The 57,671-nt window shown below is 64.2% G+C and carries 51 protein-coding genes, 1 tRNA gene and 4 pseudogenes; 36 read left to right on the top strand and 20 right to left on the bottom strand.

Translation table 11 applies throughout. The features are described 5' to 3' along the window. Positions 1-121 precede the first annotated feature (121 nt). The 3 genes from X738_RS63915 (at position 122) to X738_RS63910 (ending at position 1,947) form a co-directional block, all read left to right on the top strand. Positions 122-514, top strand: coding sequence for a hypothetical protein (locus tag X738_RS63915; protein WP_023800517.1), 393 nt, complete (start codon positions 122-124; stop codon positions 512-514). 201 nt (positions 515-715) lie between these two features. Then, a complete protein-coding gene (locus X738_RS86150) occupies positions 716-871 on the top strand; it encodes a hypothetical protein (RefSeq protein WP_023800516.1) in 156 nt (51 codons plus the stop codon). Positions 872-1,002: 131 nt separating this feature from the next. Continuing rightward, entirely contained in the window at positions 1,003-1,947 is a 945-nt protein-coding gene (locus X738_RS63910; RefSeq protein ID WP_023800515.1) for an LLM class flavin-dependent oxidoreductase, read from the top strand. Between the two features lie 7 nt (positions 1,948-1,954). On the opposite strand, the gene fhuB is transcribed toward X738_RS63910, so the two are convergent. From fhuB to X738_RS63895, 3 genes are read right to left on the bottom strand one after another with little or no spacing between them, the layout of a single operon-like run. Next, positions 1,955-3,997 (bottom strand): Fe(3+)-hydroxamate ABC transporter permease FhuB, encoded by a 2,043-nt coding sequence (fhuB, locus tag X738_RS63905; RefSeq protein ID WP_084833778.1) that lies wholly within the window; start codon positions 3,995-3,997, stop codon positions 1,955-1,957. Beyond that, positions 3,994-4,875: an ABC transporter substrate-binding protein gene (locus X738_RS63900; protein ID WP_023800513.1), complete on the bottom strand. Its 882-nt coding sequence runs from the start codon at positions 4,873-4,875 to the stop codon at positions 3,994-3,996. Before X738_RS63900 ends, fhuB begins: the two co-directional genes overlap by 4 nt. Positions 4,876-4,882: 7 nt before the next feature. After that, a complete protein-coding gene (locus X738_RS63895; RefSeq protein ID WP_023800512.1) occupies positions 4,883-7,057 on the bottom strand; it encodes a TonB-dependent siderophore receptor in 2,175 nt (724 codons plus the stop codon). A gap of 229 nt (positions 7,058-7,286) precedes the next feature. On the opposite strand from X738_RS63895, the gene X738_RS63890 reads away from it, so the two are divergent. The 21 genes and pseudogenes from X738_RS63890 to X738_RS63795 all read left to right on the top strand — a co-directional run bounded on the left by X738_RS63890 (position 7,287) and on the right by X738_RS63795 (position 26,736). Beyond that, complete coding sequence (locus tag X738_RS63890) at positions 7,287-8,024, top strand: ATP-binding cassette domain-containing protein (protein WP_023800511.1); 738 nt, start codon at positions 7,287-7,289, stop codon at positions 8,022-8,024. A gap of 28 nt (positions 8,025-8,052) precedes the next feature. Continuing rightward, positions 8,053-9,012 carry a tonB-system energizer ExbB gene (gene exbB / locus X738_RS63885; RefSeq protein WP_023800510.1) on the top strand — a complete coding sequence of 320 codons (960 nt, stop codon included), beginning with the start codon at positions 8,053-8,055 and terminating at the stop codon, positions 9,010-9,012. 15 nt (positions 9,013-9,027) lie between these two features. Continuing rightward, on the top strand, positions 9,028-9,486 hold the full coding sequence (gene exbD / locus X738_RS63880; RefSeq protein ID WP_023800509.1) for a TonB system transport protein ExbD: 459 nt from the start codon (positions 9,028-9,030) through the stop codon (positions 9,484-9,486). Next, positions 9,486-10,469 (top strand): TonB family protein, encoded by a 984-nt coding sequence (locus tag X738_RS63875; RefSeq protein WP_023800508.1) that lies wholly within the window; start codon positions 9,486-9,488, stop codon positions 10,467-10,469. The genes exbD and X738_RS63875 overlap by 1 nt, the downstream gene beginning before the upstream one ends. Before the next feature lie 278 nt (positions 10,470-10,747). Continuing rightward, a complete protein-coding gene (locus X738_RS63870; protein WP_023800507.1) occupies positions 10,748-11,080 on the top strand; it encodes an ArsR/SmtB family transcription factor in 333 nt (110 codons plus the stop codon). Between the two features lie 16 nt (positions 11,081-11,096). Next, complete coding sequence (locus X738_RS63865) at positions 11,097-11,603, top strand: arsenate reductase ArsC (protein ID WP_023800506.1); 507 nt, start codon at positions 11,097-11,099, stop codon at positions 11,601-11,603. 4 nt (positions 11,604-11,607) lie between these two features. Next, positions 11,608-12,297, top strand: a complete 690-nt coding sequence (locus X738_RS63860) for an aquaporin (protein WP_023800505.1) — start codon at positions 11,608-11,610, stop codon at positions 12,295-12,297. Then, positions 12,294-12,716, top strand: coding sequence for an arsenate reductase (glutaredoxin) (arsC, locus tag X738_RS63855; RefSeq protein WP_023800504.1), 423 nt, complete (start codon positions 12,294-12,296; stop codon positions 12,714-12,716). The genes X738_RS63860 and arsC overlap by 4 nt, the downstream gene beginning before the upstream one ends. Further along, complete coding sequence (gene arsH / locus X738_RS63850) at positions 12,709-13,437, top strand: arsenical resistance protein ArsH (protein ID WP_023800503.1); 729 nt, start codon at positions 12,709-12,711, stop codon at positions 13,435-13,437. The genes arsC and arsH overlap by 8 nt, the downstream gene beginning before the upstream one ends. A gap of 131 nt (positions 13,438-13,568) precedes the next feature. Further along, entirely contained in the window at positions 13,569-13,889 is a 321-nt protein-coding gene (locus X738_RS63845) for an ArsR/SmtB family transcription factor (protein WP_023800502.1), read from the top strand. A gap of 51 nt (positions 13,890-13,940) precedes the next feature. Then, the gene (locus X738_RS63840; protein WP_023800501.1) at positions 13,941-15,374 is read left to right on the top strand and encodes an NAD(P)-binding protein; all 1,434 of its coding nucleotides are present in this window, start codon (positions 13,941-13,943) and stop codon (positions 15,372-15,374) included. Then, a complete protein-coding gene (gene arsK / locus X738_RS63835; RefSeq protein ID WP_023800500.1) occupies positions 15,371-16,600 on the top strand; it encodes an arsenite efflux MFS transporter ArsK in 1,230 nt (409 codons plus the stop codon). The genes X738_RS63840 and arsK overlap by 4 nt, the downstream gene beginning before the upstream one ends. A 105-nt stretch (positions 16,601-16,705) precedes the next feature. Beyond that, positions 16,706-18,204 (top strand): annotated as a pseudogene (locus X738_RS63830) (helicase HerA domain-containing protein). Between the two features lie 25 nt (positions 18,205-18,229). Then, positions 18,230-18,823, top strand: coding sequence for a hypothetical protein (locus X738_RS87210; RefSeq protein WP_245277723.1), 594 nt, complete (start codon positions 18,230-18,232; stop codon positions 18,821-18,823). After that, entirely contained in the window at positions 18,811-19,818 is a 1,008-nt protein-coding gene (gene ampH / locus X738_RS63825) for a D-alanyl-D-alanine-carboxypeptidase/endopeptidase AmpH (RefSeq protein ID WP_245277722.1), read from the top strand. Before X738_RS87210 ends, ampH begins: the two co-directional genes overlap by 13 nt. Before the next feature lie 323 nt (positions 19,819-20,141). Beyond that, positions 20,142-20,690: a sugar dehydrogenase complex small subunit gene (locus tag X738_RS63820; RefSeq protein ID WP_023800499.1), complete on the top strand. Its 549-nt coding sequence runs from the start codon at positions 20,142-20,144 to the stop codon at positions 20,688-20,690. Beyond that, positions 20,687-22,300 carry a GMC family oxidoreductase gene (locus X738_RS63815; protein WP_023800498.1) on the top strand — a complete coding sequence of 538 codons (1,614 nt, stop codon included), beginning with the start codon at positions 20,687-20,689 and terminating at the stop codon, positions 22,298-22,300. Before X738_RS63820 ends, X738_RS63815 begins: the two co-directional genes overlap by 4 nt. Positions 22,301-22,347: 47 nt before the next feature. Further along, entirely contained in the window at positions 22,348-23,130 is a 783-nt protein-coding gene (gene coxB / locus X738_RS63810) for a cytochrome c oxidase subunit II (RefSeq protein WP_051407869.1), read from the top strand. Further along, positions 23,127-24,701, top strand: coding sequence for a cytochrome c oxidase subunit I (locus tag X738_RS63805; protein ID WP_023800496.1), 1,575 nt, complete (start codon positions 23,127-23,129; stop codon positions 24,699-24,701). The genes coxB and X738_RS63805 overlap by 4 nt, the downstream gene beginning before the upstream one ends. Beyond that, a complete protein-coding gene (locus X738_RS63800; protein WP_051407868.1) occupies positions 24,698-25,504 on the top strand; it encodes a cytochrome c oxidase subunit 3 in 807 nt (268 codons plus the stop codon). Before X738_RS63805 ends, X738_RS63800 begins: the two co-directional genes overlap by 4 nt. Before the next feature lie 797 nt (positions 25,505-26,301). Continuing rightward, positions 26,302-26,736 (top strand): FKBP-type peptidyl-prolyl cis-trans isomerase, encoded by a 435-nt coding sequence (locus X738_RS63795; protein WP_023800494.1) that lies wholly within the window; start codon positions 26,302-26,304, stop codon positions 26,734-26,736. Between the two features lie 248 nt (positions 26,737-26,984). Here the strand turns inward: X738_RS63795 and X738_RS63790 are convergent, their stop codons facing one another. The 6 genes from X738_RS63790 to X738_RS63765 all read right to left on the bottom strand — a co-directional run bounded on the left by X738_RS63790 (position 26,985) and on the right by X738_RS63765 (position 33,602). Further along, positions 26,985-27,965: an ABC transporter permease gene (locus tag X738_RS63790; protein ID WP_023800493.1), complete on the bottom strand. Its 981-nt coding sequence runs from the start codon at positions 27,963-27,965 to the stop codon at positions 26,985-26,987. A gap of 256 nt (positions 27,966-28,221) precedes the next feature. Beyond that, complete coding sequence (locus X738_RS63785; protein WP_023800492.1) at positions 28,222-29,190, bottom strand: ABC transporter permease; 969 nt, start codon at positions 29,188-29,190, stop codon at positions 28,222-28,224. Next, the gene (locus X738_RS63780; protein ID WP_023800491.1) at positions 29,187-30,725 is read right to left on the bottom strand and encodes a sugar ABC transporter ATP-binding protein; all 1,539 of its coding nucleotides are present in this window, start codon (positions 30,723-30,725) and stop codon (positions 29,187-29,189) included. The genes X738_RS63785 and X738_RS63780 overlap by 4 nt, the downstream gene beginning before the upstream one ends. A gap of 208 nt (positions 30,726-30,933) precedes the next feature. Then, entirely contained in the window at positions 30,934-31,722 is a 789-nt protein-coding gene (locus X738_RS63775) for a substrate-binding domain-containing protein (protein ID WP_245277725.1), read from the bottom strand. Between the two features lie 368 nt (positions 31,723-32,090). Beyond that, a complete protein-coding gene (locus X738_RS63770) occupies positions 32,091-33,005 on the bottom strand; it encodes a sugar phosphate isomerase/epimerase family protein (protein ID WP_023800490.1) in 915 nt (304 codons plus the stop codon). A 521-nt stretch (positions 33,006-33,526) separates the two neighbouring features. After that, positions 33,527-33,602, bottom strand: a tRNA-Ala gene (locus tag X738_RS63765). 161 nt (positions 33,603-33,763) lie between these two features. Between X738_RS63765 and X738_RS63760 the strand changes: the two genes are divergently transcribed. Both X738_RS63760 and X738_RS63755 read left to right on the top strand, forming a co-directional pair. Beyond that, on the top strand, positions 33,764-34,054 hold the full coding sequence (locus X738_RS63760) for a YggT family protein (RefSeq protein ID WP_023800489.1): 291 nt from the start codon (positions 33,764-33,766) through the stop codon (positions 34,052-34,054). Positions 34,055-34,064: 10 nt separating this feature from the next. Next, positions 34,065-34,394, top strand: coding sequence for a DUF167 domain-containing protein (locus X738_RS63755; protein WP_023800488.1), 330 nt, complete (start codon positions 34,065-34,067; stop codon positions 34,392-34,394). 79 nt (positions 34,395-34,473) lie between these two features. Here X738_RS63755 and X738_RS63750 read toward each other — a convergent pair. The 6 genes and pseudogenes from X738_RS63750 to X738_RS63725 form a co-directional block, all read right to left on the bottom strand. Continuing rightward, positions 34,474-36,604, bottom strand: a pseudogene (locus X738_RS63750) (M3 family metallopeptidase). 95 nt (positions 36,605-36,699) lie between these two features. Continuing rightward, on the bottom strand, positions 36,700-37,110 hold the full coding sequence (locus X738_RS63745; protein WP_023800487.1) for a hypothetical protein: 411 nt from the start codon (positions 37,108-37,110) through the stop codon (positions 36,700-36,702). A gap of 9 nt (positions 37,111-37,119) precedes the next feature. Beyond that, on the bottom strand, positions 37,120-37,764 hold the full coding sequence (locus tag X738_RS63740; RefSeq protein ID WP_023800486.1) for a carbonic anhydrase: 645 nt from the start codon (positions 37,762-37,764) through the stop codon (positions 37,120-37,122). 154 nt (positions 37,765-37,918) lie between these two features. Beyond that, positions 37,919-38,674, bottom strand: coding sequence for a DUF429 domain-containing protein (locus tag X738_RS63735; RefSeq protein ID WP_023800484.1), 756 nt, complete (start codon positions 38,672-38,674; stop codon positions 37,919-37,921). Further along, a complete protein-coding gene (gene pdxY, locus X738_RS63730; protein ID WP_023800483.1) occupies positions 38,671-39,555 on the bottom strand; it encodes a pyridoxal kinase PdxY in 885 nt (294 codons plus the stop codon). Before pdxY ends, X738_RS63735 begins: the two co-directional genes overlap by 4 nt. Before the next feature lie 7 nt (positions 39,556-39,562). Continuing rightward, positions 39,563-39,805, bottom strand: coding sequence for a hypothetical protein (locus tag X738_RS63725; protein WP_023800482.1), 243 nt, complete (start codon positions 39,803-39,805; stop codon positions 39,563-39,565). A 161-nt stretch (positions 39,806-39,966) separates the two neighbouring features. Between X738_RS63725 and X738_RS63720 the strand changes: the two genes are divergently transcribed. The 5 genes and pseudogenes from X738_RS63720 to ppa all read left to right on the top strand — a co-directional run bounded on the left by X738_RS63720 (position 39,967) and on the right by ppa (position 43,499). After that, a complete protein-coding gene (locus X738_RS63720; protein WP_023800481.1) occupies positions 39,967-40,599 on the top strand; it encodes a LemA family protein in 633 nt (210 codons plus the stop codon). 67 nt (positions 40,600-40,666) lie between these two features. Beyond that, a pseudogene (locus tag X738_RS63715) lies at positions 40,667-41,583 on the top strand (TPM domain-containing protein). An 8-nt stretch (positions 41,584-41,591) separates the two neighbouring features. Then, entirely contained in the window at positions 41,592-42,230 is a 639-nt protein-coding gene (locus X738_RS63710; protein ID WP_023800480.1) for a TPM domain-containing protein, read from the top strand. A 116-nt stretch (positions 42,231-42,346) separates the two neighbouring features. After that, positions 42,347-42,853, top strand: a complete 507-nt coding sequence (locus X738_RS63705; protein WP_023800479.1) for a GNAT family N-acetyltransferase — start codon at positions 42,347-42,349, stop codon at positions 42,851-42,853. Positions 42,854-42,965: 112 nt separating this feature from the next. Continuing rightward, positions 42,966-43,499, top strand: a complete 534-nt coding sequence (ppa, locus tag X738_RS63700) for an inorganic diphosphatase (RefSeq protein ID WP_023800478.1) — start codon at positions 42,966-42,968, stop codon at positions 43,497-43,499. A 244-nt stretch (positions 43,500-43,743) separates the two neighbouring features. Here ppa and X738_RS63695 read toward each other — a convergent pair whose 3' ends face one another. Both X738_RS63695 and X738_RS63690 read right to left on the bottom strand, forming a co-directional pair. Continuing rightward, the gene (locus X738_RS63695; RefSeq protein WP_023800477.1) at positions 43,744-44,337 is read right to left on the bottom strand and encodes a hypothetical protein; all 594 of its coding nucleotides are present in this window, start codon (positions 44,335-44,337) and stop codon (positions 43,744-43,746) included. A gap of 45 nt (positions 44,338-44,382) precedes the next feature. Then, positions 44,383-44,982, bottom strand: coding sequence for a TetR/AcrR family transcriptional regulator (locus X738_RS63690; RefSeq protein WP_023800476.1), 600 nt, complete (start codon positions 44,980-44,982; stop codon positions 44,383-44,385). An 82-nt stretch (positions 44,983-45,064) separates the two neighbouring features. Between X738_RS63690 and X738_RS63685 the strand changes: the two genes are divergently transcribed. Together X738_RS63685 and X738_RS63680 are read left to right on the top strand one after the other, a co-directional pair. Further along, positions 45,065-46,348, top strand: a complete 1,284-nt coding sequence (locus X738_RS63685; protein WP_031255484.1) for an MFS transporter — start codon at positions 45,065-45,067, stop codon at positions 46,346-46,348. A 413-nt stretch (positions 46,349-46,761) separates the two neighbouring features. Then, positions 46,762-48,330, top strand: a complete 1,569-nt coding sequence (locus tag X738_RS63680; protein WP_023800474.1) for an alkaline phosphatase D family protein — start codon at positions 46,762-46,764, stop codon at positions 48,328-48,330. Between the two features lie 267 nt (positions 48,331-48,597). Here the strand turns inward: X738_RS63680 and X738_RS63675 are convergent, their stop codons facing one another. Continuing rightward, positions 48,598-48,873 carry a hypothetical protein gene (locus X738_RS63675; protein ID WP_023800473.1) on the bottom strand — a complete coding sequence of 92 codons (276 nt, stop codon included), beginning with the start codon at positions 48,871-48,873 and terminating at the stop codon, positions 48,598-48,600. Positions 48,874-49,073: 200 nt separating this feature from the next. On the opposite strand from X738_RS63675, the gene typA reads away from it, so the two are divergent. Both typA and X738_RS63665 read left to right on the top strand, forming a co-directional pair. Continuing rightward, on the top strand, positions 49,074-50,903 hold the full coding sequence (gene typA / locus X738_RS63670) for a translational GTPase TypA (RefSeq protein WP_023800472.1): 1,830 nt from the start codon (positions 49,074-49,076) through the stop codon (positions 50,901-50,903). 300 nt (positions 50,904-51,203) lie between these two features. Then, complete coding sequence (locus X738_RS63665) at positions 51,204-51,818, top strand: LysE family translocator (protein WP_023800471.1); 615 nt, start codon at positions 51,204-51,206, stop codon at positions 51,816-51,818. A 9-nt stretch (positions 51,819-51,827) separates the two neighbouring features. Here X738_RS63665 and X738_RS63660 read toward each other — a convergent pair whose 3' ends face one another. Together X738_RS63660 and X738_RS63655 are read right to left on the bottom strand one after the other, a co-directional pair. Beyond that, the gene (locus tag X738_RS63660) at positions 51,828-52,151 is read right to left on the bottom strand and encodes a YciI family protein (RefSeq protein ID WP_023800470.1); all 324 of its coding nucleotides are present in this window, start codon (positions 52,149-52,151) and stop codon (positions 51,828-51,830) included. Between the two features lie 159 nt (positions 52,152-52,310). Next, positions 52,311-52,478: pseudogene (locus X738_RS63655) on the bottom strand (peroxidase-related enzyme); the annotation flags it as partial. A gap of 135 nt (positions 52,479-52,613) precedes the next feature. On the opposite strand from X738_RS63655, the gene X738_RS63650 reads away from it, so the two are divergent. Then, on the top strand, positions 52,614-57,422 hold the full coding sequence (locus tag X738_RS63650) for an NAD-glutamate dehydrogenase (RefSeq protein WP_023800468.1): 4,809 nt from the start codon (positions 52,614-52,616) through the stop codon (positions 57,420-57,422). Positions 57,423-57,671 lie beyond the last annotated feature (249 nt).

Genomic DNA, 57,671 nt, shown 5'->3' with positions numbered 1-57,671 from the left:
CCTGCACGCCCATGCTGAATTCCCAGAGGTATACCCGTCCTGGCGGCACATTCGCCTTAAAGTGATTTGATACGGTCGCAGCGCTCGCACATTGTCGGCGAGCTTGCTGCCGAGGGCGCCGATGGATGAGATCAGGCGGGTTGCTGTGGGGTGCATCGGGCGCGCCGTCATGTTCGGCTCGCTTGCCATTGGCTGTGTCATGGTCGGATTCTCCTTCAACCCGGTGTCTGCATTTCGCTCCGGCGCGTTCCTCACGCTGACCATGGTTCTGGCGCTGATGTGGAAAGCCACGACCGCAGCCTTCAAAAATCCCAAGCACACCGAAGTCTGGCTCTACCTCGATGAGAAATCGCGCCCAGCCGATGCCTCGGCACGACGGGTGTTCGGCACCATCATGGGCGACGTTTATAGACTCTACGCCCGGATCGCGCTCGGCGTCGCGGTCGGGTTCTTCCTTGTGTCGCTCGTGCTGATGCTGTTCGGCCTGGAAGCTTACAGGCCGCCCGCCAACTAGGCGGCCGCTCCGCCCATCCCTGCCCGCCCGCACGACCGGGCGTTTTGCCATCGAGCCGATCGGCCTCGGAAAGTGCCGCGCTAAGCAGCAAACAAACCAAATTGTGCTCAGGTTGGAGAAAAACATTCTAAGGATCGCTGGAAAATAGCACTCGACAAAGTCTACTGATTTAATAGATTAACTGCCGAGACGGAGGTCGATATGTCCTATTTCCAGAACACCCACACTGCCCGCAAAGGCCAAAGTCTCGGTTCCGAGCAGACTTGGCGGCCGGCCTATGCGGGCGCCTTTGCCTATCTCGTCTTTGCCCTTGCGTTCGTGTTCACCGGGGCGGTCGTTCTGGGTTTTGTTCCCTGACTTTGGAGCCCGCGAGTCATCGGGCCTGACTAAAGGGATAGCTGTCTGCCGTTTCGCGATATCGGAGTTGAATGAACCGAGTCCCGGTGCGCTTTCGCGCGCTTGACCCCAACGTGATGGAGGAGATGGCAATGCCGTTCGAGTTCACGCATGTTCCCGGTAAAACTCACCCGGCCGACCCAACCGCGCCGTTTTTCTACGATTTCGCGGAAACCGCGACAAAGCTGTCGCTGATCGAGGACATCGGTTTCCAGAAAATCGTCGTCGACGATCCGGCCGGGCTGCTGACCAATATGGATATTGCCGCCCGGGCGCTGGACCGCACTTCTTCGCTCGAGATCGTTCTCACGCATTGGGCTGGTGTGATCGACCCGACGGTGGCGGCACGGCAATTGGCGGCCCTCGACGCGAAAAGCGGCGGTCGGCTGTCGCTCAGGATGCTCAGCGAGCCGCTGAACGACGACGATGCCGAAACACGCCCGGTCGGTCATACGGTTGTCTGGCAGCGCATCGATGAATATCTGGTGCTGCTGAAACGGTTGTGGTCGAACGACAGGCCGTTCGACCATGAAGGCGCCTTCTACAGCGTCAGCGGCGGCTATGTGCCGCGCAAGGGGCCGCGTAGCGCCGGGGTGAGCATCCGCATGGGCGGACGGTCCGGAACGGCGCTCAGGGTCGCCGGGCGGCATGCCGATGTCTTCGAGCTGACGCCGGGTTCGCTCGACGAGATCCGGCAACTGATGGAGCGGGTTCGCAATGCCGCCGCCGAACACGGTCGGGCCGGCAAGCTGCGTTTCGCGCTCCCCGTCCGGATCCGTTCGGAGGGCAACGCTTCCTGCCAGAAGGCGGTCGAATTTGTCGGGCCGCCGACACAAGTCGCGCTTTCCCTGCTTCCTTATGCTGCCCTGGGAATCGAGGAGTTCATGATCGTCGGTGTCGACAGGCCGGGCGGCATCGCGGCGGCGGGCCGCGAGGTGATCGCGCTGCTGCGCAATTCGCTGACGCGCCGCGAGGCCGATGTCCCTCAGCCCGGCGCGTTTGCGCCTCGCGTGATCCGCGAAGCACGCGCCGGCTGAGCGCGTGCTATGCGCTTTGTGGTCGCCAACCCGAAGCGCGTGGCCATTGCCGGCCTTTCCACATCAGCACCATGAAGTAAGGCCCGCCAACCAGGGCAGCAAGCAAACCCGCCGGAATCTGCCACGGGAAAATCAGCATCCGGCCGGCCCAGTCGGCCGAGACAAGCATCATCCCGCCAAGCATCGCGGAAGCGAAAAGCTGCGGCAACGCGCGTTGAAGACCGAGCATGCGGGCCAGGTGCGGCGCCATCAATCCGACGAAGCTCAGCGGCCCGATGACCAGCGTGGCTATTGTCGTCGGCACCGAGATAAGCACCAGGAGGACGACCCGCACGCGAAACAGGCCAAGCCCGAGCCCGCGCGAGGCGGCTTCTCCAAGCGGCAGGATTTCCAGCCAGCGGCTGGTGAGGGGCACGATGGCGAGCAGAGCAGTCGCCGTCACGGCAGCGATTGAGGCATCGGCGGCGGTGGCTCGGTAGGTGGAGCCGGACAGCCAGCCGATCAGCGTATCGAGCCGAGGATCGCCGCTGGCGAGCATCACCGCCGAGAATGCCGACGCCATCGTCGCCACGGCGACCCCGGAAAGCAGCAACCGATCAGGCGCGAGGGGCTGCCGGCGGGCGGTCGGCGAAACCATCGCCAGGCTGACCAGCGCCCCGACGAGACCGGCCGCGATCATCGCCGGACGGTTGACATCAGAAGTCGCGACGAAGAGCAGCAGTATGCCTAGCGAGGCGCCGCCTGAGATACCCAGCACCTCGGGCGCCGCCATCGGATTGCCGGTCATCCGCTGCATCAGCGTGCCGACCACGCCAAGCATCATGCCAGCGCAAACCGCGACGACGATGCGAGGCGCTCTGAGCGGCAGCAGGTCGGCAAGTTCGGCGGCCGAGGCCACGTGCCAGCCGGTCGCGCCTCGCCCGATGACAAGCGCGGCGCAGAGAAGAAGCGCCATCGCGACGAGCCCGAGCAGCAGACAGGGCCACCCGCTGCGCCTGCGCACGGAAGCCAGCATGGTGCCGTCCCGATCCGGGCTGGTGCGCAATTTCGGCAGGAGAAGAAACAGCAGCGGCGCACCGAGGAAAGCAGTCGCCACGCCTGCCGGGATTTCGGAGGTAAACGGCAGGACCTGCACCAGCCGGTCGGTCAGCCACAACAGCATGGCGCCCGCAAGCGGCGCCCAGATCATGCGCTGGCGCAGGGTCCGTGCGCCGGCGAGCCTGACCAGCGCCGGCGCCGCAAGCGCCACGAAGCTGATGACGCCGACGGCTGCGACCACCATGCTGCTCAGAGCGACGGCGACGGTCATCCCGGCCAGCCGTGTCATCGCGGGATTCGTTCCGAGGCTTTCGGCTCCCTCGTCGCTCAGGTCGAGAAGCCGCAGCGGCCGGAGCAGAAGGAAGGCGGCAATGCCGGCCATCGCCAGCCATGGCGCGAACCCGAGCACTACGGCATCGCCGTTCTGGATCAGCGAACCGCTCTGCCAGATGAAGAGTTCCTCGGAATATTCGCGGTTGGCCGCCATCAGCAGGGCGCTCGCCGAACTGCATGTGAGGCTGACCACCAGGCCGGAAATGATGATCGCGACCGGCGAGAAACTCCGGCCCCGGGCCAGAGCCAAAACCGCCAGCGTCGACAGGGCGCCGCCGGCGAGCGCCATCCATTCGCGACCTTGCTCCAGCAGCCACGGCGCGTAGAGCGTGGCGATCGTCAGGGCGACGGTGGCGCCTGCATTGGTGCCGATGGTCGTCGGCTCGGCGAGCGGATTGCGCAGCAGCTGCTGGAGCAGCGCGCCGGTCAGGCCGAGCGCCGCGCCGGCCAGCAGGCTGATCGCCAGGCGCGGCAGGAAGGAATGCCGGTAAAGCAGCTGCCGCGGATCGGAAAAGTCGGTCGCCACGAGCGACTGCCACCACATGTCGGCGGGCAACAGGCGCAAAAGCCCGGCAGCGGTGAGATAGGCGGCGAGCACCGCCGGCAGGCCGACGAGGGCGACGAGCATCCCTGCCTTGAAACGAGCACGATGGCTGGCCGTGGACTGCATGATGGTCATGCCCGGGCCAAAACCGTCGCAAAACGGGCAGCGGCGGCCAGCCCGCCGAACGGCCATACCGGCGGGATTGTCCTGACGTTGCCGGCCTTGACACAGGGAAGGTTCGCCCAGAGGCTGCTCTGGTCGATCCTGATCTTCACATGCGGCGGGATCGGATCGAGGGAAATCACGCGGGCCTCGCCGATCGCAACCAGCTCTTCGATGCCCAGCATGGAAAAGCCCCAGCTATCGGTCAGCGCCGTCCAGGCGTTGGTGAGGCTCAACCTGTCGAGCACGTCCTGGAACAGACTGCCCTTGCCGTAGACACGGACGTGACGGTCGTCGAACATGCTGATCACCGCGAGCGGCTGTTTTGCCCGTTGTGAAAAACGTGCCCTGATCTGGGCGATGGCCGCCGCCGTCGCCTGGATGAGGCGCTGAGCTTCAGCCTCGCGGCCGAGTTTTGAGCCAAGTTTCAGCGTCTCATTCTCGGCCTGGCGATAAGGCGCTTCGGTGCCATCGTAGAAGGGCACCGTATGCAGCGGCGCGATCCGCCTGAACGGAGATTCGTCCAGCCCATAGCCATAGGCACCGGTGATAAGGTCGGGCTTGAGTTCGAGGAGCAGTTCGAGATTGGGCTCGCCGCGCGAGCCGAGATCGAGGCAGCCGGCAGGAAGAGCCGGTCCCGCGACCCAGTCGCGGTAACCTTTTGAGTCGGCGACCGCCACCGGGCCGATCCCGAGCGAGATGACCATCTCGGCCGAGGTCCATTCGAGGCAGGCGATGCGCGGCGGCGGAGCGGCATGCGCCGGGCCGCCGCGCAGGCCTAGGCTCGTCGCGGCCAGGCCGGCCAGGCACCGGCGCCGCGTCAGTGGCGCCAATTGGGTCCGGGCCTGCACGCGCGGGTCACCATGTGTACTTCACCGAGCCGTTGATCCGGCGACCCTCGCCATAAAAGCAGCCGAAGCTTTCCGCGTAGCAGGAGGCGACATAGCGCTTGTCGAACAGATTGCTGACATTGAGGTTCAGCTCGGCGTTCCTCCATTCGTAGTGGAGTGCGGCATCGACAAGCGTGACTGCCGGCACTTTGAAAGTGTTGGCGTCGTCGCCGAAGGTCGAGCCGACATAGCGGATGCCGGCGCCGAGCCCGAAGCCTTCCAATTTGCCGCTGCCGACGGTGTAATTCGCCCACAGCGAGGCCGCATGCTCCGGCACGCCGAATGGGGTGTTGCCCTCATCGCTGATTGTCTCGCCACTATCGTCATCGACGGTGATCGAGGTGGCCTTGGTGATCTCGGTGTCGAGATATGTATAGGCCGCCCGGAAATCGAAGCCTGAATCGAGGCTCGCAACAGCTTCCAGCTCGATGCCGCGCGACCTGATCTCGCCGGTCTGGAAGATGTCGTTGGGCGCGCCAACACCGCCATAGCGTACGACATTCTGCCGGGCCAGGTCGAACGCCGAAACGGTGACGAAGGCGTTCCAGCCGACCGGCTGGTATTTCAGCCCGACCTCGTACTGCTTGCCGGTTTCGGGCACGAGCGGATTGCCGTTGCTGTCGGGGCCGGACACCGGCTGGAACGATTCGGAATAGCTGACATAAGGGGCAAGGCCATTGTCGGCGAGATAAAGCAGACCGGCGCGGCTGGTGAAGGCGTCGTCCTTCTGGCGGGGACCGAAAGCGCCGGCCAGATTGTCGTGGACTTTCGCGTCGGCCCAGTCCTGGCGGCCGCCCAGCGTCAGTCGCCAGTTGCCCAGCTTGATCTGGTCCTGTGCGTAGAGGCCGACCTGCGATTGGGTGGTGTCGGTGTCGGTATAGGGCGTCATTTCGCCGACCGGGTAGCCATAGGCCGGGTCGAATATGTTGAAATCATCGTCGGTCATATCGTTGCTGGCGGCATAGTCGCGGTAGGTGTAGCGCTTGTAGTCGAGGCCGAGAAGCAGCGTGTGGGCGAGCGGCCCGGTGTCGAAATCGGCCTGCGCCTGGTTGTCGATGGTCACGCCGCTGAGCCTGCTGCCGCCGGCATCGGCATAGCGGGAATAATCGCCCTCATCATTCAGAAGCCCGCCGCCGAAGACGCCTTCCTCATAGTGCTTCAGATAGACGTAGCGGGCATGCTGGCGAACCTGCCACGTCTCGTTGAGGCGGTGATCCAACTCGTAACCGATCGACGCCTGGTCGTTGTCGTAGGTGTCGAAGCCCGGTTCGCCGACGAACATGCTGTTCGGCAGGTATTTTCCGTCCCTGCCCGGCCTGATCGTGCCGTATGCCGGCAGATACTGCATCGCCCAGCCGGACCGGTCGCGCTGATAGTTGGCGAGGATGGTCAGGCTGGTATCGGCATCGGGCTGCCAGGTCAGCGCCGGCGCGATGAAGATGCGGTCGTCCTCGACGAAGTCTGTCTGCGTATCGCCGGTGTGGGCGGCGCCGGTGAGGCGGAACAGCAGCGACTTGTCGGCGTTGACAGCCCCGCTGAAGTCGAACTTTCCTTCATAGCGGTCGAAGCTTCCGGCGCCGAGCTCAACCTCGCGGAGGTTCTCCTCGGTCGGACGCTTGCTGACATAGTTGATGATGCCGCCAGGACTTGCCTGGCCGTAAAGAACCGATGCCGGCCCGCGCAGGATTTCGTAGCGTTCGGCACCGTAGGAATCGAGCGCCGTGAACAGCGTGAAATTGCTTTCCTTGAGCTGCAGCCCGTCCTTGTAGAAGACGCCGCTGGAGTTCGAAATGCCGCGTATCTGCAAGCCGTGGCCACGATTGTCGGTGCCGTAGAGATTGCCGGTTGCGCCTGGCGTATACCGCAGCGCGCTGTTCAGGCTGTCCACCGCCTGCGCTTCCATCTGGTCTTTGGTGATGACCGATATCGACTGCGGCGTCTCGATCAGCGGTGTTTCGGTCTTGGTAGCGGTGGAGCCCTGGGTGGCGACATAGCCGTCGACCGTCCCAAAGGCGCTTTCGACGCGTTCCTGAATATTGATCGGGTCGAGAGTGGTGGTCGCCTCCTGCGCGACGGCGTGACCGCCGCCAAGCAGCACCGGCAGCGACATCGCCGCGACCAGCAGGTTTCGGCGCGCAGTCACTTCGCTTTGAGTTCTTCCGCGACCTGAACCAACGACCATCTCGGCGCGCTCCACATTTCGTGTTTCGACGCAAATCCGGCGCGTCACGACATTTTGTTGACTCAAAAGTCATCTTCATTGTTGACTATTAAACTCATGTTTCATAGTCAACCGGACATCGGCGCCCGCAAACCGGATTGCCGAAAACCGGATTTCGAAATGCGCGCAAAGCTGGAGTGAGGCCCAGACCGTGGCAGGAATTCATGCCCAGACTGCCTTCCATGTCGAAGCGGTGCGGTTCGCCGTCGGCGAGCGGACGCTGCTCGGTCCGGTTACACTCGAGTTGCAACGCTCGCGCGTCTATGGGCTGATCGGGCACAACGGCTCGGGCAAGTCGACGCTGATCAAGCTCCTGGCGCGCCAGCAGCCGGCAAGCTCGGGCGGCATAACCTTCGCGCAGCGGCCGCTGGTGCAGTGGGGCGCGCGCGAACTGGCGCGCGCGCTCGCCTATCTGCCGCAGACGACGCCGGCGGCGACCGGCCTGACGGTGCGCGAACTGGCGACGCTCGGCCGCTATCCCTGGCATGGCGCGCTCGGTCGTTTCGGGCATGAGGACAGGCGCCATGTCGAGGAGGCGCTTGTCCTGACCGATATGGCTGACTTCACCGACCGGCTGGTCGACGAATTATCCGGCGGCGAGCGCCAGCGCGCATGGCTGGCCATGCTGGNCGCCCATCAGGTCGAGGTGCTGGGGCTGGTCAGGGACCTCAGCTGCAAGCGCGACCTGTGCGTCGTCGTCGTGCTGCACGATCCCAACATGGCGGCGCGCTACTGCGACGAATTGATCGCGCTGAAGGACGGCAGGCTGCTGACGCGCGGCACGCCGGACCAGATCATGCAGGGCGACGTGCTCAAAGGAATTTTCGGTGTCGAGATGGGCGTGTTTGCGCACCCCGTCACCGGCCAGCCCATCGGCTATGTGCAATGAGGCCACCGTGAGAATAAGGAAGAAGCCCTTGTCCAGACATGGTTTGTTCGCGGCGTTGCTCGCATCCGCCATCCTGTCGGCCGGCGGCGCAGCCGCCCAGGAGCAACCGGAGGCAGCCGCCCAGGAGCAACCGGGCGCGGCCCCGGCGATCGAGGCGCCGGCTCCAGTGCCTGGGCAGGCTGCGCCAGACGCCGCCGCGCCACCGGCGACGCAGCCCGGCGTGACAACACCTATCGAGACAACGCCTACCGAGACTGGCCCTTCGACGGCAACGTCCCTGACCCTGCCGCGTGACCTGTCGCCATCGGGCATGTTCATGGCGGCCGACATCGTCGTGAAAGCGGNGATGATCGGGTTGGCTTTTGCGTCCTTCGTCACCTGGACGATATGGCTGGCCAAATCGCTGGAGATCCTAGGCGGCAAGCTGCGCGCCCGCCGCGCGGCACAAGCGATCGGCAATGCCGCGACGTTGAACCAGGCCGGGCGCGCGCTTGGCCATAATAACGGTCCTGGCGCCCTGCTGGTGCGGGCAGCCGAGGAAGAGACCGCGCTTTCGGCCGGCTCGCTCGACCATGTGTCCGGCGACGGGCTGAAGGAACGGGTCACCTCGCGCCTGTCGCGCATCGAGGCGGCGGCGGCGCGGCGCATGTCGCGCGGCACCGGCGTGCTGGCGACAATCGGCTCGACCGCGCCCTTCGTCGGCCTGTTCGGCACCGTCTGGGGCATCATGAACGCCTTCATCGGCATCTCGCAGGCGCAGACCACCAACCTCGCCGTCGTTGCCCCGGGCATTGCGGAAGCCTTGCTGGCCACGGCGATGGGCCTTGTCGCGGCGATCCCGGCGGTGGTCATCTACAACGTCTTCGCGCGATCGATAGCCGGCTACAGGCAGATCCTTGCCGATGCGTCGGCAGGGGTCGAGCGGCTGGTCAGCCGGGATCTGGATTTCCGCACGGTCGCGCCGGCAAAGCAGATGGCCGCGGAATGAACACGGAGCGACGCCATGGCGGCTAGAATTCGAGAGAACATCGACGGCGATCTCGAGGAAAATCACGAGATCAACGTCACGCCGTTCATCGACGTGATCCTGGTTCTGCTGATCATCTTCATGGTCGCGGCGCCGCTGGCGACCGTGGATGTCAATGTCGACCTGCCGGGCTCGACCGCAACGCCTGCGCCTCGACCGGAGACGCCGCTGTTCCTGACGCTGAAGAACGATCTCAGCCTGGCGATCGGCAACGACAGCGTGCCGCGCGCAGCCTTCGCCGCCGCGCTGGTCGGCAGGACAAAAGGCGACAGGCAGACGCGCATCTTCCTGCGCGCCGACAAGGCGGTCGGCTACGGCGAGCTGATGGAGGTGATGAACCTTTTGCGCGGCGCCGGCTATCTGAAGATCGCGCTGGTTGGCCTCGAGACAGCGCCCGGCGATGCCGCGGCGCCGCAAGTCGGAACCGGCCAATAATGTCGCCGGCGGCCGCCCTGCCGATGGCCGATCAGCGGCGTTTCGGCGCGCGCGAGATCGCCTGGTGGGCGGGCGCGGCTGCGCTGGTCCTGATGGCGCATGCCGCGGTCGGCTATGCGATGCAGAGCTGGCGCCCGGCCGAGCCCGATGGCGGGCCGCCGCAGGCGCAGGTGATCGAGCTGTCGCCAATGGCGCTCACGCCGGCCGAGCCGGCGCCGATATCGGATGAGATAGCGCCCGATCAGCCGGGCCCGGCCGAGGAGCCCGAGATAACCGAAACGGAGCCTCCGCCCGAACCACCCGTCGAGCAGGCCGAGCCGGTCACCGAGCCATCGGAGGCCGCTCCGGCCGACACGGTCGAGCCGACCCCGCCGACAGTGGCCGAACGGGTCGACCAGCCGCCGCTCGAGGAGGTCGTGCCCGAAATTGCCGAAGCCGTCACGCCGGAAGTGGTCGTTCCGCTGCCGCAGCCGAAACCGGTCGACAAACCCGTCGAGGCCAAGCCAAAGAAACAGGCAAAGACTGAGGTAAAGGAGCCGGCTGAGGTCAAGGCGAAGAAGCCTGTCAAAGAAGCCAAAAAGCGTCCGAAAAAGGAAAAGGCCGCACCGCCGCGGACGACGGCCAGTGTCGCTGCGACATCCGCAGCCAGGGCGGCCGCCCCGAAATCGACCAAAGCAGCGGCTGCGAGATCCGGCGTGAGTCCGGACAGGTGGAATTCGCGGTTGCGTGCATGGATAAGACGGCACACAAACTATCCAAGGGCGGCGAAGGCCCGGCGCGCTGAAGGCAGTCCGAGCGTGACCTTCACGATCGACGGATCCGGCCGGGTCCTGTCCGCCCGGCTGGCTCGTTCCTCTGGCGATCCAGACCTCGATAGCGCGGCGCTCAGCGCATTACAGGGCGCGTCGGTGCCGGAGCCGCCGCCGGAACTCGGCTCCCGCATAACCCGCACCGCGCCATTCTCGTTCGCCCTGCGCAACTAAGTTCCTCGGCACAGTGATTTTGACAGGTCTGGGCCGGCAGCGAACGTCGACAATTCGGTCCAGTGGCAAACCGCCAACCTCTAGGATTAGCCGAATCATCCTCCACTTCGTCATCCCAGGGCGGAGCAAGGAGCGAAGCGACGCGGCGCAGACCCTGGGATCCATTCCGTGATATCAGCCGAAGAATGCAGCGGCTCAGAAGTGGCCGGCCTCTTGCCTATGTCATCTGTCTGTCACATACCGGCCATATACATCGATAGTTCCGGATTTTAGGATATATGGATAAGAACGCCGCTCTTCTCGCATTGGCAGCGCTTGGTCAGGACACCAGGCTCGAAGTGTTTCGCCTGCTGGTGCGGGCGGGCGCGGACGGTGTGCCAGCCGGCGAGATCGCCGCGCGCCTCGGTGCGGTGCAGAACACCATGTCGGCGCATCTGAAGGTTCTCGACCATGCCGGCCTGGTCCGCGCCGAGCGCGACGGCCGGACGATCCGCTACGTTGCCGACATGACCGGCTTTCGCGATCTGCTTGCCTATCTCATGGAGGATTGCTGTAACGGCGCGCCGGAGCTCTGCCAGCCGGTCATTCAGGCCGTGACTTGCAACTGCTAGAAGGGAGGACCACCCCATGAATGACCCATACAACGTGCTTTTCCTGTGCACCGGCAATTCGGCACGGTCGATCCTCGCCGAAGCGATCCTCAACCGTGTCGGCGCCGGCAGGTTCAGGGCCTATTCGGCCGGATCGCACCCGAAGGGAGAGGTCCATCCCTACGCGCTCCAGCTGTTGAAAACCCTCAACCACGACACGTCCTTCGCCCGCTCGAAAGACTGGCAGGAATTCGCGGCTCCTGGCGCCCCCGAGATGAATTTCGTTTTCACCGTCTGCGACAACGCGGCCAATGAAGCCTGCCCGGTCTGGCCGGGACAGCCGATGACCGCGCATTGGGGCGTGCCCGACCCGGCCGCCGTGAACGGCACCGACGCCGAAAAGCATCTGGCCTTTGCCGAAGCCTATCGCATGCTCAACAACCGGATCTCGATCTTCGTCAGCCTGCCGATGAACACCATCGACAAGCTCGCCCTGCAGAAACGGCTCGATGAAATCGGCCGCGATCTGCCGAAGGCCGGCTGATATCATGGCGGCAGACCTGTCCCGCCGCATCGTCGCGGAAGCGCTCGGCACGGCGATGCTCGTCGCGACGGTCGTCGGGTCCGGCATCATGGCGGATCGTCTGACGGATGATGTGGGTCTCTCCTTGCTCGGCAACACGCTTCCGACTGGAGCGATCCTGGTGGTGCTGATCACTATACTGGGACCGATTTCCGGGGCGCATTTCAATCCGGCGGTGACGCTGGTTTTTGCGCTGCGGCGCGAAATCGAAGCCAACGCTGCACTGGCCTATGTCGTCGCCCAGATTGTCGGCGGCGTCGCCGGAACGCTGCTGGCGCACGCCATGTTCGAACTGCCGATTCTGCAGATCTCGCAAACTGTGCGGACCGGAAACGGACAATGGATTGCGGAGTTGGTGGCTGCTTTCGGCCTGGTCTTCACTATTCTGGCCGGCCTTCGCTTCCGTTCGGATGCCATCCCCTGGCTGGTCGGGCTCTACATCACCGCGGCCTATTGGTTCACGGCCTCGACCTCGTTCGCCAATCCGGCAGTCGCCATTGCGCGGGCGGTGTCAAACACCTTCGCGGGCATCCGTCCAGTTGACCTGCCGGCGTTCATCGTCGCCGAGCTGCTGGGTGCGCTGCTTGCCATGGCCTTGGCAGGATGGCTGCTCGCTGAGCCCAAGCCAATCAGACAGATGAGAGCCGCGAAATGACCATCACCATCTATCACAACCCCGACTGCGGCACCTCGCGCAACACGCTCGCCATCATCCGGCAGTCCGGCGAAGAGCCTGAGGTGATCGAATATCTGAAAGACCCGCCGTCGCGCGAACGGCTGGTCGAGCTGATCAAGGCGATGGGAATGACGCCGCGCCAATTGCTGCGCGAGAAGGGTACGCCTTACGCCGAACTCAATCTCGGTGACCCCAAATGGACCGACGACGAGATCGTCGATTTCATGCTGGCGCATCCGATCCTGATCAACCGGCCGATCGTGGTGACGCCGCTCGGCACCATGCTTGCACGGCCGTCCGAAGCGGTTCTCGACATCCTGCCTAATCCGGATATCGGGCCGTTCACCAAGGAAGACGGCGAGGTCGTCATCGACGCGCAGGGCAAGCGCGTTGCCTGACCTGGTGCCCGAAGACTCGCTTCCGAACGTCGACGAAGACCAGTTCCGGCCGATCGACCTGCAGGCGCTGCTCGATGTGCCGCGGTCGATCCAAAAACCTCGCGTGCTGATGCTCTACGGCTCGCTGCGCGAGCGGTCCTACTCCCGGCTCGCGACGGAGGAGGCGGCTCGCATTTTGCGCCGCCTCGGCGCCGAGGTGCGCATCTACAATCCGTCCGGCCTGCCGCTGCCGGATTCGACCTCGGCCGAGCACGCCAAAGTCCAGGAACTGCGAGACCTGTCGATCTGGTCGGAAGCGCAGGTCTGGTGCTCGCCCGAGCGGCATGGCTCGATGACCGGAGTGATGAAGGCGCAGATCGACTGGCTGCCGCTCTCGGCCGGCGGCGTCAGGACGACGCAGGGCCGCACGCTGGCGGTGATGCAGGTGTCGGGCGGCTCGCAGAGTTTCAACGCCGTCAACCAGCTTCGTCTCCTCGGCCGCTGGATGCGGATGGTCACCATCCCCAACCAGTCGTCGGTAGCCAAGGCTTTCAACGAGTTCGACGCGGCTGGCCGCATGAAGCCGTCACCATACTATAACAGGATCGTCGACGTGATGGAGGAGCTGGTGAAGTTCACGCTGCTCCTGCGTGATCGGTCCGCCTATCTCACGGATCGTTATTCCGAGCGCGTCGAAAGCGCCGAAGAGGTTGCCAAGCGGGTCAATCAGCGGTCGATTTGAGGGGGGTGCGTCTGCTTGTTTTATGCATGTCGTTATCGCAAAACCGCTGCACACTTTTGCGCGACATGCATTAATTCGAAAATTTTCGGAATAATATTGACGCGGCGCTGTCTCGGCGCTACGTTATTTCCATGAAACTCGAACAAGCAGCAAAACAGCTCGAAGCGCTCGGCAATCCGACGCGGCTCAATCTTTATCGCACGCTGGTGCGGGCAGGCGAAACAGGACGACCGGTCGGTTATCTGCAGGAAGCCCTCGGCATCGCTGCGTCGACCCTGTCGCATCATCTCCACCGGCTTATCCTGACCGGCCTGGTCACCCAGGAACGTCAGGCAACGACGCTGATCTGCCGTGCCAATTACCCTGTGATGAACGATCTCCTTGGCTTTCTTGCCGATGAATGTTGTGCCGATGCCGCATGCGGCCCTGCTGTCGGCGAGGCTGCTGCGTAACTCTTTTTTTGACTGGTATTTCTATAATCCTAGAAACATAGAAGGGGTGTCATGGTTTCTGAAAACGATCTCCCGATCGCTATCATCGGCGGCGGACCTGTTGGCCTGGCGGCGGCCGCCCAACTGGTCAGCCGTGGCCTTCCGGTTAGGGTTTACGAGGCTGGTTCTTCTGTCGGCTCGAACCTTCGGGATTGGGGTCATGTCCGGGTTTTCACGCCATGGCGCTATTGTGTCGATGCGGTCGCCCGAAAACTTCTCGAGAGCCACGGCTGGCAAATGCCCGAGCCGGAGGCGTTCCCCACAGCGGATGAAATCGTCGACCAATATCTCGCGCCGCTGGCAAAGCTTGCCGAACTTGCGCCGTCGATGGAGACCAGTGCCCGCGTTGTCGCCATTTCCCGCTGGGGAGCCGACAAGGTTCTGAGCAAGGCGCGGGAGACGCGGCCGTTCATGCTGCTGGTCGAAACGGCGAACGGCACGCGCCGGGACAGCGCTCGTGCCGTCATCGATGCGTCCGGCACCTGGCAGACGCCGAACCCGCTCGGTGCCGGCGGCTTGCCGGCCGAAGGCGAGACGGAACTTGGCGATCGCATCGCCTACGGCATACCAAATGTTCTCGGCCGCGACCGCCACCTCTATGCGGGCCGCACGACACTGGTGGCCGGCGCCGGCCATTCCGCCGCCAACGCCTTGCTGGAATTGGCGGAGCTCGCGCAAACCGAGCCCGGCACCTCGGCACTATGGGTGACGCGCAGCACCGACCTTGTCCGCATCTACGGCGGCGGCGATGCCGACGCCCTGCCGGCGCGCGGCGAACTTGGCTCGGATGTCCGGCAGCTTGCCGAGAGCGGACGCGTGCGGCTGGTCACGGGCTTTGCCATTGTTGCCATTCGCGAGATCGACGGCCGGCTGATGGTCGAAGGCCAGACAGAAGACGGATTGCGCACGCTCGGACCCGTCGACCGGATCATCGCCGCGACGGGGCAGCGCCCCGATCTCGCCTTGACCCGGGAGCTGCGGCTGGACCTCGATCCATGGCTCGAAGGCGTCAAGGCGCTCGGGCCGCTCATCGATCCCAACGAGCACTCCTGCGGCGATGTCCCGCCGCATGGTCATCGCGAACTCAGCCACCCCGAGCCCGATTTCTACACGGTCGGCGTCAAAAGCTATGGCCGGGCGCCGACGTTCCTGCTGCTGACCGGCTATGAGCAGGTCCGCTCGGTCGCCGCGGCGCTTGCCGGCGACATGACTGCCGCCGATGCCGTGCAGCTGGTGTTGCCCAAAACCGGCGTCTGCACGGTGCCGGTGTCACTTTCAGGCGCGTTGTCCCAGGGCTGCTGCGGCGGACCGGCGCCGGCTGCTGTCGATGCCTGCTGTGCCGAAGACGCCAAGGCAAAGGCGAGCGGCAAGTCTGGGTGCGGCTGTGGCAGCACGCAAGCGATCGCAGCAGTGCGCAGCGACGATCTCGAGATCGCCGCTCCATGAGCGACCGGAAAATCCCGGCTGCCGCACTCTGGGCGTTGGGGCTGACGCAGATCATCGGCTACGGCACGCTCTATTACAGTTTTGGCATCCTGGTGCCGTCGATCGCGCTCGAGTTTGCCTGGCCGGAACAATGGGTTTTCGGCGCCCTGTCGGCGTCGCTGCTGGCGGGTGGCCTGTTTGCGCCGACAGCCGGGCGCTGGGCCGATCGTTTCGGCGCCGGCCGGGTGATGGCCTTTGGCTCGCTTGCGGCCGCAGCAGCGCTTGTCGCTTGCGCGATAGCACCCGGCCGGGTGAGCTTCGTGCTGGCGCTGATGGCGATGGAGCTGGCGTCCGCCTTCGTGCTCTATAGCGCCGCTTTTGTCGCGATCGTCCAGATCGGCGGCGCCAGGGCGCAGCGCAGCATCACCCATCTGACGCTGATCGCCGGCTTCGCCACCCTGTTCTGGCCGCTGACGGCAGCACTGCACGAATACCTGAGCTGGCGCGAGGTCTATCTGGCCTTTGCGTTCATCAATGTCGCCATCTGCCTGCCCATCCATGCCTGGCTGGCGCGGCTGTCGCGTCGGGCGGACAAAAACGCTTCGGCGACACCTGCTGCCGCCGGCCCGGCGGGTGGACCGGTTGCCTTCACCGCGCGCGACCGCAGCAGAGTGTTTCTGCTCATGCTTGGCGGCTTCGCGATCGAGGGTTTCGTGCTGTCGTCGATCCTCGTTCACATGGTGCCGCTGACGGCGGCGCTCGGGCTTGGCTCCGCCGGGCTTGTCGTCACCACGCTTTTCGGCCCGTCCCAGGTGGCAAGCCGGCTGATCAACATGCTGTTCGGCGGCCGGCTTGCGCAGACCTGGCTCGCGGTGATCGGCGCGACATTGTTGCCGCTCGGCCTTGTCGTCCTGCTGGCGACGACACCGTCGGTGGCCGGCGCCATCGCCTTCGTCATCCTGTTTGGATTGGGCTCGGGCCTCGCCAGCATCGTCGGCGGCACGCTGCCGCTGGAACTGTTCGGACGGGAGCGCTACGGCGCCCGGCTCGGCTGGGTGACGGCCGCGCGTCAGTTCTCTTCAGTCCTTGCGCCATTTGCCCTTGCGATGGCGATGGCAGGCTTGGGCGTCCAGCCATCGCTCTGGTTCACCGCTGCAGCAGGCATGCTCGGCATACTGGCTTTTTTCGCCATCATCCTGATCAGACGGCAGCCCCTCGCGCCTGTGATGCTTACGTCAACGAACTGACGCCGCGCGCCGCGTCGAGCTGTGCGCAACACCGAGCCGCCGGCCATCGGCGCTCGACGGGCTGTGATGCGGTTGATAAGCCCTCTCCTCAAGGAGAGTCGAGACATGACCGTTGCGATCGAGATGGGCCACACGACCGCAGGCGCTCCGGCGGCACTGGATCTTGAGGAGCTGCTGGCGACGCGCCTGCTGGTGCAGGGCAATTCGGGCTCCGGCAAATCCCATCTGCTGCGCCGGCTGCTGGAGCAGAGTGCGCCCTGGGTGCAGCAGACCATCATCGACCCCGAAGGCGACTTCGTCTCGCTGGGCGACCGTTTCGGCCATTTGGTGATCGACGCCGAGGAGCATACCGAGCGCGGCCTGCAGAGCGCCGGCGAGCGGGCTCGCATCCACCGCGTCTCGACGGTTCTCAATCTCGAGGGGCTCGACGCTGAGAACCAGATGCGGCGCGCCGCCGCCTTCCTCGGCGGGTTTTCGAGGTCGCCCGCGACCACTGGTATCCGATGCTGGTGGTGGTGGACGAGGCGCAGCTGTTCGCGCCGGCAGTGGCCGGCGAGGTTTCCGACGAGGCGCGCAAACTCTCGCTCGGCGCTATGACCAATTTGATGTGCCGTGGCCGCAAACGCGGGCTTGCCGGTATCATCGCAACCCAGCGGCTGGCCAAGCTCGCCAAGAACGTCGCCGCCGAGGCTTCCAATTTCCTCATGGGGCGGACCTTTCTCGACATCGACATGGCGCGCGCCGCCGACCTTTTGGGCATGGAGCGGCGACAGGCGGAGGCTTTTCGCGACCTGGAGCGCGGCCAGTTCATGGCGCTCGGCCCGGCGCTGTCGCGCCGTCCGCTCGGCTTGCGCATCGGCCCGACCGATACAAGTCCGCGCAACGGCACCCCGCGGCTGATGCCGCTGCCGGAAGCGGCATTGGAGGACGCCCGCGCCATCATCCTGGCAGCACCGCCGCCGGAAACTGTCCGGCCGCAGCGCCGGTCGTCGCCGGACCTTCTCGATCAGCTGATGGCGGCGAAGTCGGCGGCGCTGGAAATCCGCCCCGAACCGTCGGAGCCGCCGATCAGCGCCGAGGATCTGGCGGAGCGGCGTGAGCGCGTCGACCGTGTCCTGCACGCCGTTCTGGCGCAGCCCGACGCGGGCTTCCGGGTCATCGGCGTGCTTTATCAGGAGTTCGTGGTCCGCTGCCGGATAGAAGGCCTCGCCTCGGTGGTGCCGGACCTGCCCGCCTTTCGCCGCATGCTGACGCGCGCCCGCGCCGGCCTCGGCTCCGACATGGCAGGGGATGACGCCTGGCAAGACGTCTCGGCGCGCGCCTCGCTGCTGCCCGAGGATATGCAGGGCGTGTTCATGATGATCGCCCGCGCGGCGAAGGAGGGCTGGCCCTGCCCGAGCGACGCGGCGATCGCCCGCGCCTACGGCTCGCACTCGCTGCGCCGCGCCCGGCGCCTGCTGACTTATATCGAGGAGCAAGGCCTGATCGTCTGCCAGCTCGACGGGGTTGGAAGGCGGACAGTAACGCTGGTCGAACTGGCCTGGGCGACGGCGCCGGGGGATCCCGGTGCTGCGGAGGTGGAGCAGGGGCGTTTGGCTGTGTGAGGCGGCGGCCGAGCGCGCAAGGGAAATGCCACGCATCAAGGCGATGTATGGCCAAGCGGCAGGTACAGCGGCGAGTCTTTTTTGCGCAGCTAGGGCCTTGGCCCGCCACAGCTCTTCTGCCCGGTCTTCATCATACGCCGACGATTGGCGCGACGCAGATCCGCCTATTGTAAATTGTTCGACGCTACAGCACTCCCTCCTGCCGACGGCGCTTCACATATCTTCTAAATTACCCGCGAGTCGGTTTGCTAATGAAGAGATCAGCCCCGATCAACTGACGAAGGACAAGAAATACGGCAGGACTGTAGCGCAAATAGCCGCCGAAACTACGCTACCGCCGCCGATTACCCCTTCGGTTCATTCTGTTGACATCTCCTGCTTCTGGAGAGATGGTAAGATACTACGCGGCGGCCCTTTTTCCGAAGATTTTATTCTGCAGCTTCCTCAAAGGATTTCGGCAATGCGTTTGTCTCGATCGCGCCGACTTATGGCCATCGCTTTGACGGCAATCGCAGCCGTCACCCTTCCCTCTTATGGACATACCGAGGACAAGCTGCTGACGGAAGCGGTGCAGTTCAACGGTACGATCCTGTATCTCTCCACCAAGTGCCTGGCCTGATCTTCGGCGCCGTGCGCAACGGCGAGACGGCCCTGGCCGGTTTCGGCAAGATTGCCGACGGGAGTGAAAAAGTGCCCGACGGCGACACAATGTTCCGCATCGCATCCGTGAGCAAGGTGTTCTGCGGCAGTGTGCTTTCCTCGCTGGCGATCGACGGCAAGGTACAGCTCACCGACCGGCTGCAGGATCGCCTTGGCTGGGACGTCACGCTCCCTGAGAAGGATGGCCGCGCCCTTCGCCTGATCGATCTCGTCGCGCAAGCTTCCGGCCTTCCGCGGGAGGTGCCAGTGGCCGAGGCGCCCCCCTCCGACCCCTTCTCTACGAACACCAAAGAGGCGCAGATTGCCGCCCTCAAGGACAATCCGCTGCTGTTCGCGCCGGGCACCGCCGTTCTCTATTCGAACTTCGGATACGACCTCCTTGGAGCGGCGCTCGCGAATGTCTCTGGAAAGCCGTATGCCGAGCTCCTTCGGGAGCGTGTCCTCGATCCTCTCGGCATGAAAGACACGGTTTTCAACGCAAGACCGGAGGACGAGCCGCGCCTGATGCAGGGCCATAACTTCGACGGCAGCGCCATGCCCATCGTGCCGACGAGCACAGCCATGGAGTGCGCCGGTGGATTGTACTCGACCGCGGACGACCTGCTGCGCTGGATGAACTGGCATGTCGAGAACAAGCCTTCTGCGGCCGATGCCGAGCTGCGGCTTTTGAACCACGCGGCTTTTTTGTACCGGGACGGGCTCGCGTCGGTGGTGGGGCTGGATGACGGCGGCCCGATGGACGCCATGGGTCTCGGATGGGTCATCATGCTCCCCACCGAGCATAGCCCGCTCATCCTCCAGAAGAGCGGCGGCCTGCAAGGGATGTTTCTCTATGTTGCGATTGCACCGACACGCGGCGTCGGCGCTTTCTTCGTCATGAACGAATTCCATGCCGCCGGCTTGGCGGGGGTCAAGACGACGAACGATCTCGTCGCAGAGATCGCACCACGCTGATTTTCGCGCTGATCAGGGGGAACGTGCGCGATGATTAACGCTGGGGAGGGGCCTGACGGACCGCATGTTTGGTGGCAAGGCAAGCTCGACATCGGCTATTTCCGGCCGACGGCTTAGCTATCCCCTCCTGAGGACGACCACCGCATGATAGGTCGCCGCGTGCAAAGTCAGGCCCAAGCGGCGCTTTTGATCTCAAATGTGGAGCTCTCTGGCTCGACTGTTCTGAGCTTGAAAGGGTCGATTGACCAAGCTCAGATTGAGCCGTAGCTTCAGATAAGCGTGCGGCCTCGTTGTTTCAGCAGAGGCTCGCCTCGAGGGTACCGATGGCTGGCAGTGACGATGCGCGTCTGCCCAAGCAGGTAGGTGAGCCGGCGCCGCATCATTCTGCGCCGGCAACAGTGCGGCGACGCGAGCTTCTCATTGCCGTCTCGACGCTCGCCGCATTCTTCGGATTGCCCGCCGCGGCCCGTAGCCAGGTCGCCTTGAGCAGCGCGATCGACCTCGGCGCGTTTCGCGAATTGACAGGCATACTGACGGGCATGTCGCCGAGCGACGCCACGCTTCCGGAATTGTTCCTGCAGGCATTCTCCGCTGACGCCGCCGATCTCGGAAAACTGCATGCGATCGTGACAGAACAGCCCGAGACAGAATGGGACAGCGCGGTTGCGTCGGCGGGGCTGAAACCGCTGTCGGAATCGCTCATCCAAGCCTGGTATACGGGTAGCATCATGCACGGCTCGGAAGAACGCGTCCTTACCTATCTCGATGCGTTCGTCTGGCATGCCTGCGGTTACACCAAGCCGCCGACGCGATGCGACACGAATTTTGGCGCGTGGGCGAACGCACCGCCGCCCGGACGGTTTTCCGAATGACCGCGCCGGCGTCCGCCGATGTCGTGTTTGTCGGTTCAGGCGTAGCCGCGGCGCTTGCCGGCGCGGCTATCGCGAAAGCAGGCTTCAGCGTGCTGTTCCTCGAGGCGGGACCGCGCGTCGATCGCGGCACCGCTGTGACACGATTCCAGTACTCGTCCGCGAAGGGCCAGAATTCGCCTTACCCCGACCAGCCCTATGCGCCGCAGCCGGAAGAATCCGACTTCTCCGCCTACTATGTCGAGGCTGGGCCGGACACCTTTAGGGGACAGCAGGCGAGGATCGTCGGCGGCACCACGTGGCACTGGGGCGGGCTCGCCGCGCGGTTCCGGCCAAACGATTTCAAGATGCACTCGAAGTTCGGCGTCGGCGTCGATTGGCCTATCGCCTATGGCGACATGGAGCCGTGGTATCAGGCCGCCGAGGAAGAGATCGGCGTCGCGGGCGACGACACCGCCGATTTCGGCGCGCCGCGCTCAAAGTCGTTTCCGATGCCACCGATCCCCATGACCTATGCCGACAAGCAGGTCGGCATCGCTGCCAAGGCGCTCGGCTACTCGGTGTTGCCATTTCCACAGGCGCGCAATTCGGTGTGGCGGGATGGCCGCCCGCAATGCTGCGGCAATGCGAGCTGCGTGCCGATCTGCCCCATCCAGGCGAAGTACGACGCGACGCATCATCTCGCCATCGCGGAGCGCGCCAGCGCGCATGTCGAGCCGCAGGCCGTGGTGCACGAGCTAGTCGTCGGTCCGGACAAACGCATTGCCGAAGTGCGTTACCGTCGCCCGGATCGCAGCGAGGGCAGCGCGACCGGAAAAATTGTGGTCATCGCGGCGCATACTATTGAGACGCCAAAGCTGCTACTGCTTTCGACGGGAGACAATGCGCCGACGGGCGTGGCGAACAGTTCCGACCAGGTCGGCCGCAATCTGCTGTCGCAGATCGATGTCGGCATTCAGGGACTGACCAGGGATCCCGTGTTCACCTATCGCGGACCGGTCTCGACCGGTGGCATTGCCGAGCTTCGGGACGGCGATTTCCGCAACGAGCGTGCGGCCATCGGCATCTCGCCTTCCAATGAGGGCTGGGCGCGGGCGGTCGGTCCGTTCCAGGCTGCGACGACCTTCATCAAACAGGGCCTGCGCGGCGATGCGCTGAAGGCGGCAGTCCGTTCGCACGTCGCGCGGGAGCTGATCATTGGCAGCTCTGCCGAAATGCTTCCCAATCCGGACAATCGCGTGACGCTGAGCGATCAGATGGACGGGATCGGCATTCCGCGGCCGAACATCGCCTTCAAGTCTGACGATTACACGGCGCGCGGGCTGGCGGTCGCGCGCGATGTGCAGAACAAGCTCATGGCTGCACTCGGTGCCACGCAGATCAAGCAGCTCGGCCCGATCGCTGACAGCGCGATCATGGGCGGCACGACACGCATGGGAGATGACCCGCTCACCTCGGTCGTCGACAGGGACCTGAAGAGCCACGACCATCCAAACCTCTACATCGTTGGCTCGTCCGTCTTCCCGTCCATCACGGCGAATGCGCCCACGCTCACCATTGCGGCGCTCAGTGCGCGCCTCGGCGCGCATCTCATCTCCCTGCTGAAGGCGTAAATGTCATGCGCGGGCGGGGCACTGTTTTCCTCTTTTTTGTCTCCGCAATGATACTCGACGCACGGCACGGCTTGGCGCAGGCGCCGGCGAACTGGCAGACAAGTTTCGGCGTCTCAGCCTCGGAGACGAAGGAGCGGATCGTTGCGCTGCACGACCACATATTGCTGATCGGCGTCTGCATCGTCGCGCTCGTCGCCATGCTGATCGGTTTCGCGCTCTTGCGCTTCCGGGCGAGCCGGCACCCCACGGCGTCAAAAGTCACGCGCATGCCCTGGCTGGAATTCGGCTGGACGATCGCGCCGGTGCTGGTGCTGGGCGCGATCGCCGCCCCGTCGCTCCAGCTGCTCGCCTATGAGAGCGATATTCCCGACGCACAGTTGACGATAAAGGCCAGCGGCCATCAGTGGTTCTGGCGTTATTCCTATCCCGACAATGGCGGCTTCGCATACGATTCCATCATGTTGCCGCCGGCCTCCGTTCCGGCCGGTGAACCGCGTCTGCTAGCGGTCGACAATCGCATGGTTGTCCCGGTCGGCGCTGTCGTGCGCATTCAGGTGACATCGTCGGACGTCGTGCACTCCTTCTTCATGCCGGCACTGGGCCTACAGATTTACGCCATGCCCGGGCGCCTCAACGAAACCTGGACACGCGTCGAGAAGCCGGGCGTCTATTACGGGCAGTGCAACCAGATCTGCGGTCTGAATCACTCCTTCATGCCGATCGCGATCGAGGCCATGGCGCAGCCTGATTTCGACGCCTGGGTGCGGGACGCTGCAACGCGATATCCGGTGGTCAGCGCCGCGACTATATCAGCGCAGGTGGCGAAATGAGCGCCACCGAACATAGGCGCGCGTGCCGGTCGATTGCGGCTTGGCTGTTCACCACCGACCATAAGGCGATCGGCACGCTTTATCTCGGATTCGCGATCATGGCGGGGACGCTGGGCGGCGCGATCTCGGGCTACATGCGGCTCGAACTGGCGCAGCCGGGCATGGACTATGTCGTCAACGGCCAGTCCTGGAACGCGCTGATCACCGCGCATGGCCTGATCATGATCTTCTACATGGTGATGCCGGCGTTGATCGGCGGCTTCGGCAACTGGTTCGTCCCGCTGATGATCGGTGCGCGCGACATGGCCTTTCCGGGACTGAACAGTCTCGGCTTCTGGTTGCTGCCGCTGTCCTTGATCATGCTGATCGGGTCGCTGCTGGTCGGCGACGGAACGGGTACCGGCTGGAGCCTCTATCCGCCGCTGTCGGGCATAGACGGCCAGCCCGGACCATCGGTCGACATGACGATCCTCGCGCTGCACTTGGCCGGCATTTCTTCCGTGATCAGCGCGATCAATTTCGTCACTACCATCCTCAACATGCGCGAGGATCGCTTGCCGCTGTTCGGCATGCCGCTGTTCGTTTGGTCGATCCTGATTTCGTCGCTCATGCTGCTTCTCGCCATGCCGGTGCTGGCTGCCGCGCTGGCGATGCTGCTTGCCGACCGCAATTTCGGCGGCGCCTTTTTCGATCCAGCCGGCGGCGGAGACCCGATGCTGTTCATGAACCTCTTCTGGTTCTTCGGCCATCCGGAGGTCTACATCATGATCCTGCCGGCCTTCGGCATCATCAGTCAGATCGTCTCGCGGTTCTCAGGTCGCCCGATTTTCGGTTATCCCGGTATGGTGCTGGCGATGGCATCAATTGCGGCGCTGGGTTTCATCGTCTGGGCGCACCATATGTTCACCGTCGGTGGCGGCTTCGCGCCGCGTGCCTTCTTCACGCTGGCCTCGATGGTGATCGCGGTGCCGACCGGCATCAAGGTGTTCGCCTGGATTGCCACTATGTGGGGCGGGTCGATCCGCCTCACCGTGCCGATGCTGTGGGCGCTGGGCTTCATCATCATGTTCACGGTCGGCGGCACGACGGGGATCGTGCTTGCCAATGCCGGCGCGGATCAAGTGCTGCACAACACCTACTACGTCGTCGCGCATTTCCACTATGTGCTGAGCCTCGGCGCGACCTATGCGATCTTCGCCGGCTTCTATTACTGGTTTCCGCGCATGACCGGACGCATGTTCCCGGAGTGGGTTGGACGGCTGCATTTCTGGTGCTTCTTCATCGGCACCAACGTTCTGTTTTTCCCGATGCATTTCCTCGGACTGGCAGGAATGCCACGGCGCATCGCGGATTATCCGGACGGTTTCTTGGGCTGGAATATGATTGCGTCGCTCGGCGCTGTGCTCGCGCTCGCCTCCACGCTGCTGTTCCTGGTGATGCTTGCGGTCTCGCTGCGGCGTGGCGCGCTGGCCCCGCGCGATGTGTGGGGTCCGGCTCTCACGCATGAATGGGATGACGATCCCGAGATGGCGCGTGCGCGTGGCACGGCGGGCGCGGAGGCAGGCGCGTGAGCAAGACTGTCACCGAGGTCGGCGGCACGGATGGCCGATGGCCTGTCGCGATTGCTGTCTCGCTGTTCCTGCTAGCGTGCGCCGGTCTCGCGCTCTTCCACCCGTCGCTGTTCGGCACGCTGGCAGGCAGCATCGCGGTACTCGGTCCGCTCGTGATCGCGGTGGGGCTTCTGCCATTGTTCATCGCTCTGACAGCGTGGTCGCGGGCGACGAGTGGTGAGCGTGCGAATGGTCCGCAAAACACCTTTGGCCCGAGGATCGCGATCATCGCCTTAATCGCGTCCGAGGTAGCGTTCTTCGCCGCCTTGTTCGCCGCCTACCTACGATACGCGATCTATCCGGAGGTCGCGGGGTTCAGCTCATGGCCACCTACGCCGATGCGCCCCGACGACCCTTGGGGCGGCCCGCTTCTCAACACAGTGATCCTCGTCGCGTCGGGGGTCTGCGTCGCAGCGGCGCACGACTGGCTTCTGAAAGAGCGATGGCAGCTTTCGGCTATCGGGCTTACCGTGGCGATCGCGCTCGGCGGCGTGTTCGTCGGCCTCCAGCTTCGGGAATTCAGCCTCGCCTCGGTGGGATTCCGCGACGGTGTCTATCCCTCGATCTTCTTCCTTACGACTGGCTTCCACGGCCTGCACGTCGTTGTCGGCATCTTGTTGCTGTCGATCGCCGCATATCGGGTGATCCGCGCGCGCTCAGCCGGCGGCGCCGGCTTCATCTCGACGGCGGCATCCTGGTACTGGCATTTTGTCGATGCGGTGTGGCTTCTGCTGTTCGCCGTCTTCTACGCCTGGGCCAGCTAGGAGCGTGCCGACGCGACGTCGACTAGCATCGGCATTGCTGAAACATATCTGGGAGCCGGCTGAGGGCGGGCCTTCGCGGTTCAAAGTTGCATAGAAGCAAACTCAAAAGCACCCAGAAGAGCTGCCTCTGGCGGAAGTGATCTTACTCCATAGTCGATCAGTTTCCTGCAGGATCAAGTAGTGTAGTGGCTCCCCTCCTCGATCATCAATCGACCAAGCATATCTCAAGCTGTAGTTGCAAAAGAATTGCGGCCGTGGTTTTGCCTAAAGGCAAGTTGCGTTTCAGGATGAGGGCCGCAATGGCAGAGCGTCATTCAATTGATCACGAACTTGCCGTAAAGGCGGTGGCGTCTTCCGTGCACGATGCCATAGCGACTCGCCATGGCTTGCGCGGCTGGAACGAGCCAGGTGACCGGCGACGGCGCCGGGGGATCCTAATGCGGGGGAGGCGGAGCAGGGGAGCTTGGCTGTTGAAGGTTGATGCGCTTGGGCGAAAGCTGACGTCGCTCAACATCAGCAAACGCCAAAAACCGCGGGGTGGGTGGCCGATCAGAGTCTTCGCAATCTCTGTCGCCACGACATGCTCGAAAATGCGCGCCCCAGATCCTTGGCGAACAGATCCGAGTCGGCCTCCGCGACTTGTCTTTACGCAGGTGGCTGAATTGGCATTCTGGGTTTACATCGGCAGCCAAGCCCCTAGTTTTAGAGTTTCGCGCCGCGCACCTTAGTGCGTGGATGATCGAAAACGGGACCGTGAACTCTGGCCGGTCCCTCAAAAATCCCAAAGGATGACTGCCATGACACAGGCCAAGAATGGCGACACCGTGCGCGTCAATTATACTGGACGTCTAGCCGACGGCACTCAATTCGATTCTTCCGGCAGCGAACCGCTGCAATTCAAGCTCGGTGAAGGGCAAGTGATCCCCGGCCTTGAGACCCATGTCGAGGGCATGGAGGTCGGCGCGAAAAGCACCGTCACCGTTCCCGCCGATGCCGCCTATGGCCCCCACCGTCCCGAAGCGGTCATGACCGTCGACCGCGCGAGGGTGCCGGACAACATCAACATCGATATCGGTACTCGACTGCAGGCCAGAACCCCCGAAGGGCTCCCCATGCAGGTGACGGTCGTCGGCGTCGACGACGCCAGCGTCAAGCTCGACGGCAATCATCCGTTGGCCGGAAAGGATCTGGTGTTCGACGTTGAACTGGTCGAGATCGTTCAGGCGGCGTAGGGTATCCATGCGGCCAGGGCCGTGGTGGCTATGATTTTGGGTGACGGACTTCCGCCGGAGGTTTCGGCGGTTTGTGCCGCCTGCCGCCCTGCTTTCCGCGCTTAGGCCATCGCCAAAACCGTGCCGACATTCGTAAGGTTCGACACTGCATCTAATCTAATGCGACAGCGCGCAAAGCTGTCATGCACGGCTGCGTTTGCGAGAGTCTGCTTCGGTCAAAAGCAGCCCCCCGGCTCCAGCCTCCACCCCTACCGATCCTCAATAATCCGCAAATACGCCGCCGTCACGAACAGCACGATCAGCCCGAACAGTATCCGCCGCGCGCCTTCCGGCATTTGCAGGATGGTCAGCAGGGTCGTCAGCACGGTGAGGATCAGCGCCCCGATGATCGTGCCGGTGTAGCCGCCGCGGCCGCCGAAGATCGAGGTTCCGCCGATCACCGCGGCCGCTACCGAAGGCAGCACCAGCGGCTCGGCCAGCGACAGCGACGGCGCCTTGATCAGGCCTATATAGAGCAGCCCGGTGATGCCGGCGAGCACGCTGGAGATGACGTAGAGCGCTGTGATGACCTGCCAGTAGCGGACGCCGGACAGGCGTGCCGCCCCTTCATTGTCGCCGACTGCGTAAAGCAGGCGGCCAAAGCCGGTGCGGTTCAAGGTGAAGACGATGAGGACGGCGATGGGCACGAACAGCAGCAGCGCGTTGGGCACGCCATAGGTGAGGCCAGTGCCCAACCAGGCCAGGAAGGGCGGTATCTTGGCGCCCGAAGCGATGACGGTGCGCTGATAGACCTGCAGGCAGCCGGTGCCGATCAGGCTGGTGCCAAGCGTCATGATCAGTGGGTGCACGCGAAACACGCCGACGCCGATGCCGTTGACCAGCCCAATCAGCACCGCCGGCACCAAGGCGATCAGGATCGCCACCGCCGGGTCATGGTTGACGACCTGCGTCGCCATGATGAAGGCGCTCATCGTCGCCACGGTTCCGACCGACAGATCGATGCCGCCGGTCAACATGGTCATGGTCTGGCATCCGGCCAGAATTGCCAGCGGAATGGCGAATTTGACGGTGTTGGCGAGCCAGCGCTCGTTGACGATGCCGGGGCGCAGGATCTGCAGGACCACCACCAGGATGACCAGCAGGATGATCAGCGGGATCAGCGGCCGGTCCGCCATGAAGCGCTTGAGGCGGCGGCCGAAGGGGACGGGTTGGATCGCGGTTGTGCTCATGAGGTTGCTCGCGATTGGGGTGGCGCGATGCCGGGAGAGGATAGCGTTCTACGGCGCCCCCCTCTGTCCTGCCGGAAATCTCCCCCACGGGTGGGGAGATTGGCAGCTTCGGCGCCTCGCTCATTCTTGCAACGTCGACAATTGGCGAAAGCCGTGGCGCCGTCCAATCTCCCCCCAAGTGGGGGAGATGTCCGGCAGGACAGAGGGGGGCGCCGTGGATCGCCGACTCCGTAAACCAGCCTTGCGCCATTGCTCATCATTGCCGCCCCCTCCTCGTAATAAAGGCGCCGAACATGACGACGGCGACCATGATCGCGCCCTCGATGATTGCGGTGACGTTGGGATCGATGGCCAAGAGCGTCAGGTCGGTGCGCACCAGCCGCAGCACGAAGACGGCGACGATCGGGCCGAGCAGGCCGCCCTTGCCGCCGCCAAGCGCGACGCCGCCGAGCACCACCGCCGCCACGCTGGCGAGAAGATAGGGGCCGGGAATAGGGGCGCCGATGCCTGTGCTCATGGTCAGCGCCAGCCCGCCCATGGCAGCGAAAAGCCCCGACAGGGCATAGGCGATGATCCTGGTGCGCGCGACCGGCACGCCGCTGCGAAATGCGGCGAGCTCGCTGCTGCCGATGGCGTAGATCGACAGGCCGAGTTTTGATCGCTTGAGCGGTATCCAGATGATGCACAGGCAGACGACAAGAAGCACCAGCGCCTTCGGTATCCAGGCAGAGATTTCTGGCAAGCCCGGGATCGCGACGGTGCCGACGATGGTCGCCCGCAGCCATTCGGCGACCGCGCCGCCGGGCGCGCCGAGGACCAACAGCGCCGCGCCCTGCAGGACGAACAGGGTGGCCAGCGTGACGACGATATCGGGCACGCGAGTGACGACGATCAGCATGCCGTTGACGGCGCCCAGCACCAGCCCCATCGCCAGCACGAACGGAACGACAAAAAGCGCGTATTCCTCGCTGGCGCCGTCCATCATCGAGGCGGCGGTGACGCTGGTCAGCGCCATCATCGCGCCGACGGAAAGATCGATGCCGCCGGCGATGACGACAATCGTCTGGGCGGCCACGGCAAAGGCGTAAGGCAGCACCGCGCGCACCAGCGAGCCGAAATCGCCGCTGCCATAGCCCGGCTGGATGAGCCTGGTGATCACCAGCAGGACTGCGAACAGGACAAGCAGGCCGGCGACCCAGCCCTGACGGCGGACGAGGCGGGTCAAGGTTTCGCCACCGGGCTCGAGTGGATGTCGGCAAGGATGCCGACGTCCACCTTGGCGCCGCGCGGCAAGCCGTAGGCGGCGCGCATCAGTGCCGGTTCGTCGGCGAGTTCGACGGGGAAGACATCGACGACACGCCCGCCAAAGATGACGATGACGCGATCGCAGACACGCTGCACCTCCTCGAGCTCGGATGTATAGAACAGCACCGACTTGCCCTGGTCGGCGAGTTCGCGCAGCAGCTTATAAATCTCCTGCTTGGTGCCGACATCGATGCCGCGCGTCGGGTCGAAGCAGAGGATGGTCTGTGCCTCGGCGGCGATCCAGCGGGCGATCGTCACCTTCTGCTGGTTGCCGCCGGACAGCCGCTGCACCTCGCGCTGGGCGCGGGTGTCGATCTGCAGACGCTCGATCGCGCTGACGACCCTGGAGCGTTCCTGCGCCATGTTGATCGGCCCCCAGTTGCGCAAGGCGGCGCTGAACGGGAGCGCGATGTTTTCGCGCACCGAGCGCTGCATGGTCAGCGCTTCGGTGCGGTCGCCGGGCACATAGGCGATGCCAGCGCGGATCGCATCGGCCGGATGCGCGAATTTCACCGGCTGCCCGTCCAGCTCGATCGTGCCGCCGGACGGGCGGATCGAGCCGGCGAGCGCGGCGAACAGCTCGTCCTGGCCTTGGCCCTCGAGCGCGACGACGCCAGCGACCTCGCCATTCGCCAGGTCGAACGAGACGTCGTTGAGCTTGGTGCCGACACGAAGGTTCGCCACACCGAGGCGCGGACGGCTGTCCCCAGGCGAAGCGGCCTGGCTCGCCTGGCGCGCCGCCACGCGCGTCTTTTCGACCTTGGCGCCGAGCATCATCTCGACGATGCGCTCCTCGACGCCCGGCTCGATGTCGACGACGCCGACGGTCTCGCCGTCGCGAAGCACGGTGGCGCGGTCGCAAAGCGCCGATATCTCGACAAAACGGTGGGAAATGAAGATCACCGATCGGCCGCTGTCGCCCTGGCGGCGAACGACCTCAAGCACCTTTTCGGCCAGGTTCGCCGGCAGTGCTGCGGTCATCTCGTCGAGCAGCAAAACGTCGGGCTCGACCGCCAGCGCGCGCGCCAGATCGAGCACGCGCAGCACGGCCAGCGGGATGTCGCGCGCGATGTCGCGGATGTCGAGGTCGGGAATGCCGAGTTCGCGCACCCAAGCGCGGAACGGCTCGACCGGCGTGTCGGTCAGGCGAAGGTTGGAGGCGACGTCGAGATCGGGGATGAGCGACGGTTCCTGGTAGACGGGAAGCAGGCCGGCGCGGCGCGCATCGGCGGGCGAGCGCACGTCGCGCGTCTCGCCGCGGATCAGGATACGTCCGGCATCGGCGCGGATGGCGCCGGTGAGGATTTTGACCAGCGTCGATTTGCCGGCGCCGTTGGCGCCCATCAGCGCGTGAACCTCACCCGGCAGAACTGACAGCGACGCGTTGCGCAGCGCCACCACTGCGCCGTAAGTCTTGACGACGCCGGTGGCATCCAGGAGCGGGTTGGTGGTCAAAATCGCGTTGCTCTCGTTGCAAGTTGTCTAAAATGGCGATCCTGCCTTCTCCCCTTGTGGGAGAAGGTGGCCTCGCGAAGCGAGGTCGGATGAGAGGTGTTCCAGGGAACACCAACTTCTCATTCCTTCCAGCACCCCTCATCCGTCTCGGCGCTGCGCGCCGATCCACCTTCTCCCACAAGGGGAGAAGGCAGAAGCGCGGCAGCGATTACTCGCCAGGGCCCTTGCAGGCGATGATCTGCTCCTTGGTGTAGGTGGTCCATTCCGGAATGGAGATCGAGACCGGCCATTCCGGGCTCAGCGACGGATCGGCGACGCCCTTCAGTTTGGCGTTGCCCTCTTCGGTGGCGTTCTCCCACAGCTGCGGCTCGACGAGAACGGTCTGCTCCGCCGGCTTCTTGCCGTTCAGGATCTGCAGGGCCAGGGTCACGCCAGCGCCGCCGATCGAACCAGGATTGGTCACCGCCGCGCCGACAAGGCCTTCGACCGAGTTCAGCTGGCCGACGAAGCCGGCATTGTCGGCGCCGACCACCGGCACCAGCGGCGTCTGCGACTCGACCAGCGCATCGACGATCACATTGTCGATGCCCGAGGTCCAGATGCCGTTGAACGGCGATCCGGTGGCGATGAAGTCGAGGATCTGCTGCTTGCCCTGGTCCTGCTGCCAGCCGGTGAAGACCTCATGCACGACCTTGACGTCGGGGAATTCGGCAAGCGCCTTCTTAAAACCCTTGTCGCGGTCGCTGTCGGCCGAGGCGCCGGCGGCGCCACGCATATAGACGACGTCGCCCTTGCCGCCGATCTGCTGGAACAGCCATTTGGCGCCGAGATAGGCATACTGTTCCTGGTTGTTGGAGATGATGTAGGCCGAAGGCTCGGTGACCGCCTGGTCGACGGCGACGACGACGATGCCGGCCTTGGTGGCTTCCTCAAGCGCTGACTTGATGCCGGCGGGATCGGCCGGGTTGACGACGATGGCGTTGACCTTGGCGCTGATCAGGTTGCGGATATCCTCGAGCTGGCCGGCGGCGTCGGTGTTGCGATGGGCGATGTTGAGCTTGGTGNGCGCTGATCAGGTTGCGGATATCCTCGAGCTGGCCGGCGGCGTCGGTGTTGCGATGGGCGATGTTGAGCTTGGTGACCTCGCCGGAGGCAAGCGCCTGCGCCTTGATGGCGCAGATCATCTCCTCGCGCCAGCCATTGCCCTGCACCGTGTTGGAGACGCCGATCGTGTATTTGGCTTCAGCGGACGAGATGTCCACCGAAGCCAGAAACGCCGCGCCGGCAAGCAGCGGGACCATTGCCAGATATTTTTTCATTTCAGTCTTCCTCCACCTTGTTTTCAGTTCAGTTCGAAAAGGGGCCTCATTTCACGAAGGGGCGCAGCACGTCGCGGGCGAGCAGAAAGCCGCGCTTGACGTCGTCGTCGCTTCCCTCAAAGCGCCGGTCCTCGTGTTCGATGATGATGGCTCCGTCGTAGCCGGCGCGGTAGAGGCCGGAGAAGATCACATTCCAGTCGACATCGCCAAGCCCCGGCATGCGCGGCACCTGCCAGCCCATGCCGGCCGAGAGGATACCGCGCTCGTAAAGGCCATCATGATCGATCATCAGGTCCTTGGCATGGACATGCAGCATGTACGGGCCGAATTCCCTGATGAAGCGGGCCTGGTCGATCATCTGCCAGACCAGATGCGACGGGTCGAAGTTCATGCCGACGTCGCCGCCCCATGCCTCGAGGATGCGGCGCCAGATATAGGGCGAATAGGCGATGTTGTGGCCGCCCGGCCATTCGTCGTAGCTGAAGATCATCGGGCAGTTCTCAAAAGCCAGCTTGACGCCGTTGTCGCGCGCATGGGCGATGATATCGGGCCACAGTTTGAGTGCCTCTTGCCAGTTGGCGTCGATGGTTTTTGAGGCGTCGCCGCCGCAGAAGGTGTTGACGACAGGCACGCCCATATGGCTCGCCAGCACGATCACCTTCTTCAAATGATCGACGACGGCCTTGCGGTGGGCGGCATCGGGATGCAGCGGATTGGGATAAAAGCCGAGGCCGGAGATCGACAGGTTCTCTTCCGCCAGTGCGGCGGCGATTTCCTTGGCCTGCGAGGTCGAGGTCGAGGCGGCGTCGATATGGCTGGTGCCGGCATAGCGCCGGGCTGCGCCTGAGGATTTCGGCCAGCAGGCGATCTCCAGCGCCTCGAAGCCGGCAGAACTTGCCCAGTCGGCGACCTCGCCAAGCGGGGTGTCGGCAAACGGTGCGGTGAGCAATCCGAGCTTCATGTGGCCCTCCCGTGGTTCACGACCGGGCCTACTATGCCGATTGTGCAGGCCGCTTCAACCGTGTCGCCGCCGGCAATGCGCAAACCTGTCTGACGAATGCCATCGGATCGTCGCAGAGCAGGCCATCGTGAGCGGCTGTGACAGCCGTGCGGAACGGCTGGATTTAGTTAGGCGTCTGACAACAGCAGGATTTCCCTTGGCTAGGCACCAGCCCACTCCCGCAACGACCTGATTCTGCTCTTGTGGGGCGATTTCGGTCGAGCTAATGATGTGTCGGGCTTAGGGGTTTGAAGTGACTGACATCATCACATTCGTGGTTGCTGGCGCGTGGGCGGCAGTTGGATTTGGCGTGATCTGGTACGTCAGAACGAGACCGCCTATCCCTGAAGGTCACGAGGACCCCGATCTGCGAGAATGGCTTGATGGCCAGGTTTAAAAGCCCCAAGCTCAAAGCCCGCCAGAGCGCGTTCGGGGTGCGCCGCTACAGCTATCTTCTTGATTTTACTGGAGTAAATTTCCGCTGGTGGAGCTGAGGAGGATCGAACTCCTGACCTCGTCATTGCGAACGACGCGCTCTCCCAGCTGAGCTACAGCCCCGTCCAGCGGAATTGGCGCATTTATCGGGCGCGGCGGTTTCCTGTCAAGACGGCGTTTTGCCCAAAAGCCGGGCGGCCAGCCACCGGCCTGCCGTGCCGCGAAGCTGGCTCTTGCCGCCTCCGCCTGCAATGGCTACATGTCGGCAACAATCGGAGACCGGCATGATAGCCCTCATTCAGACCATTGTCCTGGCGCTTGACATTTATTGGTGGATCATCATCGCTTCGGCGATTTTCTCCTGGCTCTACGCCTTCAACGTCGTCAACTCGCGCAACCAGTTCGTCGATAGCGTCAGCAACATGCTGTTCCGGCTGACCGAGCCGGCGCTGCGGCCGATCCGCCGCTTCCTGCCCGATCTCGGCGGCATCGATATTTCGCCGATCATCCTGCTTTTGATCCTGTTCTTCCTGCGGCAGTTCCTGCTCACCACGGTGGCGCCGCTGGTCGTCTGACGGCGGTTCCATGACCGGGCCGTTTCGCCCGCGCAACGATGGCGTCGACCTGTTCGTCCGGCTGACGCCGAAAGCGGCGATGGACAGGCTCGAAGGCATCGAGATCTCGGCAGACGGGCGAAGCCATCTGAAGGCCCGCGTCCGTGCCGTGCCGGAAAACGGCGCCGCCAACCAGGCGCTCGAACGGCTGGTCGCCAAGGCGCTGGGCGTGCCGCGATCGGCCGTCTCGGTCATCGCCGGCGGCACGGCCCGGCTGAAGACGCTGCGCATATCAGGCGATCCGGCGGCGCTGGCGAAAGCCGTCGAGGCGTTGGGTGGCGGCCCAAGCGCCCCGCGTTAAGATGGCCTGCTGCGAGATGCTTTGATCCGACATCGCCGGTCCACCGAGGTTGGCGATTGGTCCTCCGTTGGCCCTCGCTCTACACCAGCCCGCGCTTGGCCATCATCGCTTCGGGCGACGGCATCTTGCCGCGGAAGGCGGTGTAGAGCTCTTCCGGGTCCTTGGAACCGCCGGCGGCATAGATGTTTTTCCTGAGCCGCTCGGCCAGCGCCGGATTGAACAGGTCGCCCGTCTCCTCGAAGGCGGCGAAGGCGTCGGCGTCGAGGACCTCCGACCACATGTAGGAATAGTAGCCGGCCGAATAGCCGTCGCCGGCAAAGATGTGGCCGAAATGCGGGGTGCGGTGGCGCATGGCGATGGTGTCGGGCATGTTGAGCCTCTCGAGCGTTTCGGCTTCGAAACGAAGCGGCTCGTCCGGCGCGTCCGGCCGTGCGTGGTAGGCCATGTCGACCAGTGCTGAGGCGGTGAACTCGACCGTGGCGAAGCCGGCGCCGAAGGTGCGCGCCGCCCGCATCTTGTCGACCAGCGCCTTCGGCATCGGTTTGCCGGTCTTCACGTGCAGCGCATGCTTTTCCAGCACCGCCGGCACCGTCAGCCAGTGCTCGTAGAGTTGCGAGGGCAGCTCGACGAAATCGCGGCTGACCGAGGTGCCCGCGACCGACGGCCAGGTGACCTCGGTCAGCATGCCATGCAGCGCATGACCGAATTCGTGGAACAGGGTTTTGGCCTCATCGACCGACAAAAGCGCTGCCTCGCCCTCCGGCGGCTTGGCGAAATTCATGATGTTGTAGATCACCGGCCTGGAGCCATCGCCAAGCTTGTAGCCGGACTTCAGCGCGCTCATCCAGGCGCCGGAGCGCTTTGAGGGCCGCGCGAAATAGTCGGCCAGGAACAGCCCGCGCTCGCTGCCGTCGGCATTCCTGACGATGAAAACGCGCGCGTCCGGATGCCAGGTGGCAATGCCTTGCTTCTCCTCGAAGCTGATGCCGAACAATTTTGTCGCCACGTCGAAACAGGCGTCGATGATGCGGTCGAGCTGCAGATAGGGCTTCAGCTCGGCCTCGTCGAAGGCGAATTTCTCGGCGCGCAGCTTCTCCTGATAGAAGCGCCAGTCCCAGGCAGCGAATTCTTCGTTGCTGCCGGCCTCGGCCCCCAGCCGCTGCAACTCGATCTGATCGCTTTCCGCCTTTTCCAGCGCCTTTTCCCAGACCGGATCGAGCAGCTTATGCACCGCCTCCGGCGTCTTTGCCATGGTGTCGTCGAGCTTCAGCGCGGCATAGGAAGCGTAGCCGAGCAGCTTCGCCTTTTCGGCGCGCAGTCGCAGCATATCGCGCACCACGGTGGTGTTGTCGGTGGCGCCGCCGTTCTGGCCGCGCATGGTGAAGGCGCGGAAGGCGATCTCGCGCAGGTCGCGGCGATCGGAGAAGGTCGAGAACGGCTCGTAGATCGAGCGCGACAGGGTGACGGCATAGCGGCCCTTCTGGCCGCGCATCTCGGCGGCCTCGGCCATCGCGCTTTTCAGGAATTCCGGCAGGCCGGCAAGGTCGGCCGCGTCGAGGAACAACGCCCAGTCGCGCTCGTCGGCAAGCAGGTTCTGGCCGAAATTCGTGCCGAGCGACGACAGCTCCTCATTGATCGCCGCCAGCCGTTTCTTGCCCTCGGCGTTGAGCCTGGCGCCGGAACGGACGAAATTTTTCCAGGTCTTTTCCAGCACCCGCAGCGTTTCGGCATCGAGCTTCAGGGCGTCGCGGCGCTGGTAGAGATCGTCGATGCGGGCAAACAGCCTCTCGTTCATCGAGATCGCCGAGAAATGCCGCGACATCTTTGGCGAGATGTCGCGCTCCAGCGCCTGGATCGCCTCGTTGGTGTGGGCGCCGGCCCGGCACCAGAAGATCGACGAGACATGGTCGAGCGCCTCGCCGCCAAGCTCGAGTGCCGCAAGCGTGTTCTCGATGGTCGGGGTCTCGGCATTGCNAGACATGGTCGAGCGCCTCGCCGCCAAGCTCGAGTGCCGCAAGCGTGTTCTCGATGGTCGGGGTCTCGGCATTGCCTGATATCGCCTCGATCTCGGCCTCGTGCGCCGTCAATGCCGCATCGAAAACCCCGGAAAAATCGCCGTCGCCGATGCGGGTGAAATCGGGCAGGCCGAGCGGCCCTTGCCAGGTGGTCAGCGGATGGGCGGCGAGGTCGACGGCGGACGGCATGGGCAATCTTTCGTAAGTGAGGGGCTTTCGCTGCGTGGCGGGATGAGGCGGATCGTCACCGATGTAAGGCGCCGGCTTGCCGCACGCAATATCGCGGCTGGTCAGTAGCTATCGCAGTCTTCTGCGATCGCCGCCTGCGAGCTGGCAGTGATGCGGTTGTCGGCGATCGCGAAGGTTTCCTGCATCAGCACGTCGTTATTGGGGAAATCATAACAGGCGATCACAGTGGTGACGCTGCCCTCGGTCTTCTCGATCCGATGCCGGATTTCAGCCCCGGCGACTGCGCCCTCCCAGTCGTCGATGGAGGCGATGAATTCCTGCTTGGTCTGGACGACGCCGAGATCGTCGAGTTTTATCCGGACGTCGTCGGCAAGCAGGTCCGACAGTTCCGTGCGATCGGCGACCAGCAGCGCCGCATACCAGCGGCCGATGAGCGCACCGTCGTCGGCGCGGGCGGATATGACTGAAAACAGCAGCGCCGCTGCGGCCAAAGCGATCGAACGGCATGCCATGCAACCCTCCTACGTCATCTCCGGCCGCTCGAAGTCGCCGGTGTCCTTGTTCATCACCCAGAGTTCGCCGGTCGAGATGTCGAACCAGGCGCCGTGCAGCGACAGCCGTCCCTTGCCTTCCAGGATCGAGACGCAGGGAAAGGTCCTGAGATTGGCGATCGAATAGCGGATCGAAATGCGCTCGAGCGCGGTCTGCCGCTCGGTCGCCGTCATGAAGGTGCTGGACGAAACGGTCTCGGCCGCCGGCGCAATCAGGCTCATCCACTTGCCGATGAAGTCGCCGGGCGACAACGGCGCGGCGGTACTGTCGAGTGCCGCGCGGATGCCGCCGCAGCGGCCATGGCCCATCACCACGATGTTCTTGACCTTGAGGCTCTGCACGGCGAACTCGAGCGCCGCCGAGGTCGAGTGGAACTGGTCGTCGGGCGCATAGGGCGGCACCAGATTGCCGACATTGCGCAGCACGAAGAGTTCGCCGGGGCCAGCGTCGAAGATCGCCTCGGGGGCCGCGCGGGAGTCGCAGCAAGCAATGATCATCGTTTCGGGGGCCTGGCCCTCGCGAGCAAGAGAGCGATAGCGTCCGCTTTCGGCGAGATAGCGGCCACTCATGAAATTGCGGTAGCCGGTGAGCAGATGGTCAGGGAGATGAGGCATTGGCGGCGTCTGGAGCCTTTCGGGGTTAGGCGGCAGCTCTTTAGGTCAGGAAGGCTCTAGCGGCAAAAGCCGGTCGCGAGCAATGCCGAATCGCGAAGGACGTGGTTGCCATTCGCCAATGCGATCGTCTCGCCGATAGACGGGGCAACGAAATTCACGCCCAGATCGCCACAGGGATGCCAAAACGGTCGGCGAGCGGCGGATCCGGAAACGGCCTTGCCTCGCCGCTGGCGATGCGGCCGGCTATCAGCATCATCGCTGCGGCGTCGAGAAAGTCGTCGGCAGCAGCGCCTGGCGGCGGCGCCCGGTCGAGAAAGCCCCTGACATAACCGTGCCGGCAAAGCAGCGCCTTGCGTTCCGCTATGCCGGCTGGGTTGACGGCGCCCTTGATCATCTTCGGCAGGCGCATCGCCTGGTCGTCGTTCAGCCGGCAGAAGGCGACTTCCGGATGCGATTCGAAGACGTGGCGGCGCAGTTCGGGACGTGCGATCAACACGGCATCGATCTCGCGGATCTTGGCAAAGATGCCAAAAGCCTGGATCGAGACGCCGCGCGGCGGATCGGAGGTCGCCTTGGCCACTTCGCTTGCCTGGCGATGCGCGGCATGCCACGCGTCGATCGTGGTGAAGCCGTCCGTATGCGCGTAAAGCGCCGCACGCGAGGGGATGGCGAAGACACTCGATTGCCTGTTGCCAAGCAGCGGCCGCACCAGAGCTTCGGGCCCGCGGCCGCCCTTTTGCGAAACATCGGGCAGGCCAATCGGCATGTCGACGGCGACGGTCGCATCGGCCGGCAATGCGTCGAGCAGTGCTGCGAAGCTTGGAAAAACGGCTGCCGAGGGAGCTGCGCCCGGATCGCGGCGAACGGCGATCCAGCCGGCCCTGCAGCCGTCGACGCCGACAACGGTCACGCTCTTTTGTCCCGCCCCGGATGCAGGAGATGGCGAAGCTGCACCATCGCCATCGGGTGCGACAGGCTCTGTGCATCGGTTTCGAGCTGCAATTCGTCGCCGCCGCGCTTGGCGGTGCGCGCCAGGATCTCGTAGACCGCCGCCGTGGTCGACTGCAGTGCCTTGATCGCCGGTTGGCCGGACAGGATGCGCGCCAGATAGACGGCCGCCGTCAGGTCGCCGAGCCCGTTGGGCGGCTTGTCGATGAGGCGATGCTCGGCGAGCAGCGCCTGGTTGCCGTTGAGCAGCAGATTGCCGGTGCCGCCGGCCATCATCGCCGGCGCCGAAGTGACCAGCATGGTCGACGGCCCGGCCTGAAGGGCGGCCGCCATCACCGCTTTGAGGTCGGGCAGCGGCGCTCCCGCCATCCATTCCAGCTCGTAGCGGTTGGGCGTGGCGATGTCGGCAATCGGCATCAGCCGGTCGCGCATGGCAATGGCGGTCGTCTCCGGCACATAGAGCCCGCCCGAATCGCCCATCACCGGGTCGCAGATATAGACGGCGTCCGGCGTCTTCGCCTTGACCGCGCCGACCAGCGAGGCGACGGCGTCGGCCTGGCCGCCTTCGCCGAGATAGCCGGACAGCACCGCGCCGACCTCGCCGAGCCACGGGGCGCGCTCGAGATCGGCCATCAGCGCCCTGAATTGATCGAGCGGCGGCACGATGCGCGTCGCCCGTCCATGGCCCGGATGCCAGGGCAGGATGACGGTCGGCACCGCCCACACCGGAAAGCCCAGCGTCTCCAGCGCAAAGACCGCGGCGCGGTTGCCGACCGAGCCGCGCGCGACATGGCTGGAAATGACGATAACCGCGCGCGGCGCGTCGTATTCTTCGGTGCTCACGAGGTTCCTAACTCTGGATGATGAAAAGCACGAGCCAGATCAACAGGCCAATGCCGACAATGAGCCCCAGCGCCCGGCCGATGCGCGTGCCCCAATATTCGATCGGGTCCGCCCGGTCGGCGTCTGCAGCAGTGACGTGATCGCGCGCGCCCTTCGCGGTCCGCGCTACGGACGAGGCCGGGTCGGTTTCACTTGCCACGCGCTCGATGATGCGGCGCGATTCGTCGTCGCTGTCCTGGCGTCCCGCCATGGCTATGCCCTGTTTTCGCAGCGACTTTAACCTGTTCGCCCGGCCAGTTACAGGGCCTGACAGTGAATGCCAAAGCACCAGCAGCGCCCCAGGTTGAGGTCATGTTCTTGCGCGCGGATTGTGGTAATGCTTCGCCCGTCAGTCTGTTGAGGGATTTTTCCATGCCTGCCCTTTCCTCCCCTTTCGTCTTCCGCAACCTGCCAGCCTTGCTGATGATGGCGATCGTGCTGCCGCTGCTGGCCGGCTGCGGCTACAACACCATTCCGACGGCGGAGGAAAACGCCAAGGCCGCATGGAGCCAGGTGCTGAACCAGTACCAGCGCCGCGCCGATCTCATTCCCAACCTGGTCGAGACGGTCAAGGGCTATGCGGCGCATGAGAAGGATACGCTCGATGCCGTGGTCGAGGCGCGCGCCAAGGCGACGCAGGTGACGGTGACGCCCGACACGCTGAGCGATCCGGAAGCGGTCAAGAGATTCCAGGACAGTCAAGCCGGCCTGACCAGCGCGCTGTCGCGGTTGCTGGCAGTGGTGGAGAATTATCCCGACCTCAAGGCCAACCAGAATTTCCTGGCGCTGCAGGCGCAGCTCGAAGGCACCGAGAACCGCATCTCGGTCGCCCGCCGCGACTATATCGAGGCGGTGCGCGAGTACAACCTGACGTTGAGGACCTTCCCGTCGGTGATTTGGGCGACCTTGTGGTTCCGCGACAATCAGCCATTCGCCAATTTCACCATCGAGGAAGACAAGATGCAGACGCCGAAGGTCGATTTTGGCACGCAGCAGGGCGGGTGATCGGCGCTTAGCGAGCGCAGTTCCATTGACCTTGTACTCCGTCCCACCCCCCTCTGTCCTGCCGGACATCTCCCCCTCAAGGGGGGTGGGACGGAACGCAAGCCTTGCATTCCTGCCGGTTGCTCTAGCCCTTCTCTACTTAGCCCTCTTCCTCCCCCTCACCGCTTTCTCCGCCGAATTGCCTGCCCTGACCGGGCGGGTCGTCGACAATGCCGGCATCATCGACGCCGCAACCGAAGCGGCGCTGACCCGGAAGCTTGCGGATTTCGAGGCCAAGAGCTCTGACCAGATCGTCGTCGCGACGCTTCCTGGCCTCGACGGCGAGGAAATCGAGCCCTACGCCAACCGGCTGTTCCGCGCCTGGAAGCTCGGCCAGGCCGGCGAGGACAATGGCGTGCTTTTGCTGGTCGCCAAAGACGACCGCAAGATGCGCATCGAGGTCGGCTACGCGCTGGAAGGCACGCTTACCGACCTGCACACCAGGCTGATCATCGAAAACGACATGGTGCCGGCCTTCCGCGCCGGCGATTTCTCCGGCGGCATAATGAAGGCCGTCGACGACATGGTCATGGTGCTGGAAGGCAATCCGGAAGAGCTGGAAGCGCGCGGGACCCGCAACCAGCAGCCGCCATTCAACACCGACGATNGGAAGGCAATCCGGAAGAGCTGGAAGCGCGCGGGACCCGCAACCAGCAGCCGCCATTCAACACCGACGATCTGTTCTTTGCGATCTTCATAAGCATCTGGGCGATCATCTTCTTCGGCAGCATCGCCGCCTCGATCCTGCCGCCGATCTTCGGCCGGAAACTCGGCCCCGGCCGCTATCGCTGGCTGGGCATGACCTTCGAGCCGGGCCGGCAATCTTCTGGCGGCTGGTCGTCCGGCGGGGGAGGCTGGTCGTCGGGCGGAGGAGGCTCAGGCGGTGGCGGCTTTTCGGGCGGCGGCGGCTCGTCCGGTGGCGGCGGATCTTCAGGAAGCTGGTGAGACACGACATGGCAACTCGACCGATCAGCCCCGAGGATCATGACCGCATCGCCAAAGCGATCCGCGTCGCCGAATCAAACACCGACGGCGAAATCTACTGCGTCGTCGCCTATGCCAGCGACGGCTATTTCTTTCCGGCCGCCTTCATGGCGACGCTGGCGATGCTCGTCGTCAGCCTCGCCGTCGGTTACGGGCTGGAAGCGTGGTGGCTGTCGATCCGCTTGCCGCATTTCGTCATTGCCCAGCTTCTGGCGATGGCCTCGGTGCTTGTGCTGTTGTGGGCGCTGCCCGGCTTGCGCATCCATCTGGTGCCGAGACGGCTGCGTTACCAGGCCGCGCACGCCAATGCGATAAAGCAGTTCCTCGCCCGCAACGTCCACCGCACCACGGCGCGCACCGGCGTGCTGGTGTTCGTTTCGATTGCCGAGCACTACGCCGAAGTGATCGCCGACAGCGGCATCGACAGCCGCGTCGGCCAGGATGTCTGGGACGGCGTCGTCCGCGACCTTACCGCGCATGCCCGCGACGATCGTCTCGCCGACGGCTTCATCAAGGCGATCGAAGCGACGGCTGCGGTGCTGGCCGAGCATTTCCCGGTTTCTTCCGGCGACAGCAACGAACTCGACGACCATCTGGTCGAAATCTGAGTCGCTACGAACGGTTTTTTCAGCACTCAACGGCACGTCTATCGTCTGTGCGAAAGCTTGGGAGCCGCTGACCGGACTCTTGCAATCGGGCGATGCGGGTTTATGGTTAACCAATCATGAAGACGCTGAGCATCGACATCAGGAAAGCCGAGCCGCGCGACGCAAGCGCCATCGCCGACGTGCATCTGCTGGCCTGGCGCGGCGCCTACTCCGGCATCATCCCGCATCGCACGCTGACATCGATGATCAACCGCCGCGGCGCCGACTGGTGGGCGAACGCCATCCGCCGCGCCGCCACCGTCCTGGTTGTCGAGATCGGCGGCAAGGTTGCCGGCTACGCCACGATCGGCAAGAACCGCGCCCGCGAGCTCAAGCAGCAGGGCGAGATCTACGAACTTTACGTGCGCCCGGAATATCAGGGCATCGGGCTCGGCAGCCGGCTATTCTCGGCAGCACGGGCGCGACTGGCAGACCACGGGCTGAAAGGCATGGTGGTGTGGGCGCTGGAGGACAACCAGAACGCGCTCACCTTCTATGCCGGCGCCGGCGGCCGCGACGTCGCCGAGGGAGTCGAGGTTTTCGAGCAGAAGGCTCTGAAGAAGGTCGCCTTCGTCTGGGAGTGACGGCTCGATACCCCTCTCGCCAGCACCCTCAGCCGATTTCAGTACCATTCGCCGCATTGCACCATGCGCCGCTGCCCGCTATCGGTTTCCAATCGAAAGAGGGACAAAAGCCATGCGTATCGAAGCCATCGCCATCGGAAAGAACCCGCCGGAGGACATCAACGTCATCATCGAGGTGCCGATCGGCGGCGAGCCGATCAAGTACGAGATGGACAAGGAGGCCGGCACGCTGTTCGTCGACCGCTTCCTGCACACCTCGATGCGCTATCCCGGCAATTACGGCTTCGTGCCGCACACGCTGTCGGGTGACGGCGACCCGATCGACGTACTGGTCTGCAACACGCGCGCGCTGGTGCCGGGTTGCGTCATCAATGTGCGGCCGATCGGCGTGCTGGTGATGGAGGACAATTCCGGCCTCGACGAAAAGATCATCGCGGTGCCGTCGCCCAAGCTGACGCTGCGCTACGAGAACGTCACCGAATACACGCACCTGCCCGACATCACCCGCCAGCAGGTGCAGCACTTCTTCGAGCACTACAAGGATCTCGAACCCGGCAAATGGGTCAAGATCGAGGGCTGGCACGACGCCGCCTACGCCAAGAAGATGATCGTCGAGGCGATCGAACGGGCCAAGGCAAGCAAGTAGCCCAGCGCTGAATTTGCGAGCAAACTGCTGGCGTAGCGCCGCCCCTCATCCGCCTGCCGGCACCTTCTCCCCGTGAACGGGGAGAAGCCCGCTGACCTCGACCTTGGCGCCCATTCAGCAACGGTGGTAATTGGCGAAACCATTGATGGCTGCGTCTTTCTCCCCGTCACTATACGGGGAGAAATGCCCGGCAGGGCAATGAGGGGCAGCGCTGACCGACGTTACTTTTCAATGCGACGCGCTCCTAATTATCGACGCGGCCGAAAGCGGGTGCGTTGCCGATAACCACACGCTTGTCCTTGCCGCAGGCAAAGGTCCGCGCCTTCTCGTCGGCGAGCTTGCGTGCCTGGTCGTTGGCGCCGGGGTTGCCGGTGGCCAGCACCAGGCCGACGGTGCAGCCTTCATAGGTCTCCGGTTGCCCGACCTTGGCGACGATCAGCACGTCGGTCGGTTTGTTCTCCACCTCGGGATTGCTGATCGAGCGCCGATGAATGACCGCAAACGGGACGGCGCGATCGCCGTTCGTCTCGATGCGCCACTCGAGTTTGGATGCCGCCGAGTTGAAGGCGACAAAACTTTCCCAGACTGGGGTCATGTTGCTGGGCGGAAAACCATAAAACAGCGATTCCCGCGCGTCGTCGTAGGCGATCAGCACCGGGTAGCCGCGATAGCCCGAACAGGCGAGACTGGCCCAGTCGCCGTCGCCTTCCTCCGCTTGCGCGTAGGTCACGCAGTCCTTCTTCCAGTCGAGATCGGTGTAGGCGCTGGAAATGGCGCCGGCCCGGGCAGGCTGGCAGAGGCCGGCGAGGGCAAGCGGGATCAGCAAAAGAGCACGCATCGCGGGCAACTCCGTTTCGGGGCTGCCGCACGGTAGCGTCAAACGCTATTTCTTCAAGCTCGCTTCGATCAACAGGTCGGCATTGCTGGCCACAGACTTTGCCGGTCCGCCGGCCCCGAACAGCTGGCCACTGATATAGGCGCCTTCGATCAGAAGCAGCAGCCCGTCGCCCAGCGTATCGGCGTCGCTGGCACCCATTGCCGCCGCCATGGCGCGCAGGCGTCGGCGCAATTCCTGCTTGTTGGCCTCGCTCACCACGCGGGCCGGGTGGCCACGTTCGGGATATTCGACGGCCGCATTGGTCATGCCGCAGCCGCGATAGTCGGGCTTTTGCGTGCGCTTGCCGATGCGGGTCAGGAAGGCGGCGATCTGCGCGCGCGGATTGCCGGGATGGGCAGCCACCGCCGCGTCGAAGCGGGCCCAGAACTCGAGGTCGTATTGCCGCAGATAGGACGCGGCCAATTCGTCCTTGGAGGGAAAGCTGCGATAGAGGCTGGGCTTGGTGACGCCAGCGCGCCGCACGATCTCGTCGACGCCGATCGCCCTGATGCCTTGCCGGTAGAACAGGTCGCGGGCAACGCGAAGGATTTTTTCGCCCGCGCGGGGCCGTTCATCCGCTTTGATCGCTGGTTCAATGCTTTTCATTCTTGGACGTGCCGTTGCCTGCTTGACAATGTTACCGATCGGTACGTATGCTCCCATGCATTGCAACGTACCGGTCAGTAACATGATAGCTCGATCCCGCCCGTTTGGCCAGCGCTATGCTTTCGTCGTGGTGGCCGTCATTTTCCTGTGCCTGCTGATCGCGGCGGGCCTGCGGTCGGTGCCGGCCGTCATGATGCTGCCGCTGGAGGAGAGTTTCGGCTGGCGGCGCGATGTCGTCTCGCTCGCCGCGGCCATCGGCATCTTCCTCTACGGCCTGACCGGGCCGTTTGCCGCGGCACTGATGGAACGGATCGGGCTGCGCCGCACGCTGCTGGCGTCGCTGGTGCTGATGTCGGGCTCGACGGCGCTCAGCCTGTTGATGACCCAGCCCTGGCACCTGCTTCTCACATGGGGCGTATTCTCCGGCGTCGGTTCCGGCGCGGTCGCCACGGTGCTCGGCGCCACCATCGTCAATCGCTGGTTCAAGACCAATCGCGGCCTGGTGATGGGGCTGATGTCGGCCTCGGCCGCCACCGGCCTGCTGGTGTTCCTGCCGCTGCTCGCCGCGCTCGCGCAGTCGGGCGGCTGGAAGCCTGTCGCCATCGCCATTGCGGTCGCCACCGCCTGCCTGGTGCCGCTGGTCTGGCTGCTGGTGCCGGAACGGCCGTCCGCGATCGGCATGGTGCGCTACGGCGCTGAGGCCGACGACGTGCCGCCGGTTCCGCCGGCCTCGCAGGGCAATTTCCTCACCCACACGCTCAGCACGCTGCGTCGTGCCGCCGGCACGCGGGTGTTCTGGTATCTGTTCGCCACTTTCTTCATCTGTGGCTTCACCACCAACGGACTGGTCGGAACGCACCTGATCGCGTTTTGCGGCGACATGGGCATCGGCCAGGTGCAAGCCGCCGGCCTGCTGTCGCTGATGGGCATCTTCGACCTGATCGGCACGACGCTGTCGGGCTGGCTCACCGACCGTTTCGACCCGCGCAAGCTGCTCGGCGTCTATTATGGCATCCGCGGCCTGTCGCTGATCTATCTGCCTTATTCCGGCTTTTCGTCGACCAGCCTGATCATCTTCGCCGTGCTCTACGGATTGGACTGGATCGCCACCGTGCCGCCGACGCTCAGGCTGTCGAACGAGGCGTTCGGCGACCGCAGCGGGCCGATCGTCTTCGGCTGGATCGTCGCCGGCCATCAGGTGGGTGCAGCGGCGGCCGCCTTCTTCGGCGGCACCATGCGTGAATTGCAGGGCAATTACGAACTTGCCTTCCTCATCGCCGGCATGACGGCAATAGCCGCAGCCTGCCTCTCGCTGTTGATCAACACCAGCCGACCGGCCTTCGAGCCGGAAGGCCAACCGGCGTAGGGCGCCCTCGTCACAGGAGAGGCGCCGTCGGCCGGATTGCCAATCTCCCCCCTTGTGGGGGAGATGCCCGGCAGGGCAGAGGGGGGCGCGAAGGATCGCCAGCCTCTGGATTCTGCGTCGGTAAGGGTTTGCGACTCTGTCTGATTTCTATTTGTACGTCGGCGGGACAGCGCCCCCCTCTGGCCTGCCGGCCATCTCCCCCACGAGGGGGGAGATNGGCGCCCTCGTCACAGGAGAGGCGCCGTCGGCCGGATTGCCAATCTCCCCCCTTGTGGGGGAGATCGGCAGCTTCGCCGACTGCGCGACCCAGCCTTCTCCTGTTGTTTGTAACGAAACCTTCATGGTTTCGAGATGTGCGTGAAACATTGAGGCGGGACCTTGGCGGCGACGTTTAAGCCATCCAGGAGACAGCCATGAACAAGATTTCGCGCCGCGCTTTTGTCACGTCGGCGAGCGCCGCCGGCCTCGTCGGCGTATCGGGCCTCGCGCTTCCCTATTATTCGCGCGCCAATCAGCGGCCCGCCTTCACCCATGGCATCCAGTCGGGCGATGTCGACGCAACCAGTGGCGTGGTGTGGACGCGGACCGACCGCCCTTCGCGCGTCATGTTCGAAGTCTCGTCGACGGAGAATTTCGCCAATCCCTTGCGCCTTGCGCCGTTCGATACGTCGCCGGCCAGCGATTACACCGTAAAGCGGCTGCTCACCGACCTCACCTCCGACCAGGACATCTTCTACCGCATGGTCGCGGCCGATCTTGCCGACATCAACGCCGTCTCCGAGCCGATCGTCGGCCGCTTCCGCACGGCGCCGGCCTCGAAACGCGACATCCGCTTCGCCTGGTCGGGCGATACCGCCGGCCAGGGCTGGGGCATCGACGACACCGGCATGAAGACCTATGCCACGATCGGCAAGCATACGCCCGACTTCTTCCTGCATTCCGGCGACACCATCTATGCCGACGGCCCGATGAAGGACGAGGTCGAGCTGCCCGGCGGCAGCAAGTGGAAGAACAAGGTCCTCATCGAGGAAAAGCGCAAGGTTGCCGAGACGCTGGACGAGTACCGCGGCCAGTGGAAGTACAACATGATGGATAAGAACGTGCTGGGGCTAAACGCCATCTGCCCGACCTTCTACCAGTGGGACGATCACGAGGTGGTCAACAACTGGTCGGATTCGAAGAACCTGAGCGCCGACGACCGCTACTCGGAAAAAAACATCCATGTGCTGGCGGCACGCGCGGCACGTGCCTTCCACGAGATGACGACGATCCGCTACGAGCCGTCGGAACCGGGCCGCGTCTATCGCAAGATCGCCTACGGGCCGCTGCTCGACGTGTTCTTCCTCGACATGCGCTCCTATCGCGGCGCCAACGGTCCTGGCATGCAGGATACGGTGACGCCGCAATCGCGCATCCTCGGCGAACAGCAGATGAAGTGGCTGAAGCGCGAACTGGCAAACTCCAACGCGACCTGGAAAATCATCGCCGCCGACATGCCGCTTGGTCTCGTCGTCTGGAACGACGCCGCCAACAAGGCCGGCGCCGAGGCCGTCAGCAATGGCGACAATGGCCCGGCCAAGGGCCGCGAACTGGAAATTGCCGACCTCCTTCGCTACATAAAGAATGCCGGCATCACCAACACCGTCTGGCTGACCGCCGACGTGCACTACACGGCGGCGCATTACTACAATCCCGACAAGGCGCAGTTCCAGGACTTCAATCCGTTCTGGGAATTCGTCTCGGGTCCGCTCCATGCCGGCACCTATGGACCCAATGATTTCGACATGACCTTCGGCCCGGAGCTGAAATTCATCAAGGCGCCAACCGCCGAGCAGGGGCAGAACCTGCCACCCTCGGCCGGCCTGCAGTTCTTCGGCCTCGTCGACATCGACGGCGCCACTGAACAGATGACGGTGCGGCTGATGGATCGCGACGACAATGAACTCTACAAGATCACGCTCGACCCGGTGCATTCGGCGTGAGGGGACTGGGTCATTTTGTATCAATCCTGGGTGACGTCCCTGCCCCTCATTGCCCTGCCGGACATTTCTCCCCGTAAACGGGGAGAAAGTGGCCCGCATCGAAGATTTCGCTAATCGCGAACGTTGCAGAAGGAGAGCCGACATTTCGCGCAGCGGGCTTCTCCCCGTTTACGGGGGTGCCGGCAGGCGGATGGGGGGCTGCGCCGGCGTTGGCGAGACTTCAGGAAGGGTCGATCTGACCTTTCCGACAATGTGCGGAAAGCAGTCCTAATCCGGATAGCAAACGGTCGGAATATTGGGCCAAACAGCGCTGTCGCAGTTGGCGGCCTCCTGCCTTTGCTTGAAGGCGGCGCTGACCGGCCCGGTCACCACCGGGTCGACGCCATCGGGAGCGTCGGCAAACAACTGCTCCGCCGTTCGGGTGTCGGACGGCAGGGCAGGCTCCGTCGACGTCGCGGCCGACTGTGCCACGCCTGCCGCAAGCAGGACGGCGAGGGCAGCCCATGCAAGGATTGGCCGGTATCTGATGCCCGTTTTGCTCATGAAATTTGAACTGTCCCGACCGTGAAAGGTTCCGCTTTGGTTAATAATTCAATTTCACACCAAGACGCTTAAGATTTGGTGACCATCTATTTGGTGGCACGCCTCCTCTTTCGCAATTGCGAAAAACCCTGTATGAGCCGCCCAACCGAAAGAGGCAGCGCCTTTTGGCCTGCTGCCTGCAACGCTCCCGAGACCACAACATGAAAATTCGTAATATCGCGATCATCGCGCACGTCGACCATGGGAAAACCACCCTCGTCGACCAGCTCCTGAAACAGTCCGGCTCATTCCGCGACAACCAGCGCGTTGCCGAACGCGCCATGGATTCGAACGATCTCGAAAAGGAACGCGGCATCACCATCCTGGCCAAGGCGACCTCGGTCGACTGGAAGGACACCCGCATCAACATCGTCGACACCCCCGGCCACGCCGATTTCGGCGGTGAAGTCGAGCGCATCCTCTCGATGGTGGATTCGGCCATCGTGCTGGTCGACGCCGCCGAAGGGCCGATGCCGCAGACAAAATTCGTCGTCGGCAAGGCGCTCAAGGTCGGATTGAAGCCGATCGTCGTCATCAACAAGATCGACCGGCCGGACGCCCGCCACGTCGAGGTGGTCAACGAAGTGTTCGACTTGTTTGCAGCGCTCGACGCGACCGACGAGCAGCTCGACTTCCCTATCCTTTACGGTTCGGGCCGCGACGGCTGGGTGTCGGAAAACCCCGAAGGTCCGAAGGACCAGGGTCTGGCGCCGCTGTTCGACCTCGTCATCAAGCATGTGCCGCCGCCGACCGTCCACCCCGGTCCGTTCCGGATGATCGGCACCATCCTGGAAGCCAATCCGTTCCTTGGCCGCATCATCACCGGCCGCATCGAATCCGGCACGCTGAAATCCAACCAGGCGGTCAAGGTGCTGCATCATGACGGCACCCAGGTCGAAACCGGCCGTATCTCGAAGATCCTGGCTTTCCGCGGCCTCGAGCGCCAGCCGATCGACGAGGCGCAGGCGGGTGACATCGTCGCCATCGCCGGCCTGTCGAAGGGCACCGTCGCCGACACGTTCTGCGACGCGTCGGTGACCGAGCCGCTGCATGCGCAGCCGATCGATCCGCCGACGGTGACGATGTCGTTCCTCGTCAACGATAGCCCGCTGGCCGGCACCGAGGGCGACAAGGTGACCAGCCGCGTCATCCGCGACCGCCTGCTGCGCGAGGCCGAAGGCAATGTCGCGCTGAAAATCGAGGAATCGCCTGACAAGGATTCGTTTTTCGTCTCCGGCCGCGGCGAATTGCAGCTTGCCGTGCTGATCGAGACGATGCGCCGCGAAGGGTTCGAGATTGCCGTGTCGCGGCCGCGCGTCGTCATGCAGAAGGGCGAGAACGGCGAGTTGCTCGAGCCGGTCGAGGAAGTCGTCATCGACGTCGACGAGGAACATGCCGGCGTCGTCGTGCAAAAAATGTCGGAGCGCAAGGCCGAGATGGTCGAATTGCGCCCGTCAGGCGGCAACCGCCAGCGCATCGTCTTCCACGCGCCGACGCGCGGCCTGATCGGCTACCAGTCGGAACTGCTGACCGACACCCGCGGCACCGCCGTCATGAACCGGCTGTTCCATGCCTACGAGCCTTACAAGGGTGAGCTGCCGGGCCGCACCAACGGCGTGCTGATCTCCAACGAGCAGGGTGAATCAGTGGCCTATGCGATGTGGAACCTGGAAGACCGCGGCCCGATGGTCATCGATCCAGGCGTCAAGGTCTATCAGGGCATGATCATCGGCATCCATTCACGCGACAACGACCTCGAAGTGAACGTGCTGAAGGGCAAGAAGCTGACCAACATCCGCGCTGCCGGCAAGGATGAGGCGGTGAAGCTGACGCCGCCGATCCGCATGACGCTGGAACGCGCGCTGGCCTGGATCCAGGACGACGAGCTGGTCGAAGTGACGCCGAAGACCATTCGTCTGCGCAAGCTCTATCTCGACCCGAACGAGCGCAAGCGTTTTGAGAAATCGGCGAAAGTGGTCGGCGCGGCGTAAGGCGACGTCTCATTGAAGGGGGTCGGCGCTGCCCCTCACCCGCCTGCCGGCACCTTCTCCCCGTGAACGGGGAGAAGACCGCTGAGCGCACCCTCGGCGTTCATTTCTTGCAACGCTGGTAATTGGCGGAACCGTCGATGACAGCGCCCTTCTCCCCGTTGACGGGGAGAAGATGGCGGCAGCCAGATGAGGGGCAGCGCCGACGCCTGTTCAGAGGGCAAAGTTCTCTGCAAGCTGCAGGGGTGCCAAACCGCCGCTGATCGGGTATCCTTGGGCTCTCTGACGCTCGAAGGCACTCACATGCACGTCACCTCGCTTTTGATCTTCGCCGCCGCCCTTTTCGTCGCCGCGGGCTCGCCCGGCCCCTCGATTGCCGCCCTGGTGGCGCGGGTTATCGCAAAGGGCTTTCGCGACGTGTTTCCATTCCTGCTCGCCATGTGGATCGGCGAGGCCATCTGGCTGTCGCTGGCGGTGTTCGGGCTGGCGGTGGTGGCGCAGACCTTCCATCTTGCCTTCGTCGTGCTGAAATGGGTCGGCGTCGCCTATCTCGCCTACCTCGCCTGGAAGATGTGGACGGCCCCGGTCGAGGCGCGCGAAGGCGAGATGCCGCGCGAGGAGTCGGCCGTCAAACTGTTCTTTGCCGGCATGGCGGTGACGCTCGGCAATCCCAAGATCATGATGTTCTACCTGGCGCTGCTGCCGACCATCATCGATCTCGCCTCAGTGACGGTCGTCGGCTGGATCGAGCTGACGCTGACCATGGCCGTGGTTCTGGTCGCCATCGATCTGGCCTGGGTGCTGGCAGCAGCGCAGGCGCGAAAACTCTTGAAGAGCAGGCGGGCGATGAAGATCGCCAACCGCGTCAGCGCCACCACCATGGCCGGTGCCGCGGCGGCGATTGCGGCTCGATCCTGAGCCGGTGCGTCAGCCCATTTCGATGATCGGCGCGATCTCGACGCTGAAACCCGGGTCCTTCAGGATAGGACAATCCTTGGCCTTGGCGACGGCATCGTCGATGTCGTTCGCTTCGATGATTGTGTAACCGGCGGTCGGATTGCTGCCGCCATTGTTCTCGACTTTGCCGCCGGGCAGCACGGTCTTCGACATGCCGACCGGATTGCCACCGTCGACCACGGCCGAGCCAAGCTTGCCGTACCAGCCGTTCCAGGCATCCATCGCCGCTTGCCGTTCGGCGTCGTCGGTCGGCATCTTGCCGGAGCCGTGATAGACATAGAGAAATTTCGCCATGTTCTCCTCCGTTGATCTTCCGTTGATCGGCGGGCGTCGAACCGACATGCGGTCACGCCGCAGGGCGATAATCGGACCAAACCGAAAAACAAGCAACGAGAATGCGAATCACTAATGTGAGGTCCGGTTGGCTCGCAACCGCCATGCTCTCACCGCGCCATCGCGTGGTATGTCGGTGAAGGCGCGCAGCTTCGTCTCATCGAAAGCGTAGGCCAAAAGCACATTGGGAACGAGGCCGAGCTTCTCCTCGCATTTGGCGAAAGAGGCTTTCGTCGCTTCGCTCAGTTCCGCAGGCGCGAGGTCAAGTGCGATGATTTTGTCTTTTATGGCGGATTTTCTCCTCATTTTCGGTGACCCACCGGCGAATCCCGACATTTCGTCGCAAGCGGTCAAACCTTTGTCGCCAAATATCGGTCATCTGCTACCATAGTCGCAAAACATATGAGGGAGGGATTTAGCGACATGGCCGGCCTGAAATCTGCAAGCCAGTTGAAAAAGATAAGCACGGCCAAGGGCAGCGAGAAACCCGGCAGGCTTGCCGATTACCTGCTGGCCCGTGCGCCGGCCGAAGATGTCGCCGCCTATGAGGTCACCGCACTCGAACGTGCCGCCGATCTCGCCGGACGCGCCGTCGCCAGGCACAAGAAGGGCGATTGCGTCGTCGCCATAGAGGTTGATTCCGGTGTCGTGCGCCAGGGCAGGCCGATGACGGTGATCACCGTCGTCAACGACAACATGCCGTTCCTGTTCGATTCCATCCTCGGCGAGATCACCGAGAGCGCTGGCGAACCGCTGCTGGTTACCCATCCGGTCATCGTCGTCAGGCACGGCAAGAGCGGCGTCGACGAAATCCTCGGCGATGGCGGCTTCGCCAAGGGCGATCACAGTCATGAACGGCTGAGCGTCATCCACGTCCATATCGGCCGTCTTTCGTCCGAGCAGGCCGAGGCATTGGCTGACCGGCTGAAGAAAATATTGGGCCAGGTGCGCGCCGCCGTCACCGACTGGAAGCCGATGCTGGCCCGCCTCGACCAGGCAATCTCCGAGTTCCGCTACGCTCCGGTGCCGCTCGACAAGGCCAACGTCACCGAAGCGATCGCCCTCCTCGAATGGCTGCGCGACGACAATTTCACCTTCCTCGGCATGCGCGAGTTCAAATATACCGGCGGCGAGAAGAGCGGCACCCTGGAGCGCACCGAAAAGCCCGGCCTCGGCATCCTCTCCGATCCCGACGTGCTGGTGCTGCGGCGCGGCACCGAAGCGGTGTCGACGACGCCGGAAATCCGCGCCTTCCTGCACGGGCCGGAATCGCTGATCGTCACCAAGGCCAATGCCAAATCGTCGGTGCACCGCCGCATCTATCTCGATTACATCGGCGTCAAGACCTACACCGCCAAGGGCGTGCTTGCCGGCGAGCTGCGCATTGTCGGCCTGTTCACCTCGACTGCCTACACGCGCTCGGTGATGAAGATCCCCTATCTCAGGTCGAAAGCCGAAACCATCATCGCCAAATCCGGTTTCAACCCTGAAGACCACTCCGGCAAGGCACTGATCAACGTGCTGGAGAGCTATCCGCGCGACGAGCTGTTCCAGGTTCCGGTGCCGATCCTGCGCAAGCACGCCGAAGCCATTCTGGGGCTGATCGAGCGGCCGCGCGTCAGGGCGCTGGTGCGCGCCGATCAGTTCGACCGTTTCGTCTCGATCCTCGTTTTCGTGCCGCGCGACCGCTACGACAGCGTCGTGCGCGAGAAGATCGGCACCTATCTGAAGACGATGTTCCAGGGCCGGCTTTCGGCCTACTACCCGGCCTTCCCGGAAGGCGGGCTGGCTCGTGTCCACTTCATCATCGGGCGTTCCGGCGGCAGGACGCCGAAGGTCGACCAGGCGACGATCGAGGCAGCGATCCGCGCCATCGTGCGGACCTGGGACGACATTCTGCGCGAGACCGCCGAAGAGACCGGCGCCGATGCGGCGCTCACGGCGATCGCCTCGCGCTTCTCGGGAAGCTATCGCGACAGCTTCTCACCGGCGGAGGCGCTGGCCGATGCCGGGCGCATCGCCAGGATCAGCGCGGCCAATCCGATCGCCATCGACTATTATCGTCATGCCAACCAGGAACCGCATCAGGCGGCGCTGAAGATCTATCACCATGGCAGCCCGGTGGCGCTGTCGCGACGGGTGCCGGTGCTGGAGAACATCGGTTTCCGCGTTATCAGCGAGCGCACCTTCGAGGTCGGGGACGAGGCTTCCGACATGATCAATACTGATCAGCCGGGCATGGTCTTCATCCACGACATGGAACTCGAAAACAGCTACGGCAAGCCAATCGACCTTGGCGACCGCGGCGCGCTGTTCGAAGACGCGTTCCTTTCCGTCTGGCGCGGCGACATCGACAATGACGGCTATAACGGCCTTGCCCAGACCGCCGGCCTGTGGTCGGGCGAGATTTCCATCCTGCGCGCCTACGGCCGCTATCTGCAGCAGGCCGGCATCCCACAGAGCCAGGATTTCATTGCCGCCGCGCTCAACCGCTATCCGGAGATCGCGCGTGGCCTGCATGAGCTGTTCGTCGCCCGCCTCGGACCGACGGCGCAGACGGACGGGGCGGTCGCGGCCAGGCACCTCAAGGCCAAGATCAGGGATGCGCTGGAAGAGGTTCCCAACATCGACGACGACACCATCGTCCGTCGCTACCTCAACCTGATCGAAGCCTCGCTGCGCACCAATCATTTCGTTCCCGATCTGAAGGAGAAGGGCCAGTCGCTGGCGATCAAGCTCGATTCGCAAGCGGTCGACGGCCTGCCGGCGCCGCGGCCGTGGCGGGAGATCTTCATCTACGGCTCCGAGGTCGAGGGCGTGCATCTGCGCTTCGGCCCGGTCGCGCGCGGCGGCCTGCGCTGGTCGGACCGCGCCCAGGACTACCGCACCGAGGTGCTCGGTTTGGTCAAGGCGCAGCAGGTCAAGAACGCGGTGATCGTGCCGGTTGGCGCCAAGGGCGGTTTCTATCCGAAGAAGCTGCCGATGGGCGCCGGCCGCGACGCCATCTTCGAAGCCGGCGCGTCCGCCTACAAGAATTACGTCTCCAGCCTGTTGTCGATCACCGACAATATCGGCCTGGACGGCGTCATTCCGCCGGCTGAGGTCGTGCGGCGCGACCAGGACGACCCCTATTTCGTCGTCGCCGCAGACAAGGGCACGGCGACCTTCTCCGACACCGCCAATGCCATCAGCGAGAAGCATGGCTTCTGGCTCGACGACGCCTTCGCCAGCGGCGGCTCGGCCGGCTACGACCACAAGAAGATGGGCATCACCGCCAAGGGCGCCTGGGAAGCGGTCAAGCGGCATTTCCGCGAGATGAACCGCGATATCCAGACCACACCCTTCACCGTTGTCGGCGTCGGCGACATGTCGGGCGACGTGTTCGGCAACGGCATGCTCCTGTCCGAGCAGACCCGGCTGATCGCCGCCTTCGACCATCGTGACATCTTCATCGATCCCGCTCCCGACATGGCGGTTTCGATGGCCGAGCGCCGGCGCATGTTCGCCCTCGCCCGTTCGAGCTGGCAGGACTACGACAAGACAAAACTGTCCGAAGGCGGCATCATCGTCTCGCGCAGCCAGAAATCGATCACGCTGCCGCCGGCCGCGGCCGCGGCGATCGGCCTCGGCAAGACGACCGCCTCGCCGGTCGAGATCATGAGCGCCATCCTCAAGGCGCCGGTCGACCTTTTGTGGTTCGGCGGCATCGGCACCTATCTCAGGGCATCGACGGAAACCAACCAGGACGCTGGCGATCGCGCCAACGATGCCATTCGGGTGACTGCGCTCGAAGTGCGCGCCAAGGTCATCGGCGAGGGCGCCAATCTTGGCGCGACGCAGCGGGCCCGCATCGAGTTCGGGCTGAATGGCGGGCGCTGCAATTCCGACGCCATCGACAATTCGGGCGGCGTCAACTGCTCCGACGTCGAGGTCAACATCAAGATCGCGCTGGCTTCCGCCATGCGCAAGGGGGCGCTGACCCGCCCAGCGCGCAACAAGCTTCTCGCCGAAATGACCGACGAGGTGAGCGCGCTGGTGCTGTCCAACAATTACGAGCAGACGCTGGCGTTGTCCCTTGCCCGCAAGCGCGGCCTTGCCGATATCGCCCATCAGAGCCGTTTCATGGCAGCGCTCGAGGCGCGCGGCCTGCTCGACCGCAATGTCGAAGCTCTGCCGTCGCCGGCAGGCCTTGCCGAGCGCGAGGCGCGCGGCGAGCCGTTGACCAGGGCCGAGCTCGGCGTGCTGCTGGCCTATGCCAAGATCGTGCTGTTTTCCGACATCGTCGCCAGCGACGTGCCGGACGATCCGCATTTCGACCGTGACCTGATGGGCTATTTTCCGGACCGGATGACGAAGAAATTCGCGGCCGAAATCCATGGCCATCGCCTGCGCCGCGAAATCATCGCCCGTGTCGTCACCAACGATCTGGTCAATCGCGGCGGCCCACCCTTCGTCAACAGGCTGCAGGAAGCAACCGGTCGCAGCGCGGCCGACGTGGTTCGGACCTTCGCTGTGGTGCGCGACGGCTTTGGCTTGCCGGCGCTCTATCGCCAGATCGACGCGCTCGACAACCAGATCGACGGGCAGGTGCAGCTCGACCTATATCAGGCGGTTAGCCGGCTCACCTATGTCGCCAGCGGCTGGTATCTGAAGAACGATACCAGCACCGCTCCGCTCGGCCAACGGATCGCCGAATTGCAGAACGCCCGCAAGGCACTGGAGCCGAAGCTCGCTTCGCTGCTTCCGGCCTTCTCGCGCGAGCGGATAGAGGAGCGGCGGCATGGTCTGGCCAAGGGCGGCGCGCCCGAACAGCTGGCAGAACATCTGGCGCTGACCGATGTGGCCGGCGTCGTGCCTGACATCGCGCTGACGGCCCGAACGGCGAATGCCGACATCATCGCCGCCGCGAAGGCGTTTTTCGCGGTCAGCGATGCCTTCCGCATTCCGCGCGTCGAGGATGCGGCGCGCTCGATCGCGCCGTCCGACTACTACGATCAATTGGCGCTTTTCCGCGCCACCGACACGATCGGCGCAGCCAGGCGCGGCATCGCCGTCGCAGCGCTCACCGGCCACGCCGGGGCGGCGGACCCGGTGGCGGCATGGCTGGAGGCCGGCGGCGAGAGGGTCGGGCGCATCCGCGAGCGGCTGCAGGCGCTGACCGAGGGCGGCGACATCACCGTGTCGCGGCTGTCGGTGGCATCGGGGCTGATCAGCGACCTGACGGCGCTGTGAACTGTTCGCTTCACAAGGCCGGCGCTGCCCCTCATCCGGCTGCTGCCACATTCTCCCCGTATAGTGACGGGGAGAAGGAACTTGCTGCAACGCCAGCGCCTTTTCTGCAACGGCAGCCGTTCGCGAAACCGCCGATGACAATGTCTTTCTCCCCGTCCCTATACGGGGAGAAATGCCCGGTGTCCGAACCGGATAGATAGGTAACAGAATGGACTGATTGCATGGGTGACAGTTTTCTCCTTCGCCGGG

Source organism: Mesorhizobium sp. L48C026A00, assembly GCF_000502375.1.
Taxonomy (GTDB): domain Bacteria; phylum Pseudomonadota; class Alphaproteobacteria; order Rhizobiales; family Rhizobiaceae; genus Mesorhizobium; species Mesorhizobium muleiense.
The sequence above is the reverse complement of the archived record's forward strand: the minus strand, read 5'-3'. Positions and strand labels throughout refer to the sequence as shown.

Coding starts and splice junctions, on each gene's coding strand:
- X738_RS63915 (WP_023800517.1), top strand. CDS start 122: ATGGATGAGATCAGGCGGGTTGCTGTGGGGTGCATCGGGCGCGCCGTC.
- X738_RS63770 (WP_023800490.1), bottom strand. CDS start 33,005: ATGAAGCTCGGATTGCTCACCGCACCGTTTGCCGACACCCCGCTTGGC.
- typA (WP_023800472.1), top strand. CDS start 49,074: ATGAAAATTCGTAATATCGCGATCATCGCGCACGTCGACCATGGGAAA.
- X738_RS63875 (WP_023800508.1), top strand. CDS start 9,486: ATGTCGCCGGCGGCCGCCCTGCCGATGGCCGATCAGCGGCGTTTCGGC.
- fhuB (WP_084833778.1), bottom strand. CDS start 3,997: ATGACCATCATGCAGTCCACGGCCAGCCATCGTGCTCGTTTCAAGGCA.
- X738_RS63865 (WP_023800506.1), top strand. CDS start 11,097: ATGAATGACCCATACAACGTGCTTTTCCTGTGCACCGGCAATTCGGCA.
- X738_RS63870 (WP_023800507.1), top strand. CDS start 10,748: ATGGATAAGAACGCCGCTCTTCTCGCATTGGCAGCGCTTGGTCAGGAC.
- X738_RS63740 (WP_023800486.1), bottom strand. CDS start 37,764: ATGCCTCATCTCCCTGACCATCTGCTCACCGGCTACCGCAATTTCATG.
- X738_RS63860 (WP_023800505.1), top strand. CDS start 11,608: ATGGCGGCAGACCTGTCCCGCCGCATCGTCGCGGAAGCGCTCGGCACG.
- X738_RS63675 (WP_023800473.1), bottom strand. CDS start 48,873: ATGAGCAAAACGGGCATCAGATACCGGCCAATCCTTGCATGGGCTGCC.
- X738_RS63685 (WP_031255484.1), top strand. CDS start 45,065: ATGATAGCTCGATCCCGCCCGTTTGGCCAGCGCTATGCTTTCGTCGTG.
- X738_RS63815 (WP_023800498.1), top strand. CDS start 20,687: ATGACCGCGCCGGCGTCCGCCGATGTCGTGTTTGTCGGTTCAGGCGTA.
- X738_RS63650 (WP_023800468.1), top strand. CDS start 52,614: ATGGCCGGCCTGAAATCTGCAAGCCAGTTGAAAAAGATAAGCACGGCC.
- coxB (WP_051407869.1), top strand. CDS start 22,348: ATGATACTCGACGCACGGCACGGCTTGGCGCAGGCGCCGGCGAACTGG.
- X738_RS63845 (WP_023800502.1), top strand. CDS start 13,569: ATGAAACTCGAACAAGCAGCAAAACAGCTCGAAGCGCTCGGCAATCCG.
- X738_RS63660 (WP_023800470.1), bottom strand. CDS start 52,151: ATGGCGAAATTTCTCTATGTCTATCACGGCTCCGGCAAGATGCCGACC.
- X738_RS63795 (WP_023800494.1), top strand. CDS start 26,302: ATGACACAGGCCAAGAATGGCGACACCGTGCGCGTCAATTATACTGGA.
- X738_RS63665 (WP_023800471.1), top strand. CDS start 51,204: ATGCACGTCACCTCGCTTTTGATCTTCGCCGCCGCCCTTTTCGTCGCC.
- arsK (WP_023800500.1), top strand. CDS start 15,371: ATGAGCGACCGGAAAATCCCGGCTGCCGCACTCTGGGCGTTGGGGCTG.
- X738_RS63805 (WP_023800496.1), top strand. CDS start 23,127: ATGAGCGCCACCGAACATAGGCGCGCGTGCCGGTCGATTGCGGCTTGG.
- X738_RS63840 (WP_023800501.1), top strand. CDS start 13,941: ATGGTTTCTGAAAACGATCTCCCGATCGCTATCATCGGCGGCGGACCT.
- X738_RS87210 (WP_245277723.1), top strand. CDS start 18,230: ATGCCACGCATCAAGGCGATGTATGGCCAAGCGGCAGGTACAGCGGCG.
- arsC (WP_023800504.1), top strand. CDS start 12,294: ATGACCATCACCATCTATCACAACCCCGACTGCGGCACCTCGCGCAAC.
- X738_RS86150 (WP_023800516.1), top strand. CDS start 716: ATGTCCTATTTCCAGAACACCCACACTGCCCGCAAAGGCCAAAGTCTC.
- X738_RS63910 (WP_023800515.1), top strand. CDS start 1,003: ATGCCGTTCGAGTTCACGCATGTTCCCGGTAAAACTCACCCGGCCGAC.
- X738_RS63720 (WP_023800481.1), top strand. CDS start 39,967: ATGCCTGCCCTTTCCTCCCCTTTCGTCTTCCGCAACCTGCCAGCCTTG.
- X738_RS63755 (WP_023800488.1), top strand. CDS start 34,065: ATGACCGGGCCGTTTCGCCCGCGCAACGATGGCGTCGACCTGTTCGTC.
- X738_RS63790 (WP_023800493.1), bottom strand. CDS start 27,965: ATGAGCACAACCGCGATCCAACCCGTCCCCTTCGGCCGCCGCCTCAAG.
- X738_RS63690 (WP_023800476.1), bottom strand. CDS start 44,982: ATGAAAAGCATTGAACCAGCGATCAAAGCGGATGAACGGCCCCGCGCG.
- ppa (WP_023800478.1), top strand. CDS start 42,966: ATGCGTATCGAAGCCATCGCCATCGGAAAGAACCCGCCGGAGGACATC.
- exbD (WP_023800509.1), top strand. CDS start 9,028: ATGGCGGCTAGAATTCGAGAGAACATCGACGGCGATCTCGAGGAAAAT.
- X738_RS63760 (WP_023800489.1), top strand. CDS start 33,764: ATGATAGCCCTCATTCAGACCATTGTCCTGGCGCTTGACATTTATTGG.
- X738_RS63725 (WP_023800482.1), bottom strand. CDS start 39,805: ATGGCGGGACGCCAGGACAGCGACGACGAATCGCGCCGCATCATCGAG.
- X738_RS63680 (WP_023800474.1), top strand. CDS start 46,762: ATGAACAAGATTTCGCGCCGCGCTTTTGTCACGTCGGCGAGCGCCGCC.
- X738_RS63820 (WP_023800499.1), top strand. CDS start 20,142: ATGGCTGGCAGTGACGATGCGCGTCTGCCCAAGCAGGTAGGTGAGCCG.
- X738_RS63710 (WP_023800480.1), top strand. CDS start 41,592: ATGGCAACTCGACCGATCAGCCCCGAGGATCATGACCGCATCGCCAAA.
- X738_RS63695 (WP_023800477.1), bottom strand. CDS start 44,337: ATGCGTGCTCTTTTGCTGATCCCGCTTGCCCTCGCCGGCCTCTGCCAG.
- X738_RS63745 (WP_023800487.1), bottom strand. CDS start 37,110: ATGGCATGCCGTTCGATCGCTTTGGCCGCAGCGGCGCTGCTGTTTTCA.
- X738_RS63705 (WP_023800479.1), top strand. CDS start 42,347: ATGAAGACGCTGAGCATCGACATCAGGAAAGCCGAGCCGCGCGACGCA.